The 57,671-nt window shown below is 38.0% G+C and carries 54 protein-coding genes (1 of these 54 running past the window's edge); 14 read left to right on the top strand and 40 right to left on the bottom strand.

The annotated features are described in order from the left end of the window. The 3 genes from prfA to DIZ30_RS03010 all read right to left on the bottom strand — a co-directional run. Window positions 1-969 carry the 5' portion of a peptide chain release factor 1 gene (gene prfA / locus DIZ30_RS03020; protein ID WP_002289676.1) on the bottom strand. It extends 105 nt beyond the left edge of the window, so 969 of the gene's 1,074 nt are visible here — the first part of the coding sequence; the start codon lies at window positions 967-969; its stop codon lies off the left edge, out of view. A 2-nt stretch (window positions 970-971) separates the two neighbouring features. Then, window positions 972-1,556 (bottom strand): thymidine kinase, encoded by a 585-nt coding sequence (locus DIZ30_RS03015; protein ID WP_002289675.1) that lies wholly within the window; start codon window positions 1,554-1,556, stop codon window positions 972-974. Between the two features lie 105 nt (window positions 1,557-1,661). Further along, complete coding sequence (locus tag DIZ30_RS03010) at window positions 1,662-2,126, bottom strand: N-acetyltransferase (RefSeq protein WP_002307216.1); 465 nt, start codon at window positions 2,124-2,126, stop codon at window positions 1,662-1,664. Between the two features lie 105 nt (window positions 2,127-2,231). Here DIZ30_RS03010 and DIZ30_RS03005 point away from each other — a divergent pair, with 105 nt between their 5' ends. Next, complete coding sequence (locus DIZ30_RS03005) at window positions 2,232-2,834, top strand: class I SAM-dependent methyltransferase (RefSeq protein ID WP_002289673.1); 603 nt, start codon at window positions 2,232-2,234, stop codon at window positions 2,832-2,834. 103 nt (window positions 2,835-2,937) lie between these two features. On the opposite strand, the gene lepB is transcribed toward DIZ30_RS03005, so the two are convergent. The 4 genes from lepB to DIZ30_RS02985 all read right to left on the bottom strand — a co-directional run bounded on the left by lepB (window position 2,938) and on the right by DIZ30_RS02985 (window position 5,842). Next, window positions 2,938-3,507: a signal peptidase I gene (gene lepB, locus DIZ30_RS03000; RefSeq protein WP_002294105.1), complete on the bottom strand. Its 570-nt coding sequence runs from the start codon at window positions 3,505-3,507 to the stop codon at window positions 2,938-2,940. A 229-nt stretch (window positions 3,508-3,736) separates the two neighbouring features. Beyond that, the gene (locus DIZ30_RS02995) at window positions 3,737-4,504 is read right to left on the bottom strand and encodes a DUF6681 family protein (RefSeq protein ID WP_002302142.1); all 768 of its coding nucleotides are present in this window, start codon (window positions 4,502-4,504) and stop codon (window positions 3,737-3,739) included. Continuing rightward, the gene (locus DIZ30_RS02990; protein WP_002294107.1) at window positions 4,501-4,980 is read right to left on the bottom strand and encodes a hypothetical protein; all 480 of its coding nucleotides are present in this window, start codon (window positions 4,978-4,980) and stop codon (window positions 4,501-4,503) included. The genes DIZ30_RS02995 and DIZ30_RS02990 overlap by 4 nt, the downstream gene beginning before the upstream one ends. A gap of 124 nt (window positions 4,981-5,104) precedes the next feature. Further along, complete coding sequence (locus DIZ30_RS02985; protein ID WP_002287242.1) at window positions 5,105-5,842, bottom strand: epoxyqueuosine reductase QueH; 738 nt, start codon at window positions 5,840-5,842, stop codon at window positions 5,105-5,107. A 160-nt stretch (window positions 5,843-6,002) separates the two neighbouring features. Here DIZ30_RS02985 and DIZ30_RS02980 point away from each other — a divergent pair, with 160 nt between their 5' ends. The 3 genes from DIZ30_RS02980 to DIZ30_RS02970 all read left to right on the top strand — a co-directional run bounded on the left by DIZ30_RS02980 (window position 6,003) and on the right by DIZ30_RS02970 (window position 9,669). Further along, complete coding sequence (locus tag DIZ30_RS02980) at window positions 6,003-7,403, top strand: TrkH family potassium uptake protein (RefSeq protein ID WP_002287243.1); 1,401 nt, start codon at window positions 6,003-6,005, stop codon at window positions 7,401-7,403. 222 nt (window positions 7,404-7,625) lie between these two features. Further along, window positions 7,626-8,978 carry a Mur ligase family protein gene (locus DIZ30_RS02975; RefSeq protein ID WP_002287244.1) on the top strand — a complete coding sequence of 451 codons (1,353 nt, stop codon included), beginning with the start codon at window positions 7,626-7,628 and terminating at the stop codon, window positions 8,976-8,978. Beyond that, complete coding sequence (locus tag DIZ30_RS02970; protein WP_002287245.1) at window positions 8,971-9,669, top strand: type 1 glutamine amidotransferase; 699 nt, start codon at window positions 8,971-8,973, stop codon at window positions 9,667-9,669. Before DIZ30_RS02975 ends, DIZ30_RS02970 begins: the two co-directional genes overlap by 8 nt. Before the next feature lie 61 nt (window positions 9,670-9,730). On the opposite strand, the gene DIZ30_RS02965 is transcribed toward DIZ30_RS02970, so the two are convergent. The 3 genes from DIZ30_RS02965 to DIZ30_RS02955 are packed head-to-tail and all read right to left on the bottom strand — an operon-like array spanning window position 9,731 to window position 13,113. Beyond that, window positions 9,731-10,882: a mannitol-1-phosphate 5-dehydrogenase gene (locus DIZ30_RS02965; protein WP_002324197.1), complete on the bottom strand. Its 1,152-nt coding sequence runs from the start codon at window positions 10,880-10,882 to the stop codon at window positions 9,731-9,733. A gap of 12 nt (window positions 10,883-10,894) precedes the next feature. Next, entirely contained in the window at window positions 10,895-11,332 is a 438-nt protein-coding gene (locus DIZ30_RS02960) for a PTS sugar transporter subunit IIA (protein ID WP_109023081.1), read from the bottom strand. 14 nt (window positions 11,333-11,346) lie between these two features. Continuing rightward, entirely contained in the window at window positions 11,347-13,113 is a 1,767-nt protein-coding gene (locus DIZ30_RS02955) for a PTS mannitol-specific transporter subunit IIBC (RefSeq protein ID WP_109023080.1), read from the bottom strand. A gap of 263 nt (window positions 13,114-13,376) precedes the next feature. Here DIZ30_RS02955 and DIZ30_RS02950 point away from each other — a divergent pair, with 263 nt between their 5' ends. Continuing rightward, a complete protein-coding gene (locus DIZ30_RS02950; RefSeq protein ID WP_109023079.1) occupies window positions 13,377-14,054 on the top strand; it encodes an ABC transporter ATP-binding protein in 678 nt (225 codons plus the stop codon). Window positions 14,055-14,056: 2 nt separating this feature from the next. Further along, on the top strand, window positions 14,057-15,184 hold the full coding sequence (locus DIZ30_RS02945; RefSeq protein ID WP_002294108.1) for an ABC transporter permease: 1,128 nt from the start codon (window positions 14,057-14,059) through the stop codon (window positions 15,182-15,184). Window positions 15,185-15,383: 199 nt separating this feature from the next. Here DIZ30_RS02945 and DIZ30_RS02940 read toward each other — a convergent pair whose 3' ends face one another. The 9 genes from DIZ30_RS02940 to DIZ30_RS02895 all read right to left on the bottom strand — a co-directional run bounded on the left by DIZ30_RS02940 (window position 15,384) and on the right by DIZ30_RS02895 (window position 27,500). Further along, complete coding sequence (locus tag DIZ30_RS02940; protein ID WP_002287254.1) at window positions 15,384-15,824, bottom strand: PTS sugar transporter subunit IIA; 441 nt, start codon at window positions 15,822-15,824, stop codon at window positions 15,384-15,386. A 10-nt stretch (window positions 15,825-15,834) separates the two neighbouring features. Further along, window positions 15,835-17,868, bottom strand: coding sequence for a BglG family transcription antiterminator (locus DIZ30_RS02935; RefSeq protein WP_002287256.1), 2,034 nt, complete (start codon window positions 17,866-17,868; stop codon window positions 15,835-15,837). Window position 17,869: 1 nt separating this feature from the next. Then, the gene (locus DIZ30_RS02930; protein ID WP_002287257.1) at window positions 17,870-19,573 is read right to left on the bottom strand and encodes a PTS transporter subunit EIIC; all 1,704 of its coding nucleotides are present in this window, start codon (window positions 19,571-19,573) and stop codon (window positions 17,870-17,872) included. A 93-nt stretch (window positions 19,574-19,666) separates the two neighbouring features. After that, window positions 19,667-20,617 carry a mannose-6-phosphate isomerase, class I gene (gene manA / locus DIZ30_RS02925; protein ID WP_002287262.1) on the bottom strand — a complete coding sequence of 317 codons (951 nt, stop codon included), beginning with the start codon at window positions 20,615-20,617 and terminating at the stop codon, window positions 19,667-19,669. Between the two features lie 38 nt (window positions 20,618-20,655). Continuing rightward, complete coding sequence (locus tag DIZ30_RS02920) at window positions 20,656-21,681, bottom strand: serine hydrolase (protein ID WP_002324200.1); 1,026 nt, start codon at window positions 21,679-21,681, stop codon at window positions 20,656-20,658. A 208-nt stretch (window positions 21,682-21,889) separates the two neighbouring features. Next, a complete protein-coding gene (locus DIZ30_RS02915; protein ID WP_109023078.1) occupies window positions 21,890-22,759 on the bottom strand; it encodes a VOC family protein in 870 nt (289 codons plus the stop codon). A 458-nt stretch (window positions 22,760-23,217) separates the two neighbouring features. Continuing rightward, the gene (locus DIZ30_RS02905; protein WP_002287265.1) at window positions 23,218-25,110 is read right to left on the bottom strand and encodes an ABC transporter ATP-binding protein; all 1,893 of its coding nucleotides are present in this window, start codon (window positions 25,108-25,110) and stop codon (window positions 23,218-23,220) included. Beyond that, window positions 25,107-26,834: an ABC transporter ATP-binding protein gene (locus tag DIZ30_RS02900; protein ID WP_002287267.1), complete on the bottom strand. Its 1,728-nt coding sequence runs from the start codon at window positions 26,832-26,834 to the stop codon at window positions 25,107-25,109. Before DIZ30_RS02900 ends, DIZ30_RS02905 begins: the two co-directional genes overlap by 4 nt. Window positions 26,835-26,849: 15 nt before the next feature. Next, window positions 26,850-27,500, bottom strand: coding sequence for a TetR/AcrR family transcriptional regulator (locus DIZ30_RS02895; RefSeq protein WP_002287269.1), 651 nt, complete (start codon window positions 27,498-27,500; stop codon window positions 26,850-26,852). Window positions 27,501-27,703: 203 nt separating this feature from the next. Here DIZ30_RS02895 and DIZ30_RS02890 point away from each other — a divergent pair, with 203 nt between their 5' ends. Together DIZ30_RS02890 and DIZ30_RS02885 are read left to right on the top strand one after the other, a co-directional pair. After that, window positions 27,704-28,000 (top strand): rhodanese-like domain-containing protein, encoded by a 297-nt coding sequence (locus tag DIZ30_RS02890; protein ID WP_002287271.1) that lies wholly within the window; start codon window positions 27,704-27,706, stop codon window positions 27,998-28,000. A 191-nt stretch (window positions 28,001-28,191) separates the two neighbouring features. Beyond that, window positions 28,192-28,812, top strand: coding sequence for an NAD(P)H-dependent oxidoreductase (locus DIZ30_RS02885; RefSeq protein ID WP_002287272.1), 621 nt, complete (start codon window positions 28,192-28,194; stop codon window positions 28,810-28,812). A gap of 91 nt (window positions 28,813-28,903) precedes the next feature. Here DIZ30_RS02885 and DIZ30_RS02880 read toward each other — a convergent pair whose 3' ends face one another. Continuing rightward, the gene (locus DIZ30_RS02880) at window positions 28,904-30,070 is read right to left on the bottom strand and encodes an AI-2E family transporter (protein ID WP_002287273.1); all 1,167 of its coding nucleotides are present in this window, start codon (window positions 30,068-30,070) and stop codon (window positions 28,904-28,906) included. A gap of 11 nt (window positions 30,071-30,081) precedes the next feature. Next, window positions 30,082-30,435 carry a PTS glucitol/sorbitol transporter subunit IIA gene (locus DIZ30_RS02875; RefSeq protein ID WP_002294113.1) on the bottom strand — a complete coding sequence of 118 codons (354 nt, stop codon included), beginning with the start codon at window positions 30,433-30,435 and terminating at the stop codon, window positions 30,082-30,084. A gap of 127 nt (window positions 30,436-30,562) precedes the next feature. Here DIZ30_RS02875 and DIZ30_RS02870 point away from each other — a divergent pair, with 127 nt between their 5' ends. After that, window positions 30,563-31,585 carry a lactonase family protein gene (locus DIZ30_RS02870; RefSeq protein ID WP_002307191.1) on the top strand — a complete coding sequence of 341 codons (1,023 nt, stop codon included), beginning with the start codon at window positions 30,563-30,565 and terminating at the stop codon, window positions 31,583-31,585. Between the two features lie 18 nt (window positions 31,586-31,603). Further along, window positions 31,604-31,765 carry a hypothetical protein gene (locus tag DIZ30_RS13495; protein WP_002287277.1) on the top strand — a complete coding sequence of 54 codons (162 nt, stop codon included), beginning with the start codon at window positions 31,604-31,606 and terminating at the stop codon, window positions 31,763-31,765. 258 nt (window positions 31,766-32,023) lie between these two features. On the opposite strand, the gene DIZ30_RS02865 is transcribed toward DIZ30_RS13495, so the two are convergent. Both DIZ30_RS02865 and DIZ30_RS02860 read right to left on the bottom strand, forming a co-directional pair. Further along, window positions 32,024-32,458: a hypothetical protein gene (locus tag DIZ30_RS02865; protein WP_002294114.1), complete on the bottom strand. Its 435-nt coding sequence runs from the start codon at window positions 32,456-32,458 to the stop codon at window positions 32,024-32,026. 109 nt (window positions 32,459-32,567) lie between these two features. Then, window positions 32,568-34,427: an LTA synthase family protein gene (locus tag DIZ30_RS02860; RefSeq protein WP_002287279.1), complete on the bottom strand. Its 1,860-nt coding sequence runs from the start codon at window positions 34,425-34,427 to the stop codon at window positions 32,568-32,570. On the opposite strand from DIZ30_RS02860, the gene DIZ30_RS13625 reads away from it, so the two are divergent. After that, window positions 34,428-34,568, top strand: a complete 141-nt coding sequence (locus tag DIZ30_RS13625; RefSeq protein WP_002321042.1) for a hypothetical protein — start codon at window positions 34,428-34,430, stop codon at window positions 34,566-34,568. Here the strand turns inward: DIZ30_RS13625 and DIZ30_RS02850 are convergent. The 4 genes from DIZ30_RS02850 to DIZ30_RS02835 all read right to left on the bottom strand — a co-directional run bounded on the left by DIZ30_RS02850 (window position 34,545) and on the right by DIZ30_RS02835 (window position 39,768). Next, complete coding sequence (locus DIZ30_RS02850) at window positions 34,545-35,705, bottom strand: NAD(P)-dependent oxidoreductase (RefSeq protein WP_002287280.1); 1,161 nt, start codon at window positions 35,703-35,705, stop codon at window positions 34,545-34,547. The genes DIZ30_RS13625 and DIZ30_RS02850 overlap by 24 nt on opposite strands. 306 nt (window positions 35,706-36,011) lie before the next feature. Further along, window positions 36,012-37,436: an L-arabinose isomerase gene (gene araA / locus DIZ30_RS02845; protein WP_086272947.1), complete on the bottom strand. Its 1,425-nt coding sequence runs from the start codon at window positions 37,434-37,436 to the stop codon at window positions 36,012-36,014. Between the two features lie 15 nt (window positions 37,437-37,451). Next, window positions 37,452-38,150 (bottom strand): L-ribulose-5-phosphate 4-epimerase, encoded by a 699-nt coding sequence (locus tag DIZ30_RS02840; RefSeq protein ID WP_002287284.1) that lies wholly within the window; start codon window positions 38,148-38,150, stop codon window positions 37,452-37,454. Beyond that, the gene (locus DIZ30_RS02835; protein WP_002294116.1) at window positions 38,107-39,768 is read right to left on the bottom strand and encodes a xylulokinase; all 1,662 of its coding nucleotides are present in this window, start codon (window positions 39,766-39,768) and stop codon (window positions 38,107-38,109) included. The genes DIZ30_RS02840 and DIZ30_RS02835 overlap by 44 nt, the downstream gene beginning before the upstream one ends. A gap of 217 nt (window positions 39,769-39,985) precedes the next feature. On the opposite strand from DIZ30_RS02835, the gene DIZ30_RS02830 reads away from it, so the two are divergent. Beyond that, on the top strand, window positions 39,986-41,386 hold the full coding sequence (locus DIZ30_RS02830; protein WP_002287287.1) for a sugar porter family MFS transporter: 1,401 nt from the start codon (window positions 39,986-39,988) through the stop codon (window positions 41,384-41,386). 249 nt (window positions 41,387-41,635) lie between these two features. Here DIZ30_RS02830 and DIZ30_RS02825 read toward each other — a convergent pair whose 3' ends face one another. From DIZ30_RS02825 to DIZ30_RS02790, 8 genes are all read right to left on the bottom strand, one after another. Then, window positions 41,636-42,715 carry a GntR family transcriptional regulator gene (locus DIZ30_RS02825; protein ID WP_002297695.1) on the bottom strand — a complete coding sequence of 360 codons (1,080 nt, stop codon included), beginning with the start codon at window positions 42,713-42,715 and terminating at the stop codon, window positions 41,636-41,638. Window positions 42,716-42,800: 85 nt separating this feature from the next. Beyond that, window positions 42,801-43,760, bottom strand: a complete 960-nt coding sequence (locus tag DIZ30_RS02820) for a family 43 glycosylhydrolase (protein ID WP_002297693.1) — start codon at window positions 43,758-43,760, stop codon at window positions 42,801-42,803. Window positions 43,761-43,771: 11 nt separating this feature from the next. Then, complete coding sequence (locus DIZ30_RS02815; protein WP_002324208.1) at window positions 43,772-45,283, bottom strand: alpha-N-arabinofuranosidase; 1,512 nt, start codon at window positions 45,281-45,283, stop codon at window positions 43,772-43,774. A gap of 21 nt (window positions 45,284-45,304) precedes the next feature. Continuing rightward, the gene (locus DIZ30_RS02810; RefSeq protein WP_002297690.1) at window positions 45,305-45,868 is read right to left on the bottom strand and encodes a YesL family protein; all 564 of its coding nucleotides are present in this window, start codon (window positions 45,866-45,868) and stop codon (window positions 45,305-45,307) included. 5 nt (window positions 45,869-45,873) lie between these two features. Continuing rightward, on the bottom strand, window positions 45,874-46,737 hold the full coding sequence (locus DIZ30_RS02805) for a carbohydrate ABC transporter permease (RefSeq protein WP_002287292.1): 864 nt from the start codon (window positions 46,735-46,737) through the stop codon (window positions 45,874-45,876). A 13-nt stretch (window positions 46,738-46,750) separates the two neighbouring features. Beyond that, window positions 46,751-47,647 carry a carbohydrate ABC transporter permease gene (locus tag DIZ30_RS02800; protein WP_002287294.1) on the bottom strand — a complete coding sequence of 299 codons (897 nt, stop codon included), beginning with the start codon at window positions 47,645-47,647 and terminating at the stop codon, window positions 46,751-46,753. Between the two features lie 174 nt (window positions 47,648-47,821). Further along, window positions 47,822-49,111 (bottom strand): ABC transporter substrate-binding protein, encoded by a 1,290-nt coding sequence (locus DIZ30_RS02795; protein WP_002321046.1) that lies wholly within the window; start codon window positions 49,109-49,111, stop codon window positions 47,822-47,824. Next, on the bottom strand, window positions 49,083-50,600 hold the full coding sequence (locus DIZ30_RS02790) for an alpha-N-arabinofuranosidase (RefSeq protein WP_002324209.1): 1,518 nt from the start codon (window positions 50,598-50,600) through the stop codon (window positions 49,083-49,085). Before DIZ30_RS02790 ends, DIZ30_RS02795 begins: the two co-directional genes overlap by 29 nt. A gap of 197 nt (window positions 50,601-50,797) precedes the next feature. On the opposite strand from DIZ30_RS02790, the gene DIZ30_RS02785 reads away from it, so the two are divergent. Further along, on the top strand, window positions 50,798-51,688 hold the full coding sequence (locus tag DIZ30_RS02785) for a transcriptional regulator (protein ID WP_002307176.1): 891 nt from the start codon (window positions 50,798-50,800) through the stop codon (window positions 51,686-51,688). 72 nt (window positions 51,689-51,760) lie between these two features. Here DIZ30_RS02785 and nadE read toward each other — a convergent pair whose 3' ends face one another. The 3 genes from nadE to DIZ30_RS02765 form a co-directional block, all read right to left on the bottom strand. Next, complete coding sequence (gene nadE, locus DIZ30_RS02780; RefSeq protein WP_002307174.1) at window positions 51,761-52,585, bottom strand: ammonia-dependent NAD(+) synthetase; 825 nt, start codon at window positions 52,583-52,585, stop codon at window positions 51,761-51,763. 11 nt (window positions 52,586-52,596) lie between these two features. Continuing rightward, window positions 52,597-54,069, bottom strand: coding sequence for a nicotinate phosphoribosyltransferase (locus tag DIZ30_RS02775; RefSeq protein ID WP_002297685.1), 1,473 nt, complete (start codon window positions 54,067-54,069; stop codon window positions 52,597-52,599). Between the two features lie 638 nt (window positions 54,070-54,707). Then, on the bottom strand, window positions 54,708-55,070 hold the full coding sequence (locus DIZ30_RS02765) for a DUF1827 family protein (RefSeq protein ID WP_002297684.1): 363 nt from the start codon (window positions 55,068-55,070) through the stop codon (window positions 54,708-54,710). 221 nt (window positions 55,071-55,291) lie between these two features. Here DIZ30_RS02765 and DIZ30_RS02760 point away from each other — a divergent pair, with 221 nt between their 5' ends. Next, a complete protein-coding gene (locus tag DIZ30_RS02760; RefSeq protein ID WP_002294124.1) occupies window positions 55,292-56,044 on the top strand; it encodes a MerR family transcriptional regulator in 753 nt (250 codons plus the stop codon). 139 nt (window positions 56,045-56,183) lie between these two features. Here the strand turns inward: DIZ30_RS02760 and DIZ30_RS02755 are convergent, their stop codons facing one another. Next, window positions 56,184-57,107, bottom strand: a complete 924-nt coding sequence (locus tag DIZ30_RS02755; protein WP_002294125.1) for a LacI family DNA-binding transcriptional regulator — start codon at window positions 57,105-57,107, stop codon at window positions 56,184-56,186. A gap of 14 nt (window positions 57,108-57,121) precedes the next feature. Further along, window positions 57,122-57,394 (bottom strand): hypothetical protein, encoded by a 273-nt coding sequence (locus DIZ30_RS02750; RefSeq protein ID WP_002297679.1) that lies wholly within the window; start codon window positions 57,392-57,394, stop codon window positions 57,122-57,124. Window positions 57,395-57,671: the final 277 nt, after the last annotated feature.

The following is a 57,671-nucleotide window of genomic DNA, read 5'->3' as shown; positions in this document are numbered from 1 at the left end:
AGTTAATCCGATACGATGATCAGTCACACGATTTTGCGGGAAATTATACGTCCGGATCCGTTCTGAACGATCCCCAGTTCCGACTGCTGATTTTCGATTGGCATCATACTCGCTTTGTGCTTCTTGCTGGATCTTATCGTACACACGAGCACGCAAGATTTTCATTGCTTTTTCACGGTTCTTGATTTGAGAACGTTCATCTTGCATAGCAACAACGATCCCTGTTGGTAAGTGAGTCAAACGTACAGCAGATGCTGTTTTATTGACGTGCTGTCCGCCAGCACCTGAAGCATGATAGATATCTGTACGGATATCTTTGTCTTCAATATCGATCTCTACTTCTTCAGCTTCTGGCATCACGACAACTGTTGCGGTGGAAGTATGGATACGCCCTTGCGATTCAGTTGAAGGAACACGCTGGACGCGGTGCGCACCACTTTCATATTTTAATTTCGAATATACGTTGTCTCCGGTGATCATCATGATCACTTCTTTATATCCACCGATTCCGGTAACGTTAGCTTCCATCACTTCTGTTTTCCAGCCTTGTGCTTCAGCATACTTTTGGTACATATTGAAAAGATCGCCAGCGAATAATGCTGCTTCGTCTCCGCCTGCTGCTCCACGGATTTCCATGATGATATTTTTATCGTCATTTGGATCTTTTGGTAAAAGCAAGATCTTGATTTTTTCTTCTAAGACTTCTTTTTCTTTTTTTAATTCAGATAATTCTTCTTTTGCTAGTTCAGCCATTTCATCATCCAGTTTTTCACCAAGCAGTTCTTCTGTATCGGTGATTCCTTGTACTACTTCTTTATAACGACGATAAACTTCGACTGTTTCGCGCGTGTTTGCTTCTTCTTTTGAAAGCTGCATAAAACGCTTTGTATCAGAAATCACTTCTGGGTCACTTAAAAGTTCTCCAAGCTCTTCATAACGGTCTTCAATTGCTTGTAATTGATCGTACATGCTTATTCTCCTTCTGTAATCATTGATGGGTGAAAGTAATGTTTTCGACAAACGGGGTAATAAGCTTCATTTCCGCCAATTTGCACTTGATCGCCTTCATAAACAGGGTTTCCATCAATATAATGTAAATTCATGATTGCTTTTTTGTGGCAGAACCAACAGATTGTTTTCATTTCTTCGATTTTGTCTGCATAAAGCAATAAATATTTTGATCCTTCAAATAACTCGTTTCGAAAATCATTTTTCAAACCAAATGCCATAACCGGAATATCCAATTCGTCCACAATTCTCGTAAAAGCAATGACATGTTTCTTTTTTAAGAATTGCGCTTCATCGATCAGCACACAATAGGGTTTGCTTTCCATTTTCTGAATTACGTCAAATACGTCTGTTTCTTCAAATATCGGCATCGCATTACGTTTCAGTCCGATTCGGCTTGAAACAACGCCTAAACCATCTCTTGTATCAATACCGCTTGTCATTAAGACAACTGGCTTATTTTGTTCTTCATAATTATGTGCGACTTTTAGGATCTCGATCGTCTTGCCGCTATTCATTGCGCCATACTTAAAAAATAGTTGTGCCATGCTCTTTTTCACCTTCCAATTTGTTCCTATGGTATTATACTTGATTTTCAGCATTTTTTACAGTGAGAATTTTCATCAAGCACAGATTAGTATTAAATCTATTGCTCACTTTTGTTCCAATTTTTTGACAAGAACTAAACATGGGTTCCATTCATCCCATAAATTTGGAAAAACTTCCAACCTTGAAAATCCTAATGATTCGTAGAAACAAATAGTTTGATCATATATAGAGTAGTGCCCCTCGTCTACAGTCTTCACTTGCAAATATTTGTAATGTTTTGCTGCGTAACCTTCTGCTTCTTTAAAAAGTTTTGTTCCTAATCCTTGGTGATGATAGTCTTTTTTTATTCCCATACAATAGATTTCGGCAGTATCTTCACTTGTCTGTGAAAGAGTGATAAAGCCTAAATATTCTTCTTTTCTTTTTTCACACCATAAAGGTAGTTTACTTGATTCCTCGATATATTTTTCCGTTGATTCAGGAAGCCCAAACCACTCAGGCAAGTCTAGTAATATTTCTCGGACACACTTTCCTTTTTCCTCTCTATCTTTTACAAACGATATCGGCATATTCTTTCTAGATTCTCCCTTTTTGAATTGAGTATAGCATGCTTTCTTTCTTTTCACGTGCTATAATAAGTTAAAATTTCAAAGTTTTACGTAAGGAGCTATTTGATGACAAAAAATATTTTTGATTCCATCGCTAACCATTATGATTCCCCTGACCGTCAAGCATTAGCCAAGATTATTCGCGAAGAACTAACTACTTATCTACCGCGCGACAGCCACCAAAAAGTCCTGCTGGATTACGGAGGCGGAACTGGGCTTGTTAGTTTACCGCTTGCGGAAAGATTCAAAGAACTGATCATTGCCGATGCTTCAGAAACTATGCTGAAAATGGCAGAAGAAAAGATCCAAGCAGCAGATCTGAAAAATGTCCGAACGATCCACGCTGATGCTTCTGTCGAATTTCCTGCTGTCCAAGCTAATCTCATCCTTCTATCACTTGTACTTTTACACATTCCTGATACGGAGAATATTCTTACAAAACTTTATGAAATTTTAGCTCCTGGCGGTCAATTGATCATCGTAGACTTTGACAAGAATGAACAAATTAGTCATCCGAAAGTCCATAATGGCTTTAGCCAAGAAGAATTGAATAATCGATTGGAAAAAACGGGCTTTGTCTCTGCTACTAGTCATACCTTCCATCGTGGGGAAAAGCTATTTATGAACAAAAACGCTTCGCTTTTCTTATCCATCAGCCAAAAAGCTTAAAATGAGATTGCAAAAAAAGTGAGCAACTCCAAGAAATAAGAAGGAATTTTCGGAAAAAGAAGCTGTGACAAAAAACATGTCACAGCTTCTTTTTATTTTTTCATCACATGATTTTAATTTCTGAAAGAGGCCAATAACGGAAAACAACTTTTCCTTGGATCATATCTTTGTCGACTAACCCAAACATTCGGCTGTCTTTTGAAATCAAGCGGTTATCGCCTAGAACAAGATACTTTCCTTTTGGCACAGTATATTCAAAGTCACTCGTAAAGGTGGATGAACTTTCTGCTTGTGCTTGGAATCCTGAGCTATAAGCATATTCTCCTTGTAACTTATCTTCTGAAAATTCTTTTTTGAACTCATCCAGATAAGGTTCATCATACTTTTTGCCATTAATGGTCAACTGGTCATTTTCCATCTTGACTGTATCTCCAGGCATACCGATGATCCGTTTAACAATCATCCGTTCTTCATCCCCCGGTTCCTTTGTAGTAATAATATCCATTCGTTCATAGTTTGAGATCTTAGATGAAATCAATCGTTGTCCATCACTTAATGTAGGGTCCATCGAATGCCCGTTTACAGTAACTGGTGTAAACACGTACACTCTAGCTAATAAAATAGCCGCTAATACAAGGATCAAAATCCCCCAATTTTTCAAAAATTCTTTCACAGCTTACCTCCTACTTGTATTTTCCTCGTTATTTATTACGTTTTTTCACAATACTTCGTTGTACTTTCTTTATTCTACAATGTTTATAAATGAAAGGAAAGAATAAGTGATGTGTTCGTCTTATCTTTCTCGTTATATAAAAAAGGAACGTGACAAAAGACGTGTCACATCCCCCTTATTCCGAATAAACGTTTTTATCGCAACCACTGATACACGGCGTTTCATCACATTATGAATGTCTTCTTCTTTGGCTACGACTATAAACCACTGGTTCTTCCTGCGACTGTGCCTTTTTTGCAATCAATTTCAGACGATAAGGCTCATGATAGCGTAACCCGTCTTTGACAAAATCACCGCCGACGATGAACAATCCGACAGGTTCCAATGTGTCTTCTGTTGAGTCAAGTCGAATGGTCCCTACTTTTTCCATGTCCGAGTAGCTTCGTCCAATATTTAGAACATACTCTTTCTCTCCTGTTTTCTTGACATAGTAATAAGGATACAATGTATTTCTATCGACCAGAAATCCATCCATGCGACCGAGTTCATTTGTTTTGATCTCACCATTTCCAATCAAATACCGCATATTCTCGGCTAATTTCAATTGATAATCTTCGTCATAAGAAACCATGACCTCTTGTGTATTCACTTTATCGATCGAATTTCCATTATCTATCGATTCTTCTGTCTGGATGTTGAACGCTTCATCAGGTAAATACTTCACAAAAAGCTGAGTGACATCGGCTTTCGTGTTTTTATCTAAAAAGTAATAAAATACATTTAAAACAGTAAAATAAACAAGCACTAGAAATGCAAGTCCATATAAGAAAAATTGAAGATAGTTTTGGTTTTGCCAAAGTCCATAAACAATTCTCAATAAATAAAGCGTGGGAATCACACTTAAAATCGTATATCCACGGTTAAGATATTTAGGACTGATGTCTAAATAGCCAAGGAATTTATGCACCCCGTTGATAAGGTCTAGTAAAAATGTCATTGAGAATCACCTGCTTGCTGGTTATACGTTTGGGTATTTCCTGAATCTTGGTTTTGCTGTGCTGTACGTGCTGCATCATCATTTTGCGTGTTATCATCTACAGTCGTACTGCTTGGTATCGTTTCGGAGCTAGCACTTGTATCCGGACTTGTACTTGGATTGGTTGAATCCGATGGAGTGCCATCTGGTACCGTATTACTTGTTTCGCTTGAGCTGTCAGTTGTATATGTCTCATCATACGACGAACTAGTTGTTGTATCGTCCCATGTACTTGTCGTAGTGGTTTCATTCAAACTTTCCGTTGTTGTTGGTTCAGATGTCGAGACTGAAGTAGTTGGTGTTGTTTCTTCTACAGTACTAGAACTTGAACTTGGTGCACGGTAGCTGGAACTATTCACAATACCTGTAGTAGTCGCGACAATCGTCGAGATTGTTAATACAGCGATTGGCTTCAAAATAGGTGCTACTTTTCGCATCTTATCTCTTCCTTCATTGAAATTTATTCTTGTTTCCTTACTTTACTACGGACAAATTATACAGTCTACCTTATTTCTACCATAAATTCTTTATTTTTTTCTTACGTTTTTCCGAAAGATTTCTTTAATTTTCCTCAAAAACTACGGTTGATGTTTTTAAGTAAGCTTTTGCTTCCCGATTGATTTCTTTCAGATCGCATCCTTGCTGCTTGGCAGCGAACACGCAACCACAATAACATTGGCGATAAATATCATACTCTTTGCACATTTGCAAAGAGCGTTCATAGCCTTTGTTTTTCTTGAAATCACTTGGCAAGTATTGTGTCCCGTAAATCTTTTGGATATCCATTCCGATCTGATTGATCAAAGCTGCATTTTTCTTTGGCGAGATGGTCAGGGCACTTCCAAAGTAATCGTATCCTAGTTCTTGCGCTTTTTGCGCAACAAGATCTAATCGCATATTGAAGCATGCACTGCAGCGAGCACCACCTTCTTTTTCGTTTTCAAGATGGTTTGTTAAAACCATTTTGGTGAATTCATTTGGACGGTATTCATCAACGATTAGCGCAACATGATGGTCAGTTTTCTCATTAAATTGGTCTACAAATCGTTTTTGTTCATGTAATCTTCGCAAATACTCACTTTTAGGATGAATATTCGAATTTGAAAAAAATAACGTGATCTCTGCATATTGAGACATGAATTCCAATGTGTGCGTACTGCAAGGAGCACAGCATGTATGTATTAATATCTTAGGCTTTACTTCTTCTTTCTCCCATTGCATGATCATTTTTTTCAGAACTGTATCATAATTTATTTTTTGATTTTTCATTTTTTCTACGATTTGTTGAGCATTAATCAATTTGTTATTCCTCCTCCTTCTTTTTTCTAGGATTTGCCTTATTATAAGCCATTTCTATTTTAATCGAAAGCTGTATTGTTATCTGTTTGATAATTTCTTTGAGTATTCCTAATTCCCCTTGTATACTGGTAGAAACGACTATTGTCAGGAGGATAGTACTGTGCATGTTGATTTATTCTTTCGAAGGCTGCAGCGGCGAGGACAGAAGTTTGCTGCCAATCATTTCTCATCGATCCAAATCATCGTTTTTTATTATATATTGATGACGGTCTTATCACTCGTTCTATTTTATATGCCGATTTTTCGCGAACCAGATAGCCATGTTTCTTTTGTGGACATGCTGTTCATGGCAATCAGTACAGTGAGTGTGACTGGACTATCGACTTTTGATATCAATTCTGTGTTCAATGATAACGGTATTATACTGCTGGAAATATTATTTCAAGTTGGTGGTTTGGGGATCATGATGATTTCTACTGCTTTTGTCATTTTTTCTAAACGACGGATCACACTGAAACAGCGACAGCTGATCATGACGGATATGAATCAACCGCGTTTGTCTGGTATCGTCCGACTGATTCGGATCACTTTTGCTATTTTAATCTGGTTTCAATTACTTTTTGGGACATTCTTTTCTATTTATTTTTATTACAGAGGCTATTTTGATCGTTGGCGTGATGCCGTTTTTTACGGTTTTTATCAGGCGATATCGGCTGTCACGAACTCTGGGTTTGACGTCACTGGGGATTCCATCAAGCCCTTTGCACATGACTATTTTTTCTTGATCCTGATCATGTTTTTGATTTTTGTCGGAGGAATTGGTTTTCCTGTATTGATGGAGTGCCGGGAATGGCTATTATACAAACGTTCCAATGCGAAGCTTCCGTTTCGTTTTTCCTTGTTTACCAAATTAGCTGTGTTAGCTTTTGTTATCTTGTTTGTTTCGGGAACTGTCTTGATTTATCTATTGGAAAAGGACCATTTATTCCAAGATTCCAATATGAGTGTCAAATGGATCAATTCGATGTTTTATTCGATTACGACTCGTAATGCTGGTCTGCAGATTCACGATTTGGGTGATTTTCAAATCACAACACTGATCATTTTTTCTTTACTGATGTTTATCGGATGCAGTCCTAGTTCTGTAGGCGGCGGGATTCGAACAACTACTGTAGCAATCATCGGTTTGTATCTATATTCCTTCCTCAAAAGTGAAGATAACATCAATATTTTTGGACGGAGAATCGATCAAGATGATGTGCGAAAATCAGTCGTTGTCTTTATGCTTTCTCTTGGTATGTGTTTCTTTTGTATCGTTTTTTTATCTGCTACAGAAGAACAAACGCTGATCTCGATCATCATCGAAGTAACTTCTGCGTTTGGAACAACTGGTTTATCTTTAGGGATTACCGGAGACTTGTCTGTTGTGGGCAAAATCACGATTGCTACACTGATGTTTATTGGGCGGATCGGAATGCTATATACATTGATGTTATTCGTGCCAAAAGAAACACGAGATCTAGGCTATGAATATCCAAGCGAGAAAATTATTATCGGTTAAAATGGGAATATAGGTAAGAGGGAATAATAAAATCACAGCAGCTTGAAACAATCATTTTGTTTCAAGCTGTTTTTTTGTTAAATCATGCGATTTTGTCCGATTTCATGCACTTTCAGCCGTAACCTTTTCTTAAGAATAAGAAAAGCAATTTAACCTTTTTTTCAACATATGGTATGATTAGTTGAATTTATTCGTCAGCAAATCGTTTTTGGAGGTTACATAATGGGAATACGCAGTCATTTTGCGATTGCAGTTGGAAAAACGTCGCAATGGGCATTAAAAACTTTTTTTAAAGGCGGATCAAGTTTACCAGGTAAACTAGCGCTGAAAGTCGATCCACATATACTAGATAGTTTGGCAAAAGACTACCAAGTCGTCGTTGTCACCGGAACAAACGGTAAAACATTGACTACCGCTTTAACAGTCAATATTTTGCGCCAGCAATTCGATGAAGTTCTAACCAACCCTACTGGTGCGAATATGGTACAGGGAATTGTATCGACTTTCTTGCAGGCAAAACCAAAAAAAGGACAGAAAAAGTTTGCTGTCCTAGAAATAGATGAAGCAAGTTTGAGCAAAGTCACAGAATATATGAAACCAGAACTGTTCTTATTTACAAATATTTTCCGTGATCAAATGGATCGGTATGGAGAAATCTATACGACCTATAAAATGATTGTAGACGGTGCCGCAAAGTCACCAAATGCAACGATTATCAGTAACGGTGATTCACCAATCTTCAATTCTATCGAAACAGTCAATCCTAGAAAATATTATGGCTTTGACCATGAAGAAGATCGTGAACAAATGGCTCATTACAATACAGACGGTGTCTTATGTCCAAATTGTCATCACATCTTGCATTATAAAATGATCACTTATGCAAACTTAGGGAAATATTACTGTCCAAATTGTGACTTCAAACGTCCTGAATTGGATTATCGATTAACTGATATGGTACGGATGGACAATGTGTCAGCAGATTTCGTGATCGATGGTCATGAATACGGAATCGAAGTTGGCGGTATGTATAATGTCTACAATGCTTTAGCAGCTACTGCAGTGGCAGAGTACTTCAATGTCGATCCTGATAAAATCAAACAAGGTTTAGGATATGACGAGAAAGTATTCGGCCGACAAGAAGTCATCAATATCAATGGGAAAAAATGTACATTAGTACTTGTCAAAAATCCTGTAGGTATCAATCAAGTAATCGATATGATTGGTCTAGCTCCTTATCCATTTTCTTTAGTGGCTTTATTAAATGCCAATTACGCAGACGGAATCGATGTCAGCTGGATTTGGGATGGTAATTTTGAAAACTTTGCCGATATGGATATCCCAGCTGTTATTTCTGGAGGAGACCGTCATACAGATATGACTTTACGTCTAAAAGTTGCCGGGATTCCAGAAAATAAATTGACAGAAACAAAAGAATTACCAGAAGTAATCGAAAAAATCAAAGAATTGCCAACTGAGCATGTCTATATTTTAGCTACTTACACTGCTGTATTGCAGCTTCGTAAAGAACTAGCTGCTCAAGGATTTATCAAAGGAGGAATGAACCGTGGCTAATTATGAACTCAATATCGCCCACCTTTATGGAAATTTGATGAACACATATGGTGATAACGGAAACCTTTTGATGTTGAAATATATAGCAGAAAAAATGGGGGTTTCTTGCCATACGGAGATCGTTAGTATACATGAACCTTTTGATGCTGATAAATATGACTTGGTTTTCTTTGGCGGTGGTCAAGACTTTGAGCAATTAATCATTTCAAAAGACATCCAGAAAAAGAAAGATTCTTTGATCAACTATATCGAAAATGATGGCGTCATGTTAGCCATTTGTGGTGGCTACCAATTGCTAGGTCACTACTACATGGGAGCTAATGGAGAAAAGATCCAAGGAATCAGTGCACTGGATCACTACACGTTAAGTCAGGAAAATAACCGGTTTATCGGTGATATCGTTATCCATAACGAAGAATTCAATGAAACTTATTATGGATTTGAAAACCACAATGGTCGGACTTTCTTAGGTGAAGGTGAACGACCTTTGGGGAAAGTGGTACAAGGTCAAGGAAATAATGGTGAAGACCAATCTGAAGGTGTCATTTACCGAAATGTCTTCGGTTCTTATTTCCATGGACCTATCCTTGCAAGAAATGAGAACCTGGCAGCTCGTTTGATCCGCCTAGCTTTAGAACAACGTTACGGTAAAGAATTGGATCTGCCCTATCTTGAAGGACAAACAGCCTAGTTATTCGAAAAAGGGGAATGTGACAAAAATTTCGTCACATTCCCCTTTTTCGTATCCTATTTTAAGCGACTTGCTTGGCATAACGGTTCACGTTTTGCTTGATATTCCCGATTGTTTTCGGATCATTGATTCCTGTGACTTCTTGAATCAATTGTTCCAAGTTTTCATGGATCTTCATTTCATGCAATTGACGGCTTTGTTCATCTTCAGGATCATAGTAATTAAAAATAATCCCCATTGTTGCCGTCAAATGTGGGCAAGTCAAGTTATGTTCTTGTAGTTCTCTCACTGGACGTGTAAATCTTTCTTGATAACCTAACTTACGTAATGGTGTCCGAGCGACACGTGTGATCGCATCAGAGATATTTTTGTTTTGGAAGCGATGAATGATTTTTTCAATATACGCATGATGCTGCTCTGCATCAAACCCCCATTTGGCAATCAGCAAACTTCCTGTTTCCTGCAAAACTGATTTTAATTGTGCCACAACTAACGCATCTTGCATTGCTTCATCAATGGCCTGGTAACCTAACAAGGCACCTGTATAAGCGACAGTCGCATGACCAGTATTGACACTAAATAGTTTGCGTTCGATATATGGTTCTAGATCATCTACATATAAAACCCCTTTTAATTGGATTTTTTTATTTTTTCTTTGGCTATCGTCAATGACCCATTCTTTGAAAGGTTCCACTTGGACGAATAAAGGATCTTCATGGTGTTGTAATGGGACGATTCGATCGACTGCTGCATTTGGAAAGCCGATATATTTGTCAGTAAATGATGTTTCCGGAAGATATTTATACACTTCTTTTTCTAGAAATGCTGAACCGCCAATCATATTTTCACAGGCAATGATATCTAAAGATGTTGTGCTTCCTTCCTTTTCTCTTTCTTGGATACCTTTTGCAATCAACTCAGCAATAAAAGGTAAGATATTCGGGCCAATGGCGGTAGTAACTAAATCTGCTTCAGCGATTTCTTGGATTACTTTTTCTGGATTTGTTTGATTGTTGATTCCTTTGACATTTTTTACAGTGATTTTTTCTTTTGATTCATCTGCTAATTCGATTTCGTATTCTTTTCTTTCATTTAAAGCATCAATGATCGTGTGATTCACATCTACGAAAGTAATCTCAAATCCATTAGCTGCCAAAACCTCTCCAATAAATCCTCGACCGATATTTCCTGCACCAAAATGTACTGCTCTCATTTTTCTCTCTCCTTAAGCAATTGCTAGATTTTCCGTTACTTCTTCTTTGTTGAGCGCGTCTGCTAGCTGGACAACATTGTCCATATCACTGCAATAAAGTGCGATTTGCTGTACAAGTTGCAAATGCTCATCTCCGACTCCTGCAATACCGAACAAAACAGTCGCAATCTTTTCTTCTTCTTCGGTACCAAAATCTACACCATCTGGTACTTGAACGACACAGATGCCGGATTTTTTCACATATTTTTTTGCTTCATCTGTTCCATGAGGAATCGCGATAAAATTCCCCATATAAACAGATAACATTTTGTCTCTATCTACCATGGCATCGATATATTCCTCATCAACGCACCCTGCTTCTACAAGCATCTGACCGCAATAGCGGATCGCTTCTTCTTTGGTTTTAAAAGATCGATTGAGCTCGATCATGTCGAATGGCAAACTTTGCATGCTGTTTTCCTCCCTTAAGCTGTCTGTTTCAAATATTGTGCAATCGATTCGTATTTTTGCGGATTGACCATGCTGTTGACTGATAAATGAATGGATTGAGGTGCAGCCATCTGTACTTTTTCCGCTAAACTTTCTTTGGCTACGATCAGTGAATCAGGTTCATCTTTTAAATCTTGGATATTGACTTTTCTTAACGGGATAGTTAAATGGTTCTTGTCTAATATATCTTTGAGCACGGTCATCCCCATTGTTGCTGATCCGGAACGATCATCGTGGACAAGTAGAATCTCTTTGATTTGTTTGATGTTTGCTGAAAGAAACTCTTCTGCTGGCTCATTCTCAATTTCAGAAACTGATGTTTTCTGCTTGCTGCTTAATTCTTGAATGATTTCATCATATCGAGGTGAATTCAAAAAGTTTTCTACTGAGACAAAACGCGCGCTCGGTGCTTTTTGTTTTGCTCTTTCTTGTAGTTCGACCTGAGTAACGATCAATGTATTCGAGTCATCTGTCAGTTGGCTGATTGCTTGATTGGTCACCGTTTGAGGCAAGTCTGCTTCCTGTACTTTTTTTCTCAAGATCGAAGCGCCCATCGCACTTGATCCCATTCCTGCATCACAAGCAAAAATGATTTTTTGTACGCCAGAGAATGTAGCTCCTTGAGGAATACCTTGGGCACCTTTGGAAGCTTGCTTAGCTGCCTTTGTCTCTTGAACAGATTTTTCGAAGTCTTCATTTGTATCTTTCGCATCCGCTTTCAAAATTACTGCAGAAATACCAAACGAAACAGCTGCGGCAACAATCACGCCCAAAATAACAGGAAGGTAAGAATTGAACGGTGTCATCGCTAGAATCGCAATGATCGACCCTGGAGAAGCTGGCGCTCTTAGTCCAGCATCCATCAATTGGAAAATGAAACTTCCTGACATTCCTCCGCCTATAACTGATAAGAATAATAACGGTTTCATCATAACGTAAGGAAAATAGATTTCATGGATCCCGCCTAAAAAGTGAATGATCATGGCTCCTGGTGCTGAAGATTTTGCTGCTCCTTTGCCAAACAAAGTAAAAGCAAGTAATACGCCAAGTCCTGGACCAGGATTTGCTTCAAGCAAGAATAGAATAGATTTTCCAGCCTCTGCTACTTGTTCAGTTCCCAATGGTGTCAAAATCCCATGATTGATTGCATTATTCAAAAATAAGATTTTTGCTGGTTCAATAAAAATACTTGTCAATGGAATCAAATGGGCAGATAAAATGATCTCTACACCTTTTGCCATTGCTTGAGTCAATACATCGACAACTGGACCAATCGCAGAAAAACCTAATAACGCTAATCCAAAACCGATAAGACCTGCTGAAAAATTATTGACTAGCATTTCAAAACCGGATTTGATCCGTTTTTGGAATAGCTGATCAAATTTCTTGATGGCATATCCACCAAGAGGTCCCATGATCATCGCGCCTAGCATCATTGGAATATCTGTTCCGACAATCACACCCATCGTTGCAATTGCCCCAACAACTGATCCGCGGTCACCAGCAATTACTTTTCCGCCAGTATAACCGATCAATAAAGGAATCAGATAAGTTAGCATTGGGCTTACCATGGTAGCGAAAGCCTCATTTGGTAAATAACCATCTGGGATAAATAGAGCCGTTAATACACCCCAGGCAATCAGTGCTCCAATATTTGGCATGACCATGCTTGATAAAGTACTGCCTAATTTTTGTACCCTCGCTTTTAGCGAAATGTTGTTTTTGGGAATCGTCCGTTCCATTTTGTCTCTCCCTCTCTCCTTTTGATACCCTAATTGTATCCGCTTACTAAAAAGAGAAATAGTCGTACTTTGGCACGAAACTTTGTGCCAAAGGTTTGAGTATGTCAGCAAAATAAAAAGATTTCGGTATCAGAAAACTTCAATTTTAAATAAAACTGTTATTTTAATTTTTTTATAATATGCAAACAATAACTTTTGTTAGCATTTAATTTAGATGTTTTTCATTCTATTATGTTATTAAATTTTATATTGGAGGCCTATCTATGACAATACTGATCAAAAACATGAACATGAAACGTGGTAAAAAACGTGTGATTCGACAATTGAATCTTTTAGTAGAATCAGGAGAAGTAGCTGCTTTGATTGCCCCGAACGGATTTGGCAAAACAACTTTGCTGAATGGCATTGCCCAACTGCTGCCAACAACTTATGATCAATTGTCCCTTCACAACATCTCTCCTACTGCTTATACAGATTATCGCCGGTCTTTCTTTTTTCTAGAATCAACGAATCAGTTATCCGACTATCTATCGGCTGTTGATTATTTGACTTTGATCAAATACTATTGGCAGAGCAAAGTAGAATGCCAAACTGTTTTCCAACGATTGAAGATGACTGAGTACCTTACTTTGCCGATTGGAAAAATGTCTCTAGGAATGAAACAACATGTCTTGCTTGCTGCTTACTTGATCAGTGATTCATCTGTCATGTTATTCGATGAACCGTTGAACGGATTAGACCCAGGAAGTATTGATATCTTGAATAGCCTCATCAGACAATGGCAGAAAGAGGGGAAGACGATTCTTCTTTCTTCCCACGCTATCGCGAATATCCAATCGATTTGTTCTAAAGCATGTTTTCTAAAAAATGGAGAAATCGTCACAGAATCCTCAAATATGGAAGAGATTTTAGCTATTTATCGTAAATTATATGAGGTGTAACTATGTCTTTACTTACATTTGAACGCAATCTCTTACTAAAAAACAAAGTAAACTTTTTATTTCCTCTATTGTTGGTCGTGCTCTTTGCATTCCCACTTTTTTTTGATCATAAACTTGCTTATACAGAATTCGATGAACTGAATCATAACTATGAAGAGATGCAACGTTTGATTGAAACGTTGAAAGAAGATGAGAATGAGAAAGAATTTGTGGAAAGTTTAGAGAAAAGCAACAAACTGATCGAAGCAATCTTACATGCAAAAAACACAGGGAATGTCCAGCAAATGGTCGAAGCAACTTATCATTATGAAAAAGATATACTGGATCGACTGATTTCTGGTCAAAGACAAGGAATTCCAATCATTGAACAACAAAAACGTGTCGAGTTGCTCCGTTATATGAAAGAACATCAGATCCAAAGATATTCTATTTTTGACTTGCCAGCGCATCTCCCTTTAGCAAATTACTACGAAAATATTTTTTCAGGAATGATTTCTAGTTTTTTGATTTTATGTATAACCGCCTTGTTTCTTTCTTCCATCATCTCTTATGAAAAAAGAAAGCAGGTAATCTCTCTAGTCAATCTATTACCGGATAGTATGGTAAAGAAACATAGCATCCGTTTTACCATTTATTATGGTGCAGCTATGCTAAGTCTCGTGATGCCATTTTTGATCGTCTCTATACTAGTAATAATCAAAAATGGTTTGGGAGACTTCCGTTATCCTGTAGGAACGATCATTGGTCAGGAGATACGAATCCTTCCGATGTATGAGTATCTTTTCCAGAGCTTTCTGTTCCTGTTGTTGTGGGTGCTCTTTTTAAGTACAATCAGTTTTCTTCTATCTGCTTTATTTGAACATTCTCTAGTCAATCTTTTAGGTACACTTCTTTGTCTTTTCTTAGCAGAGTATCGCTTGTTTTCTTCGATTGGATGGATAGAATCAATCAGTCATTACTTGCCAACTTCTTATGTTGATTTTCAAAATGTGATCATAGGAGGAGATATTTTCTCGCCACTAGCTTCAGAACAGGTTACTTTCATGAATGGTATCTTGACACTTGGTATATGGAGTATCGTTTTATTATTCATAGGTATGGGCACTATCTATATAAAAAAGAGCTATTAAAACACAAAAATAATAGGGGCGGTGACAAAAACCTTGTCACCGTCCCCTATTTCAAATAAACGGTTTTCTAGAATAAATAGTTTTCAAAAGCTTGCATCCGCAGTAATAAGAACCTCCCAACAAAAATAGCTCCTCTTATTTTTATCTTGGTTGAAGTTATTACTTGATGCAAGGCAGCTTTTTTTACTGTGAACATTGGTTATATATGTCCATGTTCAAAAATCATTTGGACTTCTTCAATGGTTTCCGCATCACTGAGCGCCATTACTTGGTCGATGTCTGAACAGAAAAAGGCTAAATCTTGGAGCACCGCTAACTGATGTTCTTTTTTTAAAGCCACTACAAATAAGAGTGTCGCGATTTTTGGTTCCTCTTTTGTTCCAAAGTCCACACCATCAGGCACTTGGACTAAATAGATTCCTTCTTCTACTACTTCTTCATCTTTGTCAGTCCCATGTGGCAAGGCTACGAAATTCCCGATATAGACACTCGCTTTTTCTTGTCTTTCGATCATTGATTGGATATATGCCGGTTTGATTCCCCCTTGTTGGGTCATCCACTGGCCGATCTCGGTCAACGCTTCTTTCCAATTTTGATAGGATTGATCGAGCAATATTTTTTCTGCTGGTAGCTGTATCATCTTTTCACCTTCATTTCTTTATTTCTTCAATCAGGATTTTCGCTAACAACTGATAAACGATTTCTTTATTTCCTGAGCGGAAGATCTCGGTGTTCAAGTCATTCATGATGATTGCTCCACTGATCTTTCCTAAAAGAATCCCGTCTTTTTCTTGGATTGGCGAAGGCGCCAGCATAACTAACATACGGGACAAATCGACTGGCTGTCTATCCATCCCTTCAATGGTCAACGGATGTTTCAAATTGAAAATACAAAAGATCGGTTTAGAAATCAATGAGCTGGATGTATGGAATAACCCCATATTTGTATGAGGAATACCGATAGGTGCTTGTTCATATCGCTTAAGCAGCCGGCGATGAACCACCTCTTCATCCGTTACTAGTCCTTCAGGAAAATAAGGAAATAAGCTGCGAATCGTTTCGGAAATCGTCTCAGGATTATCCAGTTCTTGGATAAAAAAACGACCGAGTAATTGATTGATTTGATCCATGAAATGCATTGTTTCCTCATAAGTATCTTCTATCATCCACTCGTTATTGCTGTTATACGTAATTTTTTGCCTTTTTTTCTTCTCAATATGCGAAAAAGCTTCTTTTAGCTGCTTGACTTCATCTTCTAGCAGTAGCGGGGAGACTAAAATATATTTTCCACCGTATCCTGGTAAAATAGATGTAGAAATAACAACATCATATTCTTCTTGTAAATCGATTTTTTTTAAATCAGCAATCCGATAGAAATGAATTTGTTGGATGAAGGGAAAATACCTTTTCAATCGTAGTTCCAACATGCTAGTAGAAGCTAATCCACTTGGCGAAAATCCTGCAATACTGATATTGCTTTCTTTCGGACTTCGTTCCAATGAATTCGCAAAATGAAGGACCATATAAGCGATCTCTTCTTCGGATAATTTTTTTTCTTGAAAAATCCGCTCTACTGCTTTACGGATTGCATTCGCAACTTCCTCGTATTGAACCATGATTTTTTCTAAAATCGGATTGGTCAGTGTCTCTTCTTGTAAAACGGCTCTTGAAAACACACCAGATAAATGAGTCAACAGCATTTTGTACAAAGTTTCATCTTCATAAAAATGGACATTCGTCTCTTCACTTACTTCTTGAATCAGTTGTTTTACTAAATAAGCAAGCTGTGTATCGAACGTCTCTTCAAAGAAATTCTGATCAAATGAGTTCGTGAAGTCATTTAATAATCCTGCAAAAAAGACGATCTCATTTACTGGATAAAGTTGTTTTGTCTCAGAAGCGATCCGTGAAAACAATCGTTTAGCTGTCTGTAGTAATTCTTTGTTTGCCAGACTATTATATGTCTCATTTGTCAGTAAATGATTTTTCGTCACACGCTCCATCGTCAATGTCAGCATCAAAACCAAATGTTCAAGCTTTCTATCACTTAGATTGGTCTTTTTTTGGATCAATTCTTCCCCGATTACTTTGCGTGCAAGAGATAGATGTTGCGGATCAACGAATCGAAAAAAATAATTCAGTGATGCATCGAAAGAAATACTATGAAAAAGTTCATATTCATTGATTTCTAATTCTAATACATTCGCTGTCAGAAGCCGGCGGTATTTTTCCGGTCCTTCGATCTCGTATCCCTGGTTCCGAATGATTTCCAAAGGCAGTTGGCGAATACTTTCTTCCAACTGTTTGATATCTGCATAAAAAGTGGTATTACTGATGCGATATGATTCCATGAAATGAGCAAGACTCAACGGCTCTGTCGTCAGTAACAACTCGGCTAAAATCGCGTGTTGTCGTTTAGCAGTGGATAAGTCATTACTTTTCCCATCTGTATTTTCTTTTAATTGCTCTAATACTTCTTCTGATGCCTCAATGACAAATGAGCCTCTAGCTGCTTTTTTCAAAGAAGCATTTACCGATTTCAATGAGACTTCAAGATTATCTAATTCGCGGTAAATAGTCCGTTTACTGACCTTCAATAAATTCATCATTTTTTGGATAGATACAGGTGACGGGCTACTGAGAAATTCTGCTAATAATTGTTTTTCTCTGGGCGATAAATACATCTTATATTTCTCCCTTCACGAGTTTTTCGTATTCATTCGTAGCTACCCAATGTTCAACTAGAACTAGCCGAGGGATCTTTTCTTCTAGCTGTTCAGTTACAGCTAGTTCTCTTTGTGCGATATAAATCGTTTCTTCTTGGATTTTGATTTTTTCTATTGATTCTTTTGAGATAACAAACTGTTTTTTCGCTTTTTTTGCTAATTGACTTAAAATCGTCATGCCCATAGTTTGTGAGCCGCGTCTGTTGTTTTTATACAAAAATACAATATTAGCAGGCGACGTTTTTTGTTCTGTGATATCTGCTATCTCTTTTTTTTCTTCCCGCTTTGGAAATTGGATCGCTTCTTTTATTCGTGACAGCAAGATATCTGTTTCCAAAAAGTGATCCAGTACATAGATTTGACTTTGAGGTACTTTTTCTCTTGCAAGACCCGCTAGTTCATGTTGCACGATAACCAGCTGATTTACTTGGTTATTCAATTCATAGATAGAGCTGTATCCGACAGAAAGATCGATTTTTTCTGCTGCTAATTTCTTTTTCAGCAGGGCGGCTCCCATAGCACTTGATCCCATACCTGAGTCGCAAGCAAAAATGACGGAATGAATGATAGATGGTTCCAAGATTTCTCCCCTTTCTTTGACCGTTTTGTTCTCTTTTTCTTTATTTGGTAATTTCAATAGTATCGCTGCACAAATGAAGGTCACAAATGTACTGATTGCTATCCCTATACTTACCCCAGCTAGTTGTGGATAAGGCGCATTGGCAAAAATCACGAGTAGTGACCCAGGCGATACAGGTGCAGCTAATCCCGTATCTAACCATTGAAATATCAACGTACCGCTTGCCCCACCAGCCATTACAGCTAAAAATAGATACGGTCGCAGCAAGACAAATGGAAAATAGATTTCGTGAATCCCGCCAATCGCATGGATCATCAATGCTCCACTCGCATTTACTTTTTCCTGTTTTTCTGCAAAACAAAGGATAGAAAGTAAGATCCCTAAACCAGGTCCAGGATTTGCCTCCATCAAAAATAAGGAAGAGTACCCGACTGTTTGTGAGAATTCGATTCCTAAAGGTGTCAATACACCATGATTGATTGCATTATTGAAAAATAGTACTTTTAGAGGTTCTAAGATCAGACTGACAAGTGGTAACAGATTCATTGTGACTAGCCAAGACACAACGGAGGCGAGCAACAAGTGAACACTATTTAAAACTGGTTCAATAAAAACGATTCCAATTATACAAATAACGCTACCAGTCAGTCCTACTAGTAGGTTGCTGACAAGCATTTCATATCCAGCCTTGAATTTCACATGGAATCTAGAAACAAATTGTTCATATACGATGCCGGCAAGCGGCCCGATAATCATCGCTCCTACGATTTGTGGAGCATTGGAACGAGCGATCAACCCTAAAGAAGCAATTGCACCGGCGACTGCCCCTTTTTGTCCCCCTACCGATTTCCCGCCTGAATAACTGATCAAGATGGGTAAAAGCAGCTGGATCATCCAATGGCATACCTCTTCTAATGTGGTGTGCAAATCGCCAGACACACCTTTTGTTGCTAATGACAAGATTCCCCAAGCGATAAACAGACTTAGATTTGGCATGATCATTTCATTTAAGTGATGTCCAGCTTTTCTCAGTTGTTTCATAGACACGCGACTGCTGTTGTTTGCTTTCCATTTGTATTCCATCTTTTTCACCATACTTCTATTTATTGATGGACGGATTTTATGTAGAAAAAGCAGCAAACGAAAAACCGTCTGCTGCTTTCAGCTATCTGGGAACTATTTGCCTGGTTCAGACGCAATGATTGCTAGTTCACCTTGGACCGCCCACTCAGAAACGCCATTTGGAATAATACAGCTTGTTCCTTTTTCTAATGGATATGTTTTTCCGTCAACGACAAGGTCTCCTGCTCCTTCGATTACCGTCATCAATGTATAAGGGGCTTGTTTTTTGAAAGATGTGATTCCTTTAATATCCCACTCATATACATTGAAAAACTCAGTTTCTAAATAAGTGACGATCGATGAATTCCCTTTTCGGACTTCTTTGATTTGTAATTCTGGTGTTTTCGCAGGGACAGTTGTTACATCGATCGATTGTTGGATATGCAGCTCTCTTGTTTGTCCTTGCGCATCTTTTCTGTCGTAGTCATACACGCGGTAAGTCGTGTCAGAACTTTGCTGTGTTTCTAAAATCATGATTCCTTTACCAATAGCATGGATCGTTCCGCTTGGTACATAAAAGAAATCACCTTTTTTAACTGGTACTTTCTTCAAAAGGTCATCCCAGCGCCCATCTTTGATCATCTCAGCTAGTTCTTCTCTTGTCTTTGCATGATGACCATAGATGATTTCTGCACCAGGTTCAGCATCGATGATATACCAGCATTCAGTTTTTCCTAATTCACCTTCATGTTTCATCCCATAGGCATCATCTGGATGTACTTGTACAGATAGATCATCTTCTGCGTCTAAGATCTTGATCAATAATGGAAACACTGGTTCTGAAGGATGGCCAAACAATTCCTTGTGTTCTGACCATAGTTCATCTAATCTTTTCCCTTTGAATTCGCCATTTTCTACTACACTGACACCATGAGGATGCGCACTGATCGCCCAATCTTCTCCGATTTTATCGTTAGGGATATCAAAACCAAAGACTGAACGTAAACGACTTCCTCCCCAAATTTTTTCTTGAAAAACGGGTTTTAAAAACATAGGTTCCTGCATAATTCAAACTCCTCTCATTTTTCATAGCTATTATAGCATTATTTCGGTAATACCGCTTTCTCTTTCAAAAAGTTTTCAACAATTTCATCTCGACATATGAGATACTCCGCACGATGATCGACAGGATGTACGCGATTTGACAAAAATATCAACGCTTCTTGTGTTTTTATATCAATCAAGAAAAACGTACCTGTATAACCAGTATGAAAAAGAATCGCATGACCGTCTTCTACATCCTTTTTTAAGTCCCATCCTAAAGAACGATAGCCATTTTTTTTCGGTGTTTGATCTTGCAGTAAAGAATCAATCGTCTCTTCTTCTAAAAAACGACCATTACGGATTTTTCCCTTGTTCAAATACATTTGGACAAAAGTAATGCTGTCTTTCAAATCAATAAAGAGACCCGCGTTACCTGCATGTTCAGCCAAAACTCTTGCTTTCGGATCATGAGTTTGTCCACGCAAAACCTCACCCGAAGGCAGTTGTTCTGTGGGAACGATTTTTTTGGAAGGAAAAGGAAGAAATAAGCTGTTCATCATTCCTAATGGTTCCAATACTTGTTCTTGAAAGATTTCCACTGCAGTTTCTTGGTAAATTTCCTCTAGCATCAACCCAAGAAGAATCGTACCGGCATCTGTATATTTTACTTTTTTTCCTAGTTGCTCACCTGGTTCTAGCTTCAAATAAGCGGCGATCAATTCTTCCTGAGATAGCTTATCTCTGTTTGGTATCCATGTTTTGATATCAGAAGTATGTGTCAGTAAATGACGCAAAGTGATTGTCTGATTTTCAAATTCAGGAAGATATTTATGAAGCGGTTGATCGAGTTCTATCTTTCCATCTTCTAATAGACGTAAAACTAATGAAGTGGTTGCAACGACTTTCGTCAGTGAGGCTGCATCAAACAACAGATCTTCTGTCATCAGCTGCTTTTCAGGAACGACTTGGGCAAAGCCGGCTGTAAATGTTTCTACTTGATTTTCTTTTATGAAGGCGACTGCTACACCTGGATAAAATCCTTCTTCCATCTTTTTCAAAATAAGCTGTTTCGTGTGTGGATACATCTTTTTCTCCTGCTTTTCTATCAGATTCTTACAGTCCAAGCTTAAAGCTTAATCTATGAGGAATCAACCTTTTTTACACAAAAAAACTGCGCGAAAAACCGCGCAGTTTCCCCCGGTATACTATTTTCTCTTTCTATCTCTAGAATAAGCGATAGTATGACCGTTCATAAAATGACGAGACATGCGACAATCGTTAAGAAAGAAAAAGTTAAGCGTCGCATCGAATGTCAGTTTTATTCTTTTCTTTTGGCTCACTGACGAACCACCATTCGATTCCTATAGCATCATAGATTGTGAGTACTGTGTGCTTTTTGTCTAAGAAGAAATCAACTGATAGTTGCTGCAAGTGAGCAATCAGTCCTTCCATGCTTTCAGTATCGATCATGAATTTCAGAAAATCAAGTCCAATCACTTCATCTGTAGGCAAATCAATTGCGCCTCCGCTAGCTTCTGTCAAACCAACATGGAAATCTCCTTCATTCAATACATGGATGCCCTCTTCTTCATTATGTACCTTCAAACCAAGTACATGATTAAGAAATTGGCGTTCTTTTGTTAAGTTAGTAACATTTAAATGGATTTTTTCAAAATAAGAACCTGTTGATAGTTTACTGAATTTTTCTTCAGATTTTCTTAATAATGCTTCTTGATCCATTGTTTCTGGAATTTCTCTTTGGTCGTTCTTATTCTCTTCATGGTAAATTTCCAATTCATTCTCTTCTGGGTCTACGAGCAAAATCCCCATACGTCCATGATCTTCTAAAGCTTCTTTGATTGGATAATTCATTTTACGGATACGACAAAGGATATCTGCCATTTCTTCTGTGCTAGGGATAATCAATGAAAAACGGTTCAGCTTTTTGATCTCCCCCATGTTATCATTCGCTCTAGGACTTTCTTCCAGCAGCAACATTTCACTTCCAGCTTCTTCTGTTCCTAAAATGGCTAATTCGTTTTCTTCTCTTTTCAAATCAAAGCCAACAACGTTCTTGTAAAAATCAATCATTTTATCTCGGTCTTTCACCCGAATGGCTACACTTTTTAAATAGGTGGCAGCCCCCAATTGAAAATCTTTCATATTTCTTGCTCCCCTCTACGTCAAGCTTTATTTTAACGATGGGTTCTTCTTCTTTCAAGCAATAACTTTGATTTTGTTAAAAAAAATGTGAGAAAATTCGCATTTTGCTTGTTTTTTGTAAATTAATGAGTAAAAACTCTTATAAAAAGAGGTTGTGAAAAAGCTGTTCTGCATCAAGTAATAAGAACAGCCAAACAAAAATAGCTCCTCCTATTTTTCGTTTGGTTGGGCTTATTACCGCAGATGCAAGCTTTTGAACACCGTTTAAGGAAGAGGTTGTAAAATCAGCGGTTTGACCTGAGTATTAGAGATACAAAACGGAAAAATAGCTTCTCATATTTTGCCGTTTTTTGAGCTAATACCGAAGGACAGCTGATTGAACACCGTTTATTCGGAAAAAGGGACTGTGACACGACTTTTGTCACAGCCCCTAAAAAAAATAATAAATTTGTACTATTCTATGAAGCTTCTTCTTCAGAAAACTGACTGTTATAAAGATCTGCATAGAATCCGTCTTTTTCCATCAATGTATCGTGGTTTCCTGTTTCTACGATCGAACCATGATTCATCACAATAATGTTGTCTGCATCGCGTATTGTAGACAAGCGGTGAGCAACAACGAAACTTGTCCGGTTTTCCAATAGGCGGTTCATCGCTTTTTGAATCAGTATTTCTGTTCGTGTATCTACACTAGATGTTGCTTCATCAAGGATCAGGACATCTGGATTTGCTAAGAATGCCCGCGCAATTGTGATTAGCTGACGCTGCCCTTGCGAAATATTGCTTGCATCCTCGTTTAATACAGTGTTATATCCTTCTGGCAATTTACGAACAAAATCGTCTACGTGAGCAGCTTTAGCAGCCTCAATGATTTGTTCGTCTGTTGCATCGTCGTTCCCATATTTGATATTGTCATAGATACTTCCTGTAAACAGCCAAGTATCTTGCAGTACCATTGAAAACTGTGCGCGCAATTCATCACGTGAAAGATCACGGGTATCTACACCATCGTAACGAATACTACCTCCAGAAACATCGTAGAACCGTTCAAGAAGGTTGATCAGTGTCGTCTTCCCTGCACCAGTCGGACCTACAATAGCGACCATCTCACCAGGTTTGACATCCAAGTTAAAATCAGTCATTAGCAAGTTATCTGGTGTGTAGCCGAATTGAACATTTTCAAAACGAACTTTGTATGGTGTATCTTTTTCTTCTGGAAGGCCAGATTTTTCATTGGACATCTCTTCTTCATCCAACACTTCAAATACCCGTTCGGCTGAAGCAACTGTTGATTGGATAGTGTTCATCAAACTTGCAAGTTGAGTGATTGGTTGAGAGAACTGTGTTGTATATTGCAAGAACGCTTGAACATCCCCTAATGTCATGTTCCCATTTGCAACTTTTACTCCGCCTAGTACAGCGACGAACACATAGCCTAGATTTTTAACGAAATTCATCAACGGCATGATGATTGCCGAAATAAATTGAGCTTTCCAACCAGCGGCATACAGATTCTGATTTTCTTTTTCAAATACTTCCTGGTCTTTTTCAGTATGATTGAATGTTTTAACAATGGTATGACCACCATATGTTTCTTCTACTTGGTTATTCAATAAACCTAAACTTTTTTGCTGATCTGCGAAAAACACTTGTGATTTCGGCGCTACGATCATCACGATGATCAAGCTTAAAGGGATCATCAATAACGCGACTAACGTCAATTGCCAGCTGATTGAAAGCATCATCACGATGACCCCAATCAATGTGACTGCACTAGTTACAAATTGAGTCAAATTTTGCTGCAGCGTGCTTGCGATGTTATCCATATCATTGATTGCTCGAGACATGATATCCCCATTTGTATGTGTATCATAATAGGAAATCGGTACACGATTCATTTTGGCTTCCAAATCATGACGTAATTCATAAACTGTTCGTTGGGAAACACGTGTCATAATAAATTGCTGTAAAAAGTTGAATACAGCAGAAATCAAATACATCACGATTACTGTCGCAATGATCTGCGCGATTTTATCAAAGTCTATCGGAAATTTTGTTACTTGTTGGCCTTGTTGCATCTGTTGAGCGCCAGCCATTACACCTTTGAATATTTCTGTGGTTGCTTTCCCCAAGACCTTTGGTGTTTGGATTTGGAAGATCACGGCTGCTATTGCTAGTACAAATACAGCGATGATCGCAACCATACGTTTAGACATATAGCCAAACAATCGGCGTACCGTTCCCCAGAAATTTTTAGGCTTTTCACCTTTTACACCGAGATTTCTGCCAGGTCCACCATGTCCTGGACCGCCTGCTGGTCCATGAGAGGGACGTGTGTTTGTTTTACTCATGCTAAGTCCTCCTCTCTTAGTTGTGAATGAACGATTTCTTGATAAGTTTCGTTTGTTGCTAATAGTTCTTCATGTGTTCCTTTGCCAACCAGTTTTCCTTCATCTAGCACAAGGATCATATCTGCATCCATTACTGTACTTACTCGTTGAGCAACTAAAACGGTGATACTTTCTTTCATATTCGTTTTCAATGCTTGGCGAAGATTGGCATCCGTTTTGAAATCCAACGCTGAGAAGGAATCATCAAACACATAGATATCTGCTGTTTTGACTAATGCCCGTGCAATTGCCAGACGCTGTCTTTGTCCACCAGAGAAGTTTCCTCCTCCTTGTTCCACATGGCTATCTAAGCCATCTTCCATCTCTGAAACAAAATCTTTAGCTTGTGCGATTTCTAATGCTTTCCAAATCATTTCATCTGTTGCATCCGGCTTACCATACTGCATATTGTCTCGGATCGTTCCAGAGAACAGAACTGCTTTTTGAGGAACAAAGCCCATTAATTCTCGCAAATTATATTGAGTCATGTCACTAATGTCCGTTCCATTTATTTGGATCGAACCAGATTCGATGTCATATAATCGAGGGATCAAATTGACTAAGGTCGTTTTACCTGAACCAGTCCCCCCTATGATTGCGACGATCTCGCCCGACTTGGCTTGGAAATCAATATCTTCCAATGCAAGTTTTTCTGCTCCATGATATCGATAATTGACATGATTGAAGGCCAATGTTGCGTTTTTTCCAGCAAAAGAAACTGTTTTAGGATTTTCAGGGTCATGGATACCGATTTTTTCATCCAACACTTCATTAATACGGTCAGCTGAAGCTTGTGCACGAGGCACCATGATAAAAATAGCGGAAAGCATCATAAAGCTGATCAAGATCTGCATCGCATAAGTCATAAATGCAATCAGATTACCGACTTCCAAAGTCATATCTGCTATGTAGTGTCCACCAAACCAAGTGATTGCTACGTTTGTACCGCTCATGATCAATGTCATCATTGGCATCATCAATGCGACGATCGTATTAACTTTGATTGCCGTATTTGTATAATCTTTATTCGCTAAATCAAAACGATTTTCTTCAAAGCGTGTCTTATCGAATGCTCGAATCACTCTGACCCCTGTCAATCCTTCTCGAAATACCAGGTTTAAACGGTCAGTTTTCTTTTGCATACTTTTGAATAATGGAACAGCAAAGTACATGATTCCGCCGATCAAAATAATCATTACTGGGATGACAACTAAGAAGATTTTTGTCAACTGATGATCTTTTTGATAAGCAAGTATGCTCGCGCCAATCAACGTGATTGGTGCATTGATCATCATACGTAAAAACATTTGTGTAACCATTTGGATTTGAGTCACATCATTGGTCGTTCTTGTGATCAAAGAGGCCGTTCCATATTTATCAAACGCATCTTTTGTCAGACTCTCTGATTTTTTATAGACATCCGTACGCAATTGCTTACCCAGTTTCTGTGATTCACGAGTAGCAAAAAATGTATTTGCGATAGCAGCTAAGATACTGATCAAAGAAAAGCCGATCATCACAAAACCTGTATGCCAAATATAATCGACATCTCCTTGCGCTACCCCTTTATCAATAATATTGGAGGTAAGTGTCGGCAAATATAAATCTGCCAGTACTTGGATCACCATGAAAACTGCAGCTGCAATTGCTGAAGTCAAGGAGATCCGTTTTACGATTTTTAGCATCTATTTCCCTTCTTTCTATTTATATACTCCGTTTTTCAGCCAAGAAAGTTTCAAATTGAATTCACTGATTGCTTGCTCTACTGAGTAATCTTCAGATGTTGAAAATAAGCGATACGAATGCGCAATTGTTGTAAATACAGTATTCATCACTAATTGGATCAGTAATTCCAATTCATGATCATTTTTTACTTTCAGCTTCGTCCGATCGATCAATTCAAGCAACTCTTTTGCATCTTGTTTGTGTTCTTTATGTGGATCGTGAGGCGTTTTTTGGCGACTCGTATGAGGAGCGACTTTTCTTGAGGCACGGTAATCCATGTTCATAAACAAGTTACGATAAAAAGAAGCATTCTCGCCTTCCAAAATCTCATAAATCATTTTAGAAAAATAGGATTCGAATCCTTTGAATAGATCACCATCGGATTCTTTCATTAGTTGTAACATATCTTTAGAGCTGTCACGTCTCATTGTCTCAAAGTAATAAAAATAAAGATCCTCTTTATCTTCAAAATACTGATAGAAACTGCCTCTAGGGATATCCGCTAATTTGACGATATTAGCAATCGAAGCTTCTTTTAAGGGTACTCTAGAAAACTCGATTCTCGCAGCCTCGATTAGTCTTTTTTGTTTTTCTTTAGGCAAATGGAAAAATGTCTGTGTCGGCATATGGATCCTCCTTTCTTTCAAGATGACACATTGTCATATGACGCTATGTCATTATAACAGCTCCTACCTGTTTTGCAAGACATTTGCATAACTTTTTTCATTATCATCCGATACATTAAAAAAGTGATAAGAGGAATCCTTCCATTTGAATTAATGAGAGTTGCCCATTAAAATAGCCACATACTAAACAAAGGATGAGATAAATGGCCCAATCAATTAGTGTCCAAGACTTCAATAAATTGCCTCTCGATGCTGACAGCATCGTTTTAGATACAAGAAATACCTTAGATTACACAAAAAACCACTTAAGCCACTCGCTTTCTATCCCCGCTGCTATCTTGCCAAGACAATTAAAAAATCTAGATCCAAAGAAACTTTATTATATTCTAAGCTATACAGGCAGGCGATCAGAAGCATTAGCCGATCAACTTACTGCTAATGGTTTTCGTGCTGTTTATATCATTGGTGGGATGGAAGCTCTTCAGTCGAGTGTTGCTTGAATATTGCTTGTTAGATTCAAAAGAGGCTGTGACAAAAAATCGTGTCACAGCCTCTTTTATACCCTGTCTTTTTTTAGTTATTTATTCTTCAACCTTATCAATATGACTTGATAGCCTTTTCTTTTTCGAGTAAACTGATTTTGTTAGTCATAGTTATAACAATCATAGCAATAAAAGGAGAAGGTAAGCATATGGCATCTGTTTTAGTAGTCAAAGGTCATCCCCTAACTGCAGAAGAATCGCGCACAGTTAAGGCATTGACATCTTTTTTAACAAGTTATAAAGAAAATCATCCAGATGATGAAGTGACTGTTTTGGAACTTTATCGCGATGATATTCCGGAAATCGATGAAGAATTATTATCAGGTTGGGAAGCATTACGTGCTGGTGCAGAATTCACTTCCTTATCAGAAAGTCAACAACAAAAAATTGCTCGTTTCAATGAATTGACTGATCAGTTCCTTGCTGCTGATAAAATCGTTATCGCAAACGCCTTATGGAATCTAAATATCCCAACAAAATTAAAAGCTTGGTTCGATACCGTCAATGTAGCTGGAAAAACGTTCCGCTATACAGAAAACGGGCCAGAAGGATTAGTGACAGGTAAAAAAGCACTGCACATCCAATCTAATGGCGGTGTATACAACGGACAAGACTTTGCCTCTCAATATGTAAAAGGTATTTTAAACTTTGTAGGCATCGATCAAGTAGATCAGCTATTCATCGAAGGAATCGATTATGACCCTGACCGTGCAGATGAGTTGATGCAAAATGCATTAGATAAAGCTGCTGCTTTAGGTAAATCATTTTAAAAATTGAGATAAATGCATACAAAAGAGACAGAGGAAAAAATCTTCAAAGCAGCATTTGTGCCTTGGATATTTTCCCATCTGTCTCTTTTTGTTATTCTTTCTGCTTTTTCAACGGATTTTCTTCATAAAGAGAAGAGATTGTTGTGTACCATTCAAAAACATGAGTAATCACTACTTTAGCTGCTGCATAAACAGGAATCCCCAAGATCACACCGATGATTCCGAACAATTTCCCAGAAGTCAGCAGAACTAATAAAATCGTTACTGGATGGATTGCTAACTGATTCCCTAGTACTAATGGAGAGATCAAGCGTCCTTCTATTGTCTGCTCTACTGCAAAAACGATCAGTACTTTGATGATCATGAATGGACCTGCTACAATGGCTAAAAAGATAGCCGGAATCATCGCTAAAAATGATCCTAAGTAAGGGATCAGGTTCAAAAAACCCGCAATAATCCCCAACGTGACAGCATACTCTAAACCAATGACCGCAAAACCAATCATAAACATGATTGCCACAGCAAAAGCCACAGTTAGTTGTCCTCTTATATAAGAAGAAACTTGACTATTCATTTCACTCAGCACATTCAACGTCGGTTTTTGCATGCGTGTCGGTAAAAATTTGACAAAATAAGGTGCTAATTGTTTACCGTCTTTCAATAGATAAAATAAGATAAACGGCATCGTCAGCAGAGCCACTAAAATAGTCGCTACCGCGCCGACAAAACTTCCAAGACTCTGAACTGTACTCTTAGATATATCTTGGATCATATCGCCTGCCGAATTCATGAACTTATCACCTGCTGTTTCCAACTGTTCGCGAAATTGGTTGAACAGCGGGTCCCGCAAAATCTCGGTTAATTTATTATCAATCGTATCTACATATTGAGGGAAGTTACTGATGAAGCTCACTGTTTGTTCCTGAATCTTAGGGATGATCACTACGCTCCCCCATGCGATTAGTGCAACAACCAAAACAAACAGCCCAATGATACTGTAAAGCCTTGGTACTTTTCGCTTTTCAAAGTAATCAACTACCGGATTCATCAAGTAATACAAGATTCCTGCTAAAATGATAGGCAGACCTACGATTGCTAAAAATTGCCAGATTGGTGCAAACAAATATGAAACTTTTGTAAATAAAAAGACGATCAGCAATATTAACAATACAACAAGTAAGGCTGTGACTACTTGATTATTTAAAAACCAGCGCCAAAACCACGATACCGGTCTGTTCTTCTTATTTTTTCCTTCCATAATTCCTCCTGTTAGTTATAAAAAATTTGGCTTCCCAAACCAATAGCAGGCAGTCTATGCGGATGAAGATAGATTCCATTTGCAATTTGTCCTTCTTCTGGACAAGCATCAAAAATCAATGATACGTGAGCTACTGTCTCTAAATTCCCATTGGCCATCGGACCGACATAATCGATCGTATATACCTGATCATCAAAAGCAATTGTTCCGCCTGCTTTCAAAGAAAAAGGTTCGTCTTTTGATACTTCTTGAATCACCGAATATTTTCGTAAGGCAGCTGTTGCTGTTTTATCGAACAAAATCAGCATGGGTTCTTCCTTGTTTATTGCTTCTGTCCCAATTTCTGTAATCTTTGCCTGAATCATTGCACTCTCTCCTTTAATTGCTTTCAAAAACAGTATAACACATTCTCATTCTTTAGCCGTGTGGAATAATTATGTGATAGAATAAAAACGAAAACTATTTCATTACAATTAGGAGGAATCAGCTCATATGATCGAAAAGATAATTTTAGGAACCTATACGCGTCGCGAAAGTAAAGGAATCTATACGATCGACCTTGATACAGAAAAAGAAGAATTAGCCAACCTTTCATTAGCTGTTGAAGAAAATAGCCCTACCTATGTAGCAAAAAGTAAAGCTGGCAATCTTTACACAGTTACTAGTGTGGATGGATTAGGTGGTGCCGGTGCGTACGATAAGGATTTTCATTTTTTGAATGCGGTAACAGAGTCTGGCGCTCCTTTGTGTTATGTAGCGGTTGATGAAGCACGTCAATTACTATACGGGGCGAACTATCATAAAGGTGAAGTAAATGTCTACCATATATTAGGAGATGGCGAACTGAAAGCAGCAGATTCAATATTCCATCAAGAAGCGACAGGTCCTCATAAAAACCAAGATCATGCGCATGTCCACTATACGGATCTGACTCCTGACCAACGATTAGTCGTATGTGATCTTGGTACAGATCGTGTGTATACTTATGATGTGTCCGAAAACGGCAAATTGAATCTTGTAACTACCTTCACTGCAGAGCCAGGAACAGGCCCTCGCCATCTTGTCTTTCATCCAAATGGACAATTCGCTTATTTATTTGGTGAATTAGACAGCACAGTCCGCGTGCTTTCTTATAATAAAGAAACAGGTGCTTTTGAAGAATTACAGAAAATATCGACCTTGCCAGAAGAATTCGACGGTGAAAATGGAGGGGCAGCTATCCGCATTTCAAATGATGGCAAGTTCCTTTATGCTTCTAACCGAGGACATAACTCGATTGCTGTATTCGCAGTTTTTGAAGATGGTTCCCACATTCAAAACAAGCAAATCATCTCAACAGAAGGGGATTTTCCCCGCGATTTCGCACTAGATCCAAGCAATAATTTTGTCGTGTGTGCCAATCAGAACACCGATAATCTGACATTATATCGCCGTCATCCTGAAACAGGATTACTGGAATTACTGAAAAAAGATGTCTATGCACCAGAATGTGTCTGTGTTTATTTTGATCGTTAGTAAGAAAAGGAGAATGAAATGAATCAGCAAGACGTATTAGACAGACTACGGGAAGAACTAAATATTCCTTTCTTTGATGGGAAAATCGAAGATAAAGAGTATAGCGAAGAGGAATATCAGAAACTCAAAGCCGATTTACAGAACTACTTTGAACAATATGTACAGAATGTAGAAAACTAATCAGCTTTCCATACTATCTGAAAAGAACATCAGGACAAGACTTTTCCGTCTATCCTGATGTTCTTTTCTACAAATAAAAAACCGCCGAGATGGTTAGACTCGACGGAAAAGGAGTATTTACTCGATTTTGAGTAAGTACAAGGTTGTTGTTGGTTATAGGTATGTCATTATCATAAAGGATTTTGATCACTCTATCATAAAGGTAATATTACATTTATATTAGATAACTCTAGTTTTTATTGTTATCAAAGATTTCTTTTATTTTTTCAACAACAAATTAGTCATTTTTTGGATGGCAGCTGTCAATTGGTCTGTCGCTTGGTCTTGTTTTGCTTCAGATGTATTGAATAGATCTTCATCTACCCCTGATTCAAGATCGATACTTTGGATCATTTCTTCACAGCCTGCTACATATGAAAGATAAGCTTTTTCAAAATTTTTATGAATGCCCATTGCTTTTGCTGGTGGACGCAAAGTACTGACTTTCTTAAGCATTGCCCGATATTTTTTTGTTCCTTCTTCAAATAACAGGATGATCTCTTCAAGAGTCGATTTGTCCAGTTCACTTGTTTTTCCTTCATCAATTGCGTTTCTGATCACTTCATATTTCGGATGCATTCCTTCTCCGATTGCTTCTGTTTCCTTGACGATTTGATCGATGGACTGCACATAATAGCCAATATTCGGTAACATGTTCGTTTTCCTACTTTCTCCATTGTTGTTATTATTTATTCTACTTGTTTTTATCCTCAAATGACAAGTACTTGAAAAAATTTAATGGTTTCTATACAGCTCGCCATTCTTATTCGTGCTCAAAGAAACCATCTGCTAAACTATATTGTTTCCCTGCGACAATGTCATATTGGATCAATTGATATTCGTCGTAAATCTCTTGTTGCGAGCGATTGAATTGCGCTTCTTTATACCACTGTCCGTTTTGATAGTACAGTTCTCGTTCAAACGCCGGAAGTTCCTGTTCTAATGATAAAAGCAGCTGATAAAAGCCATTTGTTGTCTGATTCGTCTGTTCCATTAGATTCGCTGCAAAATAAAACGGACTGGTGATTGCATCGTGAGTCGTTTGCTTTTCTAATTCTCCTTTACTGTCGAACATAAGAAATTGTGTTTCATGCAATGTTTGTTTGTCATTTTTTGCTTGGATCGTATCTGAATAGATCCCTGGAAGATGATCCCCCCAAAAAACAACTAAAGTCCTTCTAGAAAGATTCTTCAATTCTTCCGTGAACTGCTTCAGTGCCGTGCTGCTATAGGAAATATCTTGCAGATAATTCTCTAAGTCAAGTGTCCCACTTCCATCTGAAGTTTTTGCAGGATAGTCTAGATTATCATACTTTCCATCGTAGGGCATATGTGTCTGCATCGTGACTAAATGAATGAACTGAGGTGTTTTTTCTTCCTTGAGAAGTGTCATTACTTCTTTGTAAGCTGACTCATCAGAAATATATGGATTATTCTCTATCGTATCCGTATAGGTCATCGTACGCTCGCTGATGAACTGGTCAAATCCTAATGTCTGATAAACATCCTCTCTTTTATACATCGAAGTATTGTATGGATGGATCGCTGTCGTCTGGTATGATTGTGCGTTTAACGCTGAAACGATAGAAGGAAGCTGATCCATTTTTGGTACAAGCATCGTGTAAGGGGTGGTGAGTTGCGCATTAAATAACGCCATAGAAAAACCAGTCAATGCTTCAAATTCGATATTTGCTGTTCCACCGCCATAGTTTTGAGAAAGCATATTGCCACTATATGTTTGATCAGCTACTTCATAATAATCTGCCAATGGCTCACCAGATACTTCTACGCCGTTTAATCGACTAGGATCTGAGAAACTTTCACTCATCACGAACACGATGTTCGGCGACTCTTCCTCTACAGTTTTATTTTTTTCATCGGCTAGCTTCTGGTATTTTTCAGTGATTTCTTTGATCTTTTCTTTCGAATATCCTTCAGGTTCATCCATTGGTTCTACCTTCAGATTGTACAAAAACCCACCGATAAAACCAGTGTTATAGTAGTTCATTTTCTGGCTGTAAGGTATCCATAGTGCCGTTTTATTATATGCTTTTCGCAACAAATTATCGGGATTGTTGAAATTACTGATATACCCTAGCAGTCCAATTGCCACAAGCAGTGTCGTTAATCGGATCAATTGGAATCGCCTTCCTTTTTTCAGGCTTCGAAACATGTACCAGCAAAACAATCCTATCACGGTTCCTGCGGCAGCTAAGATCACTGTAAACAGCATAGTGCCGGTCATATCTTTCAGCAATCCGATTTCAGTGATCATCTTCAAATCGTCTGGATAAATCGGTTCTTGCCGATAACTCATTTTCATATAATTTGCAAAACCTAATACACCGATGGCTACGACATACGTAAGGGAACCTAAAGGGACAGATCCTGCTAGTGCAATCAGAAAAATAAGAATAATCAGCAAGACGAGACAGGCTAAGAAGAATTTTTCCGTATGCCAAGAAAAAGCAAATTTCAACGCAAGGTCTACGGATAGATCATTTTGACACCACTGCAAAAATAAATTACTAAAAACAACAAGAAAAAAGATACTGATGATTGCTGCTGTTCCTTTTAAAATCTTTTTCTGTTTGGTCGAAAGTCTGCTTATATATCTTTTCAAATGCTTGCTCCTTCATTTCTATCAATAAAAGAATGTTGCTTCTCTTATTTTAGTTGTACGAAATTCGAAAGTAAAGAACGGAAAGAAGAATTAATGAAATCCAAATATTCTCTTTCTTTATGGCCTTTCTGGTTTCTTTAATAAGCGGACCTTTCGTACTCCAGAAATTTTTTCTAGCTGTTGTTTCACTTGATTGAGCTGTTCAAAATCAGTACTGTCTATGTCAATCAATATGTAGACATGCTCATTCTTATGGTTACGCGATATATCTGCGATCGCTAGCTCGTTCTCATTCAGCAGAGAAAATATCTCTGCTAATATATTGGTTTTCTTTTGATAAAATATAGTGAATCGAAACGGCGCTTGGAAAAACATTCGTGCGGATGGATAATTGACCGCTTCTCTAACCGTACCGAACAAAAGATAATCTTTTAAGGCTTCAACTGCCAAACGTCCGCTGTCTGCCAAAGCTTCCTGAGTCGATCCCCCTAGATGAGGCAACATAAGTATACGGTCATTTTCTAAGAACTCTTCTTCTGGAAAATCAGTCAAGTATTTAGCCAGATGTTGTTTTTCCAATGCTTGCATAACAGCATATTTATCAACAATTTCACTTCTTCCTACATTGATAAGTACAGCATCTTTTTTCATTTTTTCTATATTCGCCTGATCGATCAATCCTTTTGTATCTTCTGTCAACGGCAGCATGACTACGATGTAATCCGAGGTAGAAAGAACTGTTTCTAAATCTGCTTGCCGAACATAATCCAACTGGGCATCGCGGATAGAATAACCCAAGACATCCATCCCTAAGCTATAGCAACTTAGCGCTACTTTTGTGCCTATCGCTCCAAGACCAAGAAGACCGATGGTTTTGCCTTGCAATTCTCGTCCCACATAAGCACTTCTTTTGTTTTCTGCCTGTTCTAAAATATTAGGACCTGTTAGTGTTTGTACCATACGACTTGCTTCGATTATCGGACGGGAAGATAAGAGCAAACAGCACAAAACAAGCTCTTTTACTGCATTAGCATTTACACCTGGTGTATTCATGACGATCGTCCCGTTTTCAGAAGCTTTTTCAACGTTGATCGTGTTCACCCCAACACCAGCTCTTGAAATTGCTAGCAAATCTGGTGTAAGCCATTCATCTTTCACTTTCGTACTACGAATAACTATTCCTTCGGCTGGCAAATCATCTATTATTTTGAAATATTCCCCTTGTAACTTTTCTATCTCTTGTTCTGGAATAGCATCAATCAAATGAACGTGATACATAACCCCCCCTCCTTACTAACAAGTATCTCGAAATTTCTGCAATTAGACAACTGTTTACCATTTGACTTCCTAGAAGCAAAAAGAGCAGTTAGAGCAGAGTAGGCTGAGTGATAAAAATAAGGCTATGACAAGTTACTGCCATAAGCCTTATTTTCGAGAGCAAAATATTGAGGGTGAGATATCTTGATAAATGGTGTTCCGTTAGCTGACATTGATAATAAGACTAAATTTCAAAAAAGTTGAAAAGCAAATTTCGTCAATCTCTTCTTATTTCTTAAAACTAAGTGGCTTTTTCACAACCTCTTTTTATCTAATAACCACTGTTTCCAACTCAACTAATTTTGCCCACGTTTCAATTTGATCTGTTGTTAGATTTAGCGAGACAACGGTATGATGACCGCCACCTGCCTGAATCCATGAATGGACACCTTCATGGAAATTCGGTTTAGTTTTCCATAACACACGTGCAACAGGTAAATTAGGTGCTTCAGTCGTTGGTTCAAAGGCTTTTACTTCATTGATCAGCAGTTTATAATGCGTACCGAAATCTGCCATCGATACGACTACCCCTTCTCCTGCTTTCCCATCAAATACAAGACGCGCCGGATCTTCTCTATCTCCCATTGATAAAGGAGAAACAACGATTCTTGGTTTCGTCGCAGCAAGCGTCGGATCTACTTCCATCATATGGGATTCCAAGATTGCTTCTTGGCCACTAGCTAGCTCGTAAGTATAATCTTCCATGAATCCTGTATCTTTCCCTCGAGCCATGATTTTCAGCAACCGATCAATCGCTGCAGTTTTCCAGTCGCCTTCCCCAGCAAAACCGTATCCTTCTGCCATCAAACGTTGTACAGCTAGTCCAGGTAGTTGTTTCATTCCATACAGGTCTTCAAAATTAGTCGTAAAAGCGTTATAGCCTCCTTCTTCTAAGAAACGGCGAATACCGATTTCCTGCTGAGCTTGTACTTTTACATGTTCCTCCCATGTCTTTTCTTCATAATCACCATAGTCGAAGGTATACAATTCCTTGTACTCTTCAAATAATTGATCGACTTCTTCGTCTGATACGCGATCGATTACTTGTACAAGATCTCCGATACCAAAATAATCAACAGTCCAACCAAATTGAATCTGTGCTTCCACTTTGTCTCCTTCTGTGACACCCACGTTTCTCATGTTGTCACCAAAACGAGCCACTTTTATTCCAAAACTTTCATTATAGGCTACTGCAACATCCATCCAATCAGCAATCTCTTTTTGGATCTCAGGTCGTTTCCAGTAGCCAACGACGATTTTATTTTGTTTATTTAATCGAGCATTGATGAACCCATATTCGCGGTCACCATGAGCGGATTGATTTAAATTCATGAAATCCATATCGATCGTTTTCCAAGGAATGCTTTCGTTATATTGCGTAGCTAAATGAAGCAATGGTTTTTGTAGAAGCTTTGTCCCGCGGATCCACATTTTTGCTGGTGAGAAAGTATGCATCCAAGTGATCACACCTGCTACTTCTTCTCGATAATTGACCTCTTTCATGATTTTTGTGATCGTATCAGCAGTAACTGCTAATTCTTGAAGGCGGATTGGATAAGGCAATTGGCCATTTTCATTCAGTTCATCGACCATTTCTTGTGCATGTTTCTTTACTTCTCGCAGTGCTTCTTCCCCATATAAATGCTGTGATCCTACAACAAACCAAAATTCTTTTTCTCCAATATTCAACATAATTAGCCACTCCTTTTATTTGTTTTGTCCGTAATACGCATTTTTTCCGTGTTTTCGTAAATAATGTTTATCTAAAATCCGTTGAGGCAGCTCTTCTGAAAATGAATTGAGCTGTCTGGTAAATAAATTCATCTTGCATACTTCATCTAGTACGACTGCGTTCATTACCGCACTTTGCGCATCTTTCCCCCAAGTAAATGGACCGTGTCCGTGTAAAAGTACCCCTGGAATTGCTAAGGGATCAATTTTGCGTTCTTTGAATGTTTCTATGATAACTTTTCCTGTTTCATATTCGTACCCGCTGTCGATTTCCTGTTGTGTCAAAAATCGAGCACAAGGTACCGATCCATAAAAAGTATCTGCATGCGTCGTCCCCATCGCAGGAACATCCAATCCTGCTTGTGCCCAGATCGTCGCCCATGTCGAGTGAGTATGGACGATTCCTCCGATTTGAGGAAATGAACGATATAAAACAGCATGAGTAGGCGTATCCGAAGAGGGATTGAGTTTACCTTCAATGATATGATTGTCCAAGTCCACAACGACCATGTCGTCTGCTGTCATCTCTTCATAACTGACTCCGCTAGGTTTGATAACGAAATATCGTGTTTCAGGATCAAAAGCGCTCACATTTCCCCATGTATATTTGACGAGTCCGTGTTTAGGCAAGTCAAGATTTGCTTGGTATACTTCTTCTTTCAGTTGTTCCAGCATTTTCTATCACTCCTTTTTCTTGCAATTGATGAATCGCTGTTTTTTCAATGTCGATCCCCTCACGGTAACGTCTCATAAATATCTGATAGCCTGCTATTTCTTCTGCTGAAGGTGTGATGGTGATTCCTTGGTCTTGTCCAAACACGTCTTCTGCCAAGAAGTTTTCTAAAGACTTCCCATGTCGATCCATCATATAGGCTGCTAATAACGCGATTCCCCACGCTCCACCTTCTCCGGCTGTGTCCATCACTGTAACTGGTGCCTCCATAGCAGATGCTAGAATCCGCTGTCCAACTTCTGGTGTTTTAAAAATCCCCCCATGCCCCACTAAACGATCAATTTGGACATTCTCAGATTTCAATATATCCATTCCGATTCTCATTGCACCAAAAGCACTGGCTAAATGGATCCGCATGAAATTCGCTAAATCAAAACGGCTACCTGGTGTACGTACAAATAATGGCCTTCCTTCATTTACTCCTGTAATGTTTTCACCGGAAAAATAACCATAAGAAAGTAATCCCCCGCAATCCGTATCGCCTTCTAGCGCTTTGTTGAATAATACCGTGAATAATTTATCTCTGCTTATCTCCATACCCAAAGAATTGGTAAATTCTTCAAAAATACTGACCCAAGCATTGATATCCGAAGAGCAGTTATTCGTATGAACCATGCCTACTAGTTCTCCTGAAGGTGTAGTGACCATGTCGATTTCCGGATGGACATTTTCTAGTTCTTTTTCTAATACGATCATAGCGAAGGCGGAAGTACCAGCCGAAATGTTCCCTGTCCGTTTGGCTACACTGTTCGTAGCGACCATACCGGTTCCTGCATCCCCTTCTGGCGGACAAACCGGGATTCCTGGTCTCAAATTTCCCGTAGGGTCGATCAGATAAGCCCCTGATTCGCTTAACTTGCCAGCTTCTTCTCCTGCTACTAGAACTTTAGGCAAAATGTGATCCAAGTCAATCGCTACGTGCGCTTTTTCGATTAACTGACCAAAAATATTTTTCATTTCTTGATGGTAGGTTTTCGTTGAAGGATCGATAGGAAACATGCCTGATGCATCTCCTACGCCTAGTACTTTCTCACCAGTAAGCTGCCAATGGACATAACCTGCAAGCGTTGTCAAAAAATTAATTTCTTTCACATGTTCTTCTTTATTCAAAATAGATTGATACAAATGAGCGATACTCCATCTCTGCGGAATATTGTATTGAAATTTTTCCGTTAATATTCGTTCTGCTTCTTCAGTGATTGTATTTCGCCAAGTACGAAATGGTACTAGTAACTGTTCCTTGCTATCAAATGCTAGATAACCGTGCATCATTGCACTGAACCCAATCGACCCGATTGTCGTAAGATTCTCGCCATAGATTTCGAATACTTCTGCTGCCATTTTTCGGTAACTGACGCGCAGTCCTTTCCAAATATCTTCTAATGAATAGGTCCAGATACCATTTTCTAGTTTGTTTTCCCACTCATAACTACCAGCGGCAATAGGAGTAAAAGATGAATCAATCAATACAGCTTTGATCCTAGTTGATCCAAACTCAATCCCTAAAGATGTACGACCATCTATGACATCTAACATACTTTGCGCATTTACTTCCTTCATAATGATTTAACTCCCTCCTTCTCGTCAAACCTGATCAAACCGTCTTTTTAGTAGCGCTTACAATGATTATTGTATACTTTTGTACGTACATGTCAAGCGGTTATTTACAAGAATACAATAAAAAACACTTGTTTTGTACGTACATAAGTTATAAAATGAAATTGCTTACAAAATCTGATCAACCGCCTTCTCGAAATTCTAGAAGGAGAGAATACTTATGAAAAAAGAAAAAAAAGTTTCCTCATCGTTTATTTATTTTTTTGGCGCATTTGGCGGCATTCTATTTGGATATGATATTGGTGTTATGACCGGCGCCTTACCTTTTTTACAGCATGATTGGGGTTTGGCAGGTAAAGCTTCTTTGATAGGATGGATCACGTCTTCGGTCATGTTAGGTGCGATCCTTGGCGGCTCTTTATCTGGTCTTCTTTCTGATAAGCTTGGACGACGAAAAATGATTCTTCTTTCTGCACTTATTTTTATGGCTGGTTCTGTCCTTTCTGCATCTGCCCCTCACAATGGTTCTTATTTTCTGATTGCAGCAAGGATTCTTCTAGGTTTAGCTGTTGGCGCTGCATCTGCCCTAGTTCCTGCTTATATGTCTGAAATGGCTCCTGCTAGACTAAGGGGAAGATTGTCAGGGATCAATCAAGTGATGATTGCTTCTGGCATGCTCCTTTCCTATGTTGCAGATTATTTGCTAAAAGGGTTGCCTGAAACGATGGCTTGGCGCGTGATGTTAGGGCTCGCTGCTGTCCCCGCGCTGATTTTATTTTTCGGTGTTTTAGCTCTACCAGAGTCACCGCGTTTTCTTATGCAATCTGGCCGCTTGGAAGAGGCAAAAAGAGTATTGAACTATATTCGGACACCAAAAGAAGCTGAACAGGAATTCGAACAAATCCAGCTGAATGTCAAACAAGAAAAGACAACCGGAACTTCTTGGCATACTTTGTTTTTAGAAAAATATCGTTCCTTAGTCATTGCCGGTATTGGTGTAGCAGTATTCCAGCAATTTCAAGGAGCTAATGCTATTTTTTACTATATTCCGCTGATCGTAGAAAAAGCGACTGGGCATGCAGCGAGCGATGCATTGATGTGGCCGATCATCCAAGGAATCATTTTAGTTGCTGGTTCTTTGCTCTTTTTGGTTATTGCAGACAAGTTCAATCGGCGAACTTTATTGAAAATAGGCGGTAGCGTGATGGGACTTTCTTTCATCCTACCAGCTGTTTTAGGAACTGTACTGGATGCTCATACAAATTCGTTGTTGATTCTCTTGTTTTTATGTATTTATGTCGCATTTTATTCTTGCACATGGGCTCCACTGACATGGGTAATCGTAGGCGAAATATTCCCACTAGCTGTCCGCGGGCGAGCATCTGGCCTAGCCTCTTCTTTTAATTGGATTGGTTCTTTCCTAGTTGGCTTGCTTTTTCCTGTGATGACTGCTTCTATGTCTCAAGAAATCGTTTTCGGCATTTTTGGGATCATCTGCTTTTTAGGGGTTTTATTTATTCAAGAGATCGTACCAGAAACTCGTGGGAAATCTTTAGAGGAAATCGAACAAAGTGCATCTAAAAAAACTTATCCTAAACGTATTTCTATCCATCATTCTTAAAGAGGTTGTGACAGAAGTGGTCAGCTTCAAGAAATAAGAAGGAACCGCTTAGTTTCGAGTCACAAGGAACAATTTCAAAAAACAGCTTCTCATGTTTGATGAATATTGTGACTTGTGACCAGTTGGTAGGAGAACACCGTTTAGTGGAGAGGTGGTGAAAGAAACGTTCAGCCTTGAGCGATCAAAAGCTCTCACAAACATTGCGACGAGTAACCGTAGGAGCAATAAGAGGCGGTAAAAACCCGTCTCTTATTTTTCGTTTTCTTTCACTGTTTCCCGTTCAACTAGTACAGGTTCATAAAGAATATTCGGCTGTGCCTGTCCTTTTTCAATCGTTGTGACGATCCACCGTGCGGCATCTTGTCCCAACTTTTCTTTTGGATGTGTCAATGTTGTCAATTTTTTATTTCCTAAATGGCTTAAAGAAGAATCGTCTGTTCCTACGATGGATAGATCATCTGGAATTTGATAGCCATTTTCTGTCAGCTTATCTAGCAATAAACTAGCTATTTGGTCGTTATAGCAAATGATGCCATCTAAAGCTTGTTCTTCTTTCAACCGTTGTACTGTTTTTTCAGCGATTGTTTCTCGTGTTTCCGTGGTGAAAGTAATGATATCTTCCGTCAAAAAACGCACATTATACTGTTCACACGCGCTGATAAAACCTTTCATCCTGTATTTTCCTTGAAGATCGTCGATTTTTGTGATGAACAACAGACGCTGATGTCCTTTTTTTATCAAATATTCTGCTGCCATAAAACCGACTTTCACATCATCTAAACAAATATAAGAGGCATTTAACTCTTCATAAGCAGCATTGATCATCACCATCGGAATGCCTTGTTCTCTCAAAGCAACATAAAGTGCTAAGTTTGGGTTATACTGATTACTTTTCGTAGGCTCAACGATCAAACCATCTACCCCATAAGCAATCATTTTCTTCAAACACTCTTTTTCCAATTCGTGATCGTTATTCGTACTGGCTAAAAGCAATGAATACCCAGACTCTCGTAATTCATTTTCGATTCCTCGGATAATCGACGGAAAAATATAATCAGAGAGATATGTGGTGATGACACCGATCGTTTTTGTTCTGTTCAATGGTGTTTTTTCTATCTTATAGCTGTCATCTACATATGTGCCCGATCCTTTTTCTTTACGCAGATAGCCCTCATTTACCAACACAGCGATTGCTTGCCGAATCGTATGTCTGCTGACGTCATATATTTCTTGCAGCTTGAATTCTGAGGGAATGGTTGTATTTACTTCGTATTCCTCACGAAGGATCTTTTGTTTTATCTCTTCTGCAATATCTTGATATTTTGCCATTTGCCTTGCCCCTTTTTATTTGTACGTACATATATCATAACGAGTCTGCAAGGTTTATTCAAGCAAAAATCAAGGTTTCTTGTGCTCATAAGGCATACGGAACAGGTTCACCAAATTCTGGAAATCCTTGCTCATTCCACGTAAAGCATTGCGCGTTCGCGTGCCGATTAGGATTGTCTAACGGATCCCCTTTTTGGTTCTTCTCTGGTCGAGCATGATAGATCAAAATATCAAAGCACCCGTCTTCTGAAACCGTAAACGAGTTGTGACCAGGACCAAATTGCTTATTTTTTTCAGAAGAAACGAATACTGGCTCCGATAATTTATGCCATGATTCTTTTAATAAAAGATTCTTGTGCTCATCAGCCCACAGCAGGCCCATGGCATAGTTTTCATCTGTTGCACTACCAGAATACGTAATGAATATTTTCCCATTGCGAGTAAGGACTGCTGGACCTTCATTTACTGAAAAACCCCGTTTTTCCCATTCATACTCAGGTATAGAAAGGAGGATCTGCTTCCCCTTTAACGTCCAAGGATTATCCATTTCGGATAGATAAAGATTAGAATTCCCAGTAATTTCAGGATCTTGTTGGGCCCACACATAATATAGCTTTCCTTGAGAAGAGAAAGTTGTTCCGTCTAAACTGAAAGTTTCCCTTTTCGTTTTTATTTGTCCCTTTTCTATCCAATCTGTATTCATTGGATCTATATGCTGATTTTCAAGTACGAACATGCGGTGATGATGAGATTCATCACGTATAGTTTTATGATTGCTTGCAGCAAAGTAAATATACCATTTTCCATTGATATAATGGACTTCAGGTGCCCAGATCAATTCACTCATCGGTCCTTCTTCATGAGCCTGCCATACAATCAGGCTTTCAGCATGTTCTAATTCATTCAGTGACTTTGCCCTTCTTAATTCAATCACTTGGTAGCCTGGAACCGATCCTGTAAAATAATAATAACCATCTGTATGTTTATATACCCAAGGATCTGCCCGTTGCCGAACGATAGGATTATTATAAAGTGTCTTCATCATAACAAATTTCCTCACATTTTCTTTATTCTAATTACATTCCAAGAGTATTTTTCTATCTCTACATTTAATTCGTCATGTTTTTCTATTGAAAAATAGTTTATTTCAGGTTTTATTTTTTCTGGTTCTTCACGTGTATTTTTGTCCAACAGATCGCTACTGGTTAATGTGTAGTGCTCTCCTTGATCTAGCAAATTGAAATCATGTTCAATCGTTATCTTTTGTTGTTCATTTGTGCGATTGATCAAGAAAATAGTCAGCTGATTGCCGTTATCTACGATCACACTGTCCACATAAGGAACATTTTTTATCTTTTCACAATCATAAACAGGGCAAATGATTTGTTGTTCCAATACTTGACCTTTAGCATATTTCGATAAGTGTTGCATCACATAATAAGTTGGATTCCTCCATGCTTGTCCTTTAGCATCTGTCAGTATTAAAGGTATTGTGTTTACTAACAATGATTGACAACTAATCTTTACGCGATCTGCGTGTCGTAAAATAGCCAGCCCTAATGAACCAAATAATAATGTATCTTCCATAGTAAAGTAACACCAATCGATGGGACTACCGACTTCAAAATCCCTATGTCTTTTTTCCGGTTGGGCATGTACATTCCATTCATCAAACGCTAGATACATTGTTTTCTCACTTCTCAAATATCCTTTTACATAATCACAAGTAGCAACGATTTCTTCAATTTGACGATCGAATCGATAAGCTTTTGCAAGGTATGTCGCTGTATCATCACGCTCATTTTTAGGAGGTTTAGTCAAGTCTTCTTCATCATACTTATCAATATAGTTATGCAAAGCTAAATAATCTACATTCTCATAAGCTTCTTCTAATGCGATACGATCCCATTCAGGGTACGATGGTAAACGTGGCGTAGAGCTTCCAACTAAGATTGTTTCAATTGAATCATCCACTAACTTCATGACTTTTGAGGCTTCATTTGCTAACCTACCATATTCATAAGCACTCTTAGCCCCCACTTGCCATGGCCCGTCTAGCTCATTCCCTAAACACCATAATTTAACGCCAAAAGGCTTTTTTTGCCCATTTTTTATTCTTAAATCACTCCAGAAGGTTCCTTTTGGAAAATTACAATATTCTACTAAATTTTTTGCTTCATCAATTCCTTTTGTTCCTAAATTCACCGTGAATATCGGTTTCGCTTGTACATGACTGATCCATTTAAAAAATTCGTGGAGTCCAAAAGAATTTGGTTCTATACCTCGCCATGCTAAATCAATTTTTTTTGGTCGTTGTTCTTTCCTACCTACAGTATCCACCCAATCATAACCAGATGTAAAGTTTCCTCCAGGATAGCGAATGACACCTAATTCTAATTCCTTTACATAAGAGAGGACATCTTGTCTAAACCCGTCACCATCAGCTGTTTCATGGCCCGGTTCATAAATCCCTGTATAGACGACACTTCCCATATGCTCAACAAATGAGCCAAACAGCCGAGAACTGATCTCTCCTACCGTAAAATCCTCTCTGATTTTTACTTTCACTTCTTCGTCCAACAGCTTTCCCTACCTTTCATTTCCTATAGTCAAGATAATAGATACAAGTTTCCATACGCCACCAGCAAAGATAAAAATAAAAGGAGGGAAAAGAAATATGAGCAGTACAAATCCTAATAACAATACGCAACAAAGAATATTTCTCAAAAAATCAAAAAATACTTTCCATGCACTTTGTTCAAAAATTTGTAAAAATGTGATATCTTTGTTTTCAGAAATCACATATATCCAGGATAAAAGAAACATGGAATAAATAAGTGAAACTACATATCCACTAATTGAAAGTACGATTGTCTGTTCTTCTAATAATTGATTAACAAGAAAATAAATAATGATTGTTAACAGACTAAGGAACAAGTTCTTACCAAAATGTTGCTTTATTCCTTGAAAGAAAAAATAAATGATATTTCCTGATCCCTCACCTTTCCATTGCGCCATTACATAAAAAACAGCACATGTAGCAGGCACGATAGTAATAACAGGCAAACACACGATTACCCAGAGAATACCTAATAAGATGTAATCAGAAACCACAATCAACTGTCCATAAAATTTAGTCTCAACTATTTTCATCTTCCTCACTCTTTCATTCCAGACATAGCTGTTCCTTGAACAAAATATTTCTGTGCAAAAATATAAACCACTAGTAATGGCAGCATTGAAATAACCGTTCCAGCCATTACAGGTCCATAAAAAGAAATGTTCTGCCCCGTAAATAAAGCTAACCCTGCTGGTAAAGTTCTCATTTTTGAACTACTTGTCAATATCAATGGATAAAGCAAGTCATTCCAACTATTCATCAGCGTGAAAATCCCTAATGATAAAAGAGTAGGTTTGCTCAATGGCAACATGATTTTCAAAAAAATATTAAACTCACTTAATCCATCAATGCGTGCTGCCTCTTCCAAAGAATCTGGTAAAGTAATAAAAAAGGAACGCATCATGAAGATACCAAATGCAGTTGTCATACGAGGAATGATCAAACCTGCATAAGTATCAAGCATGCCAAGCAAATTGACTTCAATAAATAGAGGAATCATGAAGACTTGGAATGGGATCATCATTGTCAGCAAAACGAAATAGAACAAAACTGATTTTCCTTTGAAACGCATACGAGCAAATGCATACCCCGCAAGAGAATCAAAGAATACAGAAGTGATCACTGTCCCTCCAGCAAAAATCACTGTATTTTTGATGTAATCTAATAAAGGGATCGTTGTCCAAACCTTAATATAGTTATCTAGGGTATAGCTATCTGCAAATATTCTAGGCGGAAATGAGATAATGTCTTTTTCGTGTTTAAAAGAAGAAATAATCAGCCACAAAAAAGGAAACGCAATAACCAACAATATAACTAGCATACTAATCGTTCGAATGATTTTTTTACCACTAACTGCTTTTCGACTATTCACAGTAACTGTAATCGAGCTTTCTGGTGCCATACAGGTTTCCCTCCTATTTCATTTGTTTTTCTTTCCGTGACATGTACACATTAGTGGAGATAGCTATAGTTGCAACAATGATAAACAAAACCGAAGACAGTGCTGATGCATAGCCCAATTCATAAGGTGCTGTAAATCCTCGACTGTAAATATATTGAACAGCTGTTTCTGTCTTAAATTGTGGGCCACCAGCGGTTGCAACATATACTTGGTCAAACACTTGCATCGAACCAATCAGATTCGTTAAAATACAAAAACCTAAGGAGGGAACGATCTGAGGTAGCGTAATGTTAAAAAACTGCTGTCGATTTGTTGCACCATCCATTTGAGCAGATTCATACAAAGAGGGAGAGATTCCCTGAATAGCAGTCAAGAGAATCGTCATAGTAACACCAAAATTCTTCCAAACAGTCATGATGGCTACCGTCGGCATAGCAAGGGTTGGATCGCGAAAAAATTGAGGGATCGGCAAGCCGACTTGTGAAAACAAGTAAGGAATCGCCCCTACATTCGGATCAAGCAACATAGAAAAAATAATCGCAATTGACGTCAATGAACAAATAACTGGAATGTAAAATGTCGAACGACAAAAACGATTGAATCTGGTATTTTTAGATAATGCTACTGCTGCTAATAAACCAACGATAATTTGTGTTGGCGTTTCGAGTACGGTGAAATATAAAGAATGAATCAACGAATTAACTGCTCGTTCATCACTAAATATACGTGTGAAATTTTCAAAACTTACAAAATTTCTTGATGTAAAGAAAATATTCAAATCTGTAAAACTAATAGCAAATGTTCCTAAAAGCGGTATGACAGTAAATAATAATAAAACTAAAAAAGATGGAGTTAAAAACAAATACGCAGCACGATCAGGACGATTCCAATATTTGGTGAATCCGTTCATATAGTCCACCTCATCTTTCATTTTGATAAAATATACAATCTTGGTTTAAACGAATCTGAATAAGATATCCGAACAATCGCTGTGATTTTTGCAATAACACCTATCTGCAAATACTAGGTCGATCATTCAGATATCTGTATCTTGCCAACAGTCTATCCTGTATAAAGTTCTGTACTATTTTTGCAGTAATTGATTGATGGCATCATCTGCATCGTTCATGAGTGTCTCAGGATCTTCTCCTGCTAATAATTTTTCAATCAGTGGATTGATGATATCGTTATTGATCGCAGAGATTTGGGTAAAACCTGGTAAATATGGCTCTGCATAGTCCATTTGTTTCGATAATTCAGATACAATAGGATCATTTTTTACTTCTTCATCTTTTGCTACTGAATCCAAGTAGGCAGGAAATCCATTTTCGATACTCCATTTTTTACCAATTTCAGTTGTATTCCAATATTTCAAAAACTCATAGACAGCTTCTTTTTTATTATTATCTGTACTTGCCGGAATGGCATATCCTACGCCATCTAAAATAGCTGTTTTTTTGTCTGAATCACTCCCTTGTGGTAAGGTAGTCACATTATAATCAATCTCGTTTGCTTTCAATCCGTTATTTAACCATGGCCCATTGATTTCAATGGCTAGTTGACCAGCATTCATTAAATTGTCCATTTCGGCGCCAGAAATCGATTCTGGACCAGTCTTGTCTACATGGATCATTTTTTGGATCGCTTTTAACGTTTTAAGGTTCTCAGGAGACGCAAATTCAGACTTAGTATAATCATCGTTCACTAATTTACCGCCATTTGCTAACATCCAGTTATATAACGGTGCAGTTCCATCCTTATTGAAGACAAAACCTGATACATTTTTACTACTATCAGTTAATTTTGGTGCCATTTCTGTCAATTCTTCCCAAGTAGTAGGTGGTTGTTCAGTATCTAATCCAGCTTGTTTAAACAAATCATTATTCCAATACATATACATTCCTTGTACCTGCATGGGGACAAAATACTGTTTACCTTCTACTTCACCTAATTCAATAGCCGTTTCTTTAAAATCAGATTTATCTACTCCATCATATTCCCAGAAATCGTCTAATGGTTGTACCGCTCCGTTTTCTACATACTGTGCAAAATCTGGATAATTTAATGCAATAAAGTCAGGTGCTTTTTTAGAAGAAATCGCTGTAGGAAGTTTTTCATTCAAATTGGCCCAAGTCATGATATCCATTTCAATTTTGATGTTTTTATCATTTGTTTTATTAAATTCATTAACGATTTCTTGCAATATTTCACCATCAGATGCAGTAAACCCATTCCAAAAAGTCAAAGTCACTTCTTTATCAGAATCAGATTCTGCTGAACTTCCGCCACCGCAAGCTCCTAAAATACCTGTTGCAGCTACCAACAAAGAGCCAATTAACCATTTTTTACCTTTCATTTTTTGTTCCTCCTTCATCTGATAAACGACATCTGACCACATTCCAAGATAGCGGTTTCAATAAACAATTGATTTTCCCATCTTCAGCTTTTACATTTGTTGAATGACTTGGTTTTACTTGTTCACTTTTAGGAAGATTAGTTGCTTTTGTATCAAATCCACTCATTTCAGAAAAATCAATCACTCCCTCTACTGATAATTCAGACAAGTGAACAGTTAGATTCATTTCTTCTTCTCCACGGTTAACTGCAAATATGACAAGTTCTTTGTCATTTATTACGGCTATACTTTCTAAATACGGCACTTCTTCAAAATCTTCCGTCGCATAGTTTGCTGAACGAATTTGTGGGCTTAACACCTCTCCTTGTCCATACACAGCAGCTTGCATAAATGGATAATAGATCGTCTGTCTCCAAGCTTCTCCGTTTGTTTCTGTCCTGATTGGTGCAATAACGTTTACCAATTGAGCAAGACAAGCAATCTTTACTCTATCTGCATGTTTCAATAAAGTGATTAATAGACAGCCTAATAGTAATGCATCTTCAAAATTATAGTTATCTTCTAGTAAAGGAGGAGCAATCTGCCAAGGCTCTGCTTGCTCATCTTGTTCCGCTGAATGATACCAAATATTCCATTCATCAAAGGACAGGTTGATCTGCTTCTTACTATGTTTCTTCGCCTTGACTGTATCGCACATCGCTGTCACTTCAGAAATGAACCGATCCATGTCTAAGGAACGTGCAAGATAATGAGAAAGATCATTTTTTTGGTTGCCATAATATTGATGAAGAGACAAATAATCTATTTGATCGTACGCTTGATCAAGAACTGTTAACTCCCAGTCACCAAATGTAGGCATTTGCCGATTCGAACTTCCGCATAAAACCACCTCAATTGAATCATCTACGAGTTTCATCGCCTTAGCCGTTTCCTCTGCTAACCGTCCATATTCTTCCGCTGTTTTATGTCCAATCTGCCAAGGGCCGTCCATTTCATTCCCTAAACACCATGTCTTAATTCCAAAAGGGCTCTCTTGACCATTCGAACGTCTTAAATCACTCCAATAAGTTCCTTTAGGAAAATTACAATATTCGACTAAATTACGAGCTGCATCTACTCCACGAGTACCCAGATTGACAGCCATATTGATTTCGGCCCCCACATGCTGACACCAGTTATAAAATTCATGAATCCCAACTTCATTCGTTTCAATTGTCCGCCAAGCTAAATCCAACCTTCTAGGTCTATTTGCTATGGGCCCAATACTGTCTTCCCAACGAAATCCTGACACAAAATTTCCACCAGGATATCTAATCATGGGAATGTTCAATTCTTTTACCAAGTGAATGACGTCTTGGCGAAATCCACTTTTATTAGCTGATGGATGATCTGGCTGATAAATCCCTTCATATACTGCTCGTCCCATATGTTCAATAAATGAACTGTACAACCGCGGATCAACTTTGCCTACACGCTTGACACTACTAATCAACATTGTGGCTTCCATAACTGACCTCCTTTAATTTATACATGAATAATACACCTTGTTGAAAGCGTTGTCAATAATATAAATGTTAAACTTACTTATTTTTTATCGATTTTAATTAACCTAAATATTAATAATGATTAAAACAAATAATTTAATATAACTTTTATTAACAAATATGTTAATATATAAGAAAAACCTTTTAAGAGGTGATATATATGCAACTACAAATAAACGAAGAATCCTTACCGGTATATGAAGCATTAGCTAGTAAAACAAGGATCAGGATCATCCAGCTACTTTCCAAAAAGAAGATGAATGTCAAAGATTTGGCAAAAGAACTTGGGGTAAGCAGTGCTATCACAACGATGCACGTGAAAAAGCTAGAGGAAGCAAACATCATCAAAACAGAAAAAGTAGGACAACAAAAAATTTCGAGCCTTCGTGTCGATAAAATCGATATCAGTTTTCCAGAAAAAATATTCAATGCTTTTGATACGAAAGAAACATCGATACCTATTGGTCACTATACAAATTATGCAATTGAACCAACATGCGGTTTAGCTACGATCCATGATTTTATCGGGAAAGTGGATGAACCACGCTATTTTATGGATCCTCGAAGGATGGATGCCCGCATTCTCTGGTTTACCAGCGGATTTGTCGAGTATCAGGCACCTAATTTTTTAAATACAGAGGATACATTGGAGATGTTGGAAGTTTCTGTGGAAATTTCTTCTGAATTTCCTTTTTCAAATGACAATTGGCCTTCAGATATCACTTTCAGCCTAAATGGTGTGGAGCTAGGAACATGGACGAGCCCTGGAGATTTTGCTGATATCCGCGGTAAATATACGCCTGATTGGTATCCAGATAATCTTAATCAATACGGCTTGCTGAAGACGATCCGAATTACCAAACACTTGACGAATATGAATGGAGAACCCTTGTCAAACATCACGATCAACGACATCCCTAAAGAGCAAGACACTTGGCATTTGCGAATCGAAGTGAAAGACGATGCCAAACATGTGGGGGGCTGTACTTTATTTGGTAAAGGATTCGGTAATTACGATCAGGATATCAAATTAAAAGTTTACTACAGCTGATATTTTTCTTTTCTATTTTATAAAACAAAAACAGCCAATCCCTATGAAGGGACGGCTGTTTTTGCTTTATTGTTATTTCCAGAAATCATCCAAAACGGAAATTGGCAAATGTCGTTTATGTTGTGTCTTGTTCCACCATGCTTCGATTTTTTCTTGTGCTTGAGCGGGAACTTCTTTTCCTTCTAGATAATCATCAATTTCATTATATGTGACACCTAGTGCGACTTCATCTGCAATCATTGGTTTCCCATCTTCAAGATCTGCAGTCGGAATTTTTGTGTATAATTTTTCCGGTGCATTCAATGCTTGAAGCAATTGTTTCCCTTGTCGTTTGTCCAAACGGAATAATGGCAAAATGTCGGCTCCGCCATCACCAAATTTCGTGAAGAATCCAGTAATGTTTTCTGCAGCATGATCTGTCCCTAATACGGCTCCTGCTCTTTCTCCAGCTACGGCATATTGCGTAATCATACGTTGACGTGCTTTGATATTTCCTTTGTTAAAATCGCTGATTTCCACACCTGCTTCGCTTAATACTTGTACTTGTGCATCAACAGCTGGTTTGATATTTACTCGCAGACTAACATCGGGCTGGATAAAGTCAAGAGCAGCTTTTGCATCTTCTTCATCTGCTTGTTCACCATAAGGAAGACGAACAGCGATAAATTGATAGTTTTCATCTTTTGTTTCTTCACGCATTTCTTCCATCGTTAGTTGCGCCAAACGGCCTGCTAAAGTAGAATCTTGGCCGCCGCTGATACCTAGTACAAAAGTTTTAAGAAACGGATATTTTTTCAAATATGCTTTCATAAAGTCAATACTTTTGCGTATTTCTTCTTTTGGATCAATTGTTGGTTTGACACCTAATTCATTGATAATTTCTGTCTGCAGGCTCATTTATTCTCCTCCTATGCTTCTGTATGAAGTTCTGCTACGCTTTTTTTCATTCGTTCCATGATAGCCATTTTATGGTTCCAGCATTCAGTAGACAGATCGACTGGGTATTTTTGCGGATTCAAGTCTCGTTTATACTCTTCCCATAGTGAATCTAGATTTTCTTTTGTATATTCTTTGATTTCGTTTAGTGCAGGTAATTCGTAAACTCTTTTTCCTTCGATAAAGATATCTTGTAAAACTGGGCGAGCTGTAAAGTCTCGAACAGTTTTATTGATAAACGTATGCACTGGATGGAACATGAAGATAGCTTCTTCTTCTCGAGGGTCTTCATCCCATAATGTAACGTAGTCTCCTTCAGATTTCCCATCAAAATTTCGAGTGATGCGCCACACTTGTTTTTTCCCTGGAGTAGTTACTTTTTCTGCATTGCTTGATAACTTGATCGTATCCATCATGTTTCCTTCATCATCTTCGATCGATACTAGCTTGAATACTGCACCAAGGGCTGGCTGATCATAGGCTGTGATCAATTTTGTCCCAACACCCCATACATCAATTTTAGCTTTTTGCATCTTTAAATTCAAAATCGTTGCTTCATCCAAGTCATTCGAAGCATAGATTTTTGCTTCCGTAAATCCGGCTGCATCTAATTGTTCCCGAACACGCTTAGATATATAGGCCATATCTCCACTGTCGATGCGTACGCCTTGGAAGTTGATTTTGTCACCTAATTCTTTCGCCACGCGAATCGCACTTGGCACACCTGATTTCAACGTATCATAAGTGTCGACTAAGAACACGCAGTCTTTATGGGTTTTAGCGTAGGCCATAAATGCTTCATAATCATTTCCATAAGATTGGACTAACGAATGAGCATGGGTCCCGCTAGCTGGTATCCCAAATATCTTCCCAGCACGTACATTGCTTGTTGCATCTGCTCCGCCGATATATGCCGCTCTAGTTCCCCAGACTGCTGCATCCAGTTCTTGTGCCCGTCTAGTTCCAAATTCCAATAGTGGATCTTCTCCGATGACAGATTTGATACGAGCTGCTTTTGTCGCGATCAACGTTTGGAAATTGACCATATTCAACAGTGCTGTTTCTACTAATTGGCAGTGCGCTAAAGGCCCTTCCACTTGGATCAATGGTTCATTTGCAAAAACTAGTTCTCCTTCACGAGCAGAACGAACTGTTGCTTTAAATTCAAAATTTTGTAAATACTCCAAAAAACCTTCAGGATAGACTTCTAAACCACGCAAGTAAGCAATATCGGAATCATTGAACGTCAGATTCTCTAAATAATTGACTAACCGTTCCAATCCTGCAAAAACCGCGTATCCGTGGTTAAAAGGCATTTCTCGAAAGTAACATTCAAAAACAGCATGTAAATCAGCTCGACCTAATTCCCAGTATGTCTGCATCATATTGATTTGATATAGATCCGTATGCAGCGTCAAACTGTCGTCTGGGTAAGTATTATTCATCTTGTATTACTCCTCTTGGCAAGTTTTCATTTCCTACCCATTATAACAAAAAAAATTAATAGGAAAAGAAATCTTCCATTTTTTCTGAAAAAGCACATGTTTTACGGATATTTCTTGCTAAAAATGAACTCCATCTGCTAAAACTATCCTTTCTTATTGGTATTTAACCTAAACGAGAAAGAATACTTATTTTATTCAATGTATCCGAGACACGAAGAAATTAGCGTTTTCTATTTTTCTTACTTGATAAAATAAGTAGCTTTTCCTACTACAATCGTAGCCGTTAAGATACCGATGATTGAACGAATATAACCAAATGTCTCTACAACATAATCAATGGCAAAAGTTTTTGAAGCAAATAATACATCTTTCCTTTTTTGCTTCTTATCCCCAAAGAAACGGATATAACTTATTATGTATTGAATTTTTTTGGAAAGGCGAATTATGACAAGATATACCTTGCGTTGAAAAAACTCGCGGAAAAAATATCACACGTTTTTTTAAAAAAACAAAAGTAAGAAAGCAGCTGTCAATAGAATGGAAACAAAAATGGCGAGACATCAATCAGTCTCGCCTTGTTTTTTATTGTATACGTTAGATATGGAGCAGGTTACCATAAAGATGATTATTAGTCGTTATTAAATAGAAATCTTCGTATTTTTTTGTTCTATCACTACAATATCTTTATTTGGACGTTTGAATTGTATTCCGGCACGTTCTAGCTCCTGTTTCACTCCTACATGGACTTTGACATCTTCTCGTGTCATTTTTAAAACGTGATGAATCGCATAGTCGATTTCTTGCCTTGTGATTTTTTTCTTCGTATTGATCATCACGACTTGCTTTTTATCATATGTGTCTACCAATAGCAGTTGTGTTCGATCTAACGAAAATAATTTGTAATAATTAATAGCCGTATTCCCAAAAAAGAATTCCACTACTTTAGGATAAAATGTCTTAATATTTAAATTACTATTCACAGGTGTTTCGATTAGCTTCATCTCATTCCTCTTTTCTATATAGTCGATTTAGATCCAATCTAAGTTATGTTACCATCTTTCCTAGCATTAAGGAATCGGTTACAATTGAACCTTTAAAGACAAAAGGATTTACCTTTTATCACTTAATAGTATAACATAATTTCATGAGAAAAAAATACAATTTTTTCTTGACCTTCTCGTTACGTAAAGGATTATGCTTACATTTGTCAGGAGGAAAAATAATGGAGTACACAATAAAGAAAATGTCAGAGATATCAGGAGTCAGTCCGAGAACCTTGCGCTTTTATGATGAGATTGGACTGCTAAAACCAGCTAGGATCAATTCTTCAGGTTATCGGATTTATGGCAAAAAAGAAGTCGATCGTCTGCAACACATCTTATTTTATCGAACAATGGCATTCAAGTTGGATGATATCCAAGAGGTCTTAGACAATCCATCTTTTGACCACCAGAAAGCTTTAATCAAGCATCAGCAAATGTTGCTGGAAAAACGGGCACAAATCGATACCCTCTTGACAACTGTCCAACAGACACTTGATATGTACGAAGGAGGAAGAAAAATGAGTGACAAAGAAAAATTTGAAGGGTTTAAACAACAAAAGTTGAAAGAAAATGAAGAATCCTATGGACAAGAGATTCGACAAAAATACGGAAAAAAAAAGGTTACAGCATCCAATGAAAAATGGATGAATATGGATAAAGAAACGTATGAAGAAATGCAAACTGTTGAAAAGCAGATGTTATTTGATCTCACTCTTTACTTAAAAGAACCAGAAGATGAAAGCTTAGCAGACCGTATCTTCCAAGCTCATAAGAAGTGGTTATCTTACAGCTGGCCTGAATATCAGCCAAAAGCGCATAAAGGACTAGGAATGATGTACGAAGCCGATGAACGGTTCACTGCATATTATGACGAGCGAAGTGGTCATGGTGCAGCAAAAGCTTTAAATGAAATTATCCAAAAAAAGGCGTAATCTTTTACATGATCCAACAAAAAAGTACACGTAAAATGACCTAATAACAAAACAGCAGACACCCAAGTTAGATTTTTATGCTAACTTTTGGTGTCTGCTCCATTCTTTCACAAGTTTTTTCATCCTACTTTAAATATATTCATCGTTGAATAAACGTATAAGGTATTTTCACTTTATCCTTTTTTTCTGTAAGAAACAATTGAAATGCCATTTCTCCGCAAGCTTCCAGATGGTGGTCGATGGTTGGGAAACCAAGAAGCTCGCTGATCAGCAAATTATCGCGTCCAATCACCACTGGTGTCTTATCTTGCAGATAGCTTTGCAAGATGCCTGCTGCAACCATATCCGAATTTGTAAAGACACCATCAACTCCAAGCTCTTTAAAAAAGAAGCCTGCTTGTTTTCCTTTCTCTGCATCTATACAATCCCAAAAAACAAGTGATTCATCAAAAGATGGAAAAAGTTGATGACATAGCTGCAAAGTGATTTTTGAGTTATAACTTAGCCTGCCACTTCGCCCCAACGTGATGCCCAATTGCTTTATACCTTGCTGCTTCAAATAAGTAAGGCCTTCTGTAATTGATTGTTCTCGATCAATAAAGACACAACTTGCCTGTTTTCCCTTGATTTCTTCACAAAAAACTAGAGGTCCATATTTTTGATATGCCAATAAATCATCTAGTGTATTGGCACGAGACGTAATGATCAATCCATCGAAAGCTTTAGCTGCAAATTCTTCAAGATACCTTCGCTCTTTTTCTTTCTGATAGCCCGTCGGTAAAAGTGTCACTTTGTAATCATAATCAAACGCTGCTTCAATGATCCCACTGATCAACTGATCAAAATACGGATGATTGGTATAAGGCAGAATCACTCCAATGCTTTTCGTTTTTCCATAACTTAACTGTCTGGCATTTGCATTAGGGATATAATCGACTTCTTTCATGACCGCAAGTATTTCTTTCCTTTTTTCCTCATCTACATATGGATGTCCATTGATTACACGTGAAATAGTAGAAACTGAATAACCTGTGAGCTTTGCGATATCTCGAATGTTTGCCACTGCTGCTTCGCCACCTATACAAAAAGATTTTCTTGTAAATAGTCTACCACAGCTGGACCGCATTCAAAAAACTGATACATTTTTCCTTCATGCGAAAAACTGATCCGCTGCCCGCCCCAATATATATCTTTTGTCAAAGTTTCGATTTCATTCATTGGTATTTCTTTTACTATATTCCTATTCAACCCTTGAAAACTGTACAACGTTAATACGGATCCCTTGAACTCGACAAACGCATAAAAATAATTGTTCGTTGTGCCATCTGTTATCTCTACATAAGTATTCATTGCAAGCCCTCCTTTTGATACTTTGAGTATAGTGTATGAAACGCGTCTCATAGCAAGGAGTTTGTTTTGCCAAAGAAAAGTTTTATTCCTCTTTCATTATTACCAAAGTCTCTTATTTTAAATTGAATACATTATAATGATACTGTAAATATATCTTTATTATTAGTGAATGGATATTTAGTTTGAGAGTGTAAAATATTTTGTGTAAATAGAAAAAAGGAAGTCCCTTCTGTAGAATAGAGTTACCACAACACATTCACAGAAAAGAGGACTTCCA

The organism is Enterococcus sp. H57 (assembly GCF_003112495.1).
In the GTDB taxonomy this organism is placed as follows: Bacteria; Bacillota; Bacilli; order Lactobacillales; family Enterococcaceae; genus Enterococcus_B; species Enterococcus_B faecium.
This window is presented reverse-complemented; position numbering and strand designations above follow the sequence as displayed.

What these genes read in the sequence shown, in the direction of transcription:
- DIZ30_RS03015 (WP_002289675.1), bottom strand. Translation starts at nt 1,556, where the DNA reads ATGGCACAACTATTTTTTAAGTATGGCGCAATGAATAGCGGCAAGACG.
- DIZ30_RS03010 (WP_002307216.1), bottom strand. Translation starts at nt 2,126, where the DNA reads ATGCCGATATCGTTTGTAAAAGATAGAGAGGAAAAAGGAAAGTGTGTC.
- DIZ30_RS03005 (WP_002289673.1), top strand. Translation starts at nt 2,232, where the DNA reads ATGACAAAAAATATTTTTGATTCCATCGCTAACCATTATGATTCCCCT.
- DIZ30_RS02995 (WP_002302142.1), bottom strand. Translation starts at nt 4,504, where the DNA reads ATGACATTTTTACTAGACCTTATCAACGGGGTGCATAAATTCCTTGGC.
- DIZ30_RS02990 (WP_002294107.1), bottom strand. Translation starts at nt 4,980, where the DNA reads ATGCGAAAAGTAGCACCTATTTTGAAGCCAATCGCTGTATTAACAATC.
- DIZ30_RS02975 (WP_002287244.1), top strand. Translation starts at nt 7,626, where the DNA reads ATGGGAATACGCAGTCATTTTGCGATTGCAGTTGGAAAAACGTCGCAA.
- DIZ30_RS02965 (WP_002324197.1), bottom strand. Translation starts at nt 10,882, where the DNA reads ATGAGAGCAGTACATTTTGGTGCAGGAAATATCGGTCGAGGATTTATT.
- DIZ30_RS02960 (WP_109023081.1), bottom strand. Translation starts at nt 11,332, where the DNA reads ATGCAAAGTTTGCCATTCGACATGATCGAGCTCAATCGATCTTTTAAA.
- DIZ30_RS02955 (WP_109023080.1), bottom strand. Translation starts at nt 13,113, where the DNA reads ATGGAACGGACGATTCCCAAAAACAACATTTCGCTAAAAGCGAGGGTA.
- DIZ30_RS02950 (WP_109023079.1), top strand. Translation starts at nt 13,377, where the DNA reads ATGACAATACTGATCAAAAACATGAACATGAAACGTGGTAAAAAACGT.
- DIZ30_RS02945 (WP_002294108.1), top strand. Translation starts at nt 14,057, where the DNA reads ATGTCTTTACTTACATTTGAACGCAATCTCTTACTAAAAAACAAAGTA.
- DIZ30_RS02940 (WP_002287254.1), bottom strand. Translation starts at nt 15,824, where the DNA reads ATGATACAGCTACCAGCAGAAAAAATATTGCTCGATCAATCCTATCAA.
- DIZ30_RS02935 (WP_002287256.1), bottom strand. Translation starts at nt 17,868, where the DNA reads ATGTATTTATCGCCCAGAGAAAAACAATTATTAGCAGAATTTCTCAGT.
- DIZ30_RS02930 (WP_002287257.1), bottom strand. Translation starts at nt 19,573, where the DNA reads ATGGAATACAAATGGAAAGCAAACAACAGCAGTCGCGTGTCTATGAAA.
- manA (WP_002287262.1), bottom strand. Translation starts at nt 20,617, where the DNA reads ATGCAGGAACCTATGTTTTTAAAACCCGTTTTTCAAGAAAAAATTTGG.
- DIZ30_RS02920 (WP_002324200.1), bottom strand. Translation starts at nt 21,681, where the DNA reads ATGTATCCACACACGAAACAGCTTATTTTGAAAAAGATGGAAGAAGGA.
- DIZ30_RS02915 (WP_109023078.1), bottom strand. Translation starts at nt 22,759, where the DNA reads ATGAAAGATTTTCAATTGGGGGCTGCCACCTATTTAAAAAGTGTAGCC.
- DIZ30_RS02905 (WP_002287265.1), bottom strand. Translation starts at nt 25,110, where the DNA reads ATGAGTAAAACAAACACACGTCCCTCTCATGGACCAGCAGGCGGTCCA.
- DIZ30_RS02900 (WP_002287267.1), bottom strand. Translation starts at nt 26,834, where the DNA reads ATGCTAAAAATCGTAAAACGGATCTCCTTGACTTCAGCAATTGCAGCT.
- DIZ30_RS02895 (WP_002287269.1), bottom strand. Translation starts at nt 27,500, where the DNA reads ATGCCGACACAGACATTTTTCCATTTGCCTAAAGAAAAACAAAAAAGA.
- DIZ30_RS02890 (WP_002287271.1), top strand. Translation starts at nt 27,704, where the DNA reads ATGGCCCAATCAATTAGTGTCCAAGACTTCAATAAATTGCCTCTCGAT.
- DIZ30_RS02885 (WP_002287272.1), top strand. Translation starts at nt 28,192, where the DNA reads ATGGCATCTGTTTTAGTAGTCAAAGGTCATCCCCTAACTGCAGAAGAA.
- DIZ30_RS02880 (WP_002287273.1), bottom strand. Translation starts at nt 30,070, where the DNA reads ATGGAAGGAAAAAATAAGAAGAACAGACCGGTATCGTGGTTTTGGCGC.
- DIZ30_RS02875 (WP_002294113.1), bottom strand. Translation starts at nt 30,435, where the DNA reads ATGATTCAGGCAAAGATTACAGAAATTGGGACAGAAGCAATAAACAAG.
- DIZ30_RS02870 (WP_002307191.1), top strand. Translation starts at nt 30,563, where the DNA reads ATGATCGAAAAGATAATTTTAGGAACCTATACGCGTCGCGAAAGTAAA.
- DIZ30_RS13495 (WP_002287277.1), top strand. Translation starts at nt 31,604, where the DNA reads ATGAATCAGCAAGACGTATTAGACAGACTACGGGAAGAACTAAATATT.
- DIZ30_RS02865 (WP_002294114.1), bottom strand. Translation starts at nt 32,458, where the DNA reads ATGTTACCGAATATTGGCTATTATGTGCAGTCCATCGATCAAATCGTC.
- DIZ30_RS13625 (WP_002321042.1), top strand. Translation starts at nt 34,428, where the DNA reads ATGCTTGCTCCTTCATTTCTATCAATAAAAGAATGTTGCTTCTCTTAT.
- DIZ30_RS02850 (WP_002287280.1), bottom strand. Translation starts at nt 35,705, where the DNA reads ATGTATCACGTTCATTTGATTGATGCTATTCCAGAACAAGAGATAGAA.
- araA (WP_086272947.1), bottom strand. Translation starts at nt 37,436, where the DNA reads ATGTTGAATATTGGAGAAAAAGAATTTTGGTTTGTTGTAGGATCACAG.
- DIZ30_RS02840 (WP_002287284.1), bottom strand. Translation starts at nt 38,150, where the DNA reads ATGCTGGAACAACTGAAAGAAGAAGTATACCAAGCAAATCTTGACTTG.
- DIZ30_RS02835 (WP_002294116.1), bottom strand. Translation starts at nt 39,768, where the DNA reads ATGAAGGAAGTAAATGCGCAAAGTATGTTAGATGTCATAGATGGTCGT.
- DIZ30_RS02830 (WP_002287287.1), top strand. Translation starts at nt 39,986, where the DNA reads ATGAAAAAAGAAAAAAAAGTTTCCTCATCGTTTATTTATTTTTTTGGC.
- DIZ30_RS02825 (WP_002297695.1), bottom strand. Translation starts at nt 42,715, where the DNA reads ATGGCAAAATATCAAGATATTGCAGAAGAGATAAAACAAAAGATCCTT.
- DIZ30_RS02820 (WP_002297693.1), bottom strand. Translation starts at nt 43,760, where the DNA reads ATGATGAAGACACTTTATAATAATCCTATCGTTCGGCAACGGGCAGAT.
- DIZ30_RS02810 (WP_002297690.1), bottom strand. Translation starts at nt 45,868, where the DNA reads ATGAAAATAGTTGAGACTAAATTTTATGGACAGTTGATTGTGGTTTCT.
- DIZ30_RS02805 (WP_002287292.1), bottom strand. Translation starts at nt 46,737, where the DNA reads ATGGCACCAGAAAGCTCGATTACAGTTACTGTGAATAGTCGAAAAGCA.
- DIZ30_RS02800 (WP_002287294.1), bottom strand. Translation starts at nt 47,647, where the DNA reads ATGAACGGATTCACCAAATATTGGAATCGTCCTGATCGTGCTGCGTAT.
- DIZ30_RS02795 (WP_002321046.1), bottom strand. Translation starts at nt 49,111, where the DNA reads ATGAAGGAGGAACAAAAAATGAAAGGTAAAAAATGGTTAATTGGCTCT.
- DIZ30_RS02790 (WP_002324209.1), bottom strand. Translation starts at nt 50,600, where the DNA reads ATGGAAGCCACAATGTTGATTAGTAGTGTCAAGCGTGTAGGCAAAGTT.
- DIZ30_RS02785 (WP_002307176.1), top strand. Translation starts at nt 50,798, where the DNA reads ATGCAACTACAAATAAACGAAGAATCCTTACCGGTATATGAAGCATTA.
- nadE (WP_002307174.1), bottom strand. Translation starts at nt 52,585, where the DNA reads ATGAGCCTGCAGACAGAAATTATCAATGAATTAGGTGTCAAACCAACA.
- DIZ30_RS02775 (WP_002297685.1), bottom strand. Translation starts at nt 54,069, where the DNA reads ATGAATAATACTTACCCAGACGACAGTTTGACGCTGCATACGGATCTA.
- DIZ30_RS02765 (WP_002297684.1), bottom strand. Translation starts at nt 55,070, where the DNA reads ATGAAGCTAATCGAAACACCTGTGAATAGTAATTTAAATATTAAGACA.
- DIZ30_RS02760 (WP_002294124.1), top strand. Translation starts at nt 55,292, where the DNA reads ATGGAGTACACAATAAAGAAAATGTCAGAGATATCAGGAGTCAGTCCG.
- DIZ30_RS02750 (WP_002297679.1), bottom strand. Translation starts at nt 57,394, where the DNA reads ATGAATACTTATGTAGAGATAACAGATGGCACAACGAACAATTATTTT.